Below are 57,671 nucleotides of genomic sequence, written 5' to 3'. Positions count from 1 at the left end.
GGAAAAAGAAGCGGCCCGGCACAAACGCGTTGGCGAATGTGCGGGCCGCTTCTTTTTCATGATGTATGGCAGAAGGTGGCATGCTGCTTCTCTTAAGCCATTGTCTGCGAAAGCACAATGCCGCCGTAAGCGAAGGCGACGCAGATGACAATCGCTGGATGGATCTTCTTGCGCTCCATCGCCCAGTAGGCGACGGCAGCGATAGCGAGCGTCTGCCAGAGGCCGGCGGATTGCACGGCCGTGCTTGCCATTTGCCATGTGAGCAGCAGCATCATGATGGCGACAACGGGCTGAACGAGCAGCGTCATGCCTTTGACGATGGGAGACTGGCGATGCTTTTGCAGCAGCTTGAGCAGAAAAATCAGCGCCACAGCCGAAGGGATAATCGTTGCCGCAAGAGCGATTGCCATGCCCGGAATGCCGTATACATCGTATCCGACAAATGCGGCAATTTTGGTAGCGATCGGCCCGGGAAGGGCATTGCCAAGCGCAAGTATGTTTGAAAATTCAGCATCGGTTGACCACTGGTAACGATCCACAATCTCATGATACATAAGCGGAATGGAAGCGGGGCCGCCGCCATAGCCTAAAATATTTGCCAGAAAAAAACCAATAATTAAATCCAACCAATCCATAGTGTCTGCTCCTTATGCGCTCGCGCTCGTATTATTGCCCTTATCGCGCCGATTGTTTTTCCACTTCTTCACCCATGCGGCAGCTTTGAAATGCATCGCCCCATAGAGGAGGAATGCGGCAATAACGACCGCGTCCTGAATATTCACAACCTGCAGGAGAAGAAAAGCGAGTGCACAGCTGATTAGTCCAGCTACCCAGCCCAGTCCCTTTACCGCACGGTTGCCAAACTCATAAGCCATCACGCCAAGCATAACCGCAATAACGGGTATAACCGCAGCGATCATGCCCTGCACAACAGCGGAGCCGCTAAGAATTTGTACAGCGGACAGCAAGGCGATCATCGCGATAGCCGAAGGCAAAATATGAGCAAGTACAGCGGCGAGTGCCCCCAGCCAGCCTTGCAGCCGATAGCCGAGATAAGCGGCCATTTTGGTCGCAATCGGTCCGGGCAAAGCATTGGCCAGCGCCAAAATTTCGCCAAACTCCTCATCGTTAATCCAATCATAGCGAGTCACAGCCTCATGCCGAATTAAGGGAATAACGGAAGGGCCACCCCCAAAGCCGAAAATGCCGGTTTTAAACATCGCCCAGGAAAGCTGTCCATATGCCTTGGTGCTTGTTGTCGTCTCCATTTTTATAGCCTCATTCCCATTCTACTTTTATAGCGATTGATTAAAACCTGGCAATCGACGCTCATGATGCCGGGCAGCGGATACAGTTTTTCTTTCAAAAATAATTCCATTTCCTGATTGCTGGTGAACAGGCCATGCATATGCAGCTTGCTGGGGCCTGTCATGTGATACAGACTGGTGACGACAGGCTCCTCGGATAAGCGATCTGCTACTTCATGCAGAAATTTAGGCTCCACCTCGACATTGAAAAAGGCCGATACCGTCACGCCAATCTTCTCCGGATTAATGACAGCTGTGAAGCGCTCAATGACGCCATTCTCCAGCAGGGTATTGATTCTGGCTTGCACCGCTACGCGTGATAGGCCGATATCCTTGGCTAAATCGGTGTAAGATATTCTCCCGTTAATATGCAGGGCGGCGATGATTTTACGATCAATATCGTCAATGGCGTGCTCCGCTTGGGCGGGCGGCATTTTGGATTGCATGTGAAAAGCTCCTTTTGCTCTATTGAGCCAAAATATCAAAACGTATGTTATAAGTTTGATTAGATTACGATACGAATAAATATATAACCAAATTCGTTCCTTATCAATATAAATTTTGCTGATATTGGGCAAAAAGAATTTTCTAGTTGCCACTAGCCGAGCCGCCATGTTACTTTAATACTCAATAGAGTATGTCAGATAACTTGACTCAAAAGGATGAGATCGCATGAATAAGCCGATAACCGGCACGAAGGCCATGGTTGTAAGCCCGCATCATCTTGCTTCGGCAGCAGGGGCGCGAATACTAGAACAGGGCGGCAATGCCTTTGATGCAGCCATTGCAGTCAGCGCTTGTCTAGCGGTTGTCTACCCGCATATGACAGGACTGGGCGGCGACTCGTTTTGGCTCACTTACGCACATAAGGAGCAGCAGGTGAAAGCCTATAATGCCAGCGGACGATCAGGCAGCCTCGCGACGCGCGAAGCTTATGCTGGCGAAGCTGCCATTCCGGTACGCGGGCCGCGCAGCGCCATTACGGTTCCGGGCATGGTTGACGGCTGGCATGCCGTACACAGCCAATATGGGCGTCTGCCTTTTGCCCAGGTGCTCGGCATTGCCATTGGTTATGCAGAGGACGGCTTTCCGATGTCGCCGGACCAATATGAAAATACGGTGCAGCATGCGGAGATGCTGGCACAAGTTCCAGCAACTGCGGCGGTATATTTGCCGCAAGGGCGCGCAGTGCAGGCGGGGGAGCGCTTTGTGCAGCGCGACCTCGCAGCGAGTCTTCGCGCCATTGCGGAGCATGGGCGCGATGCTTTCTATAAAGGCGATATTGCGGAGCGGATCGCGTCTTATTTACAGGGCAGCGGCGGGCTGCTGACCAAGGAGGATTTTGCCGAGCATTCGGGTGAGTGGGTAACACCGCTTAAGGGCTCCTATCGGGGACATGAGGTGTATCAGGTGCCGCCAAACTCGCAAGGCTTTGTGGCGCTAATGGCGCTGCAAATGTTGGAGAACTATGATCTGAAAAGCTACGGGCATGGCTCGTACACGTATTACCACCTCATGATTGAGGCGCTTAAGCTGGGCTTCCGCGACCGCAATTTATATTTGACGGACCCTGCCTTTGCGGAAATTCCGCTTGAGCGCCTGCTGAGCTCTACCTATGCAAAGGAGCTTGCAGCCTCTATTAAGCTGGATGAGGCCTGCTCTATCGATACGAAGCCTGTCGGCAATGATACGGCCTATGCGGCGGTCGTGGATGAAGAGGGCAACACGGTTTCCTTCATTCAGAGCTTGTATTTTGAGTTTGGCTCGGGCGTTGTAGCGGGGGATACGGGCATTTTGCTGCAAAATAGAGGGTCCTTCTTCTCGCTGGAGCCCCAGCACGTGAACCGTTTGGAGCCGCGCAAGCGGACTTTCCATACGCTGATGCCGGCTATGGCATGCCTGAACGGCAAGCCAAGCCATCTGTTCGGCACACAGGGTGGCGAAGGTCAGCCCCAGACTCAGGTGGCAATACTTACGCGGATGATTGATTTTGGCATGAATCCGCAGCAGGCGGTGGATGAGCCCCGTTGGGTATGGGGCCGCACATGGGGGGCGCAAACGCAGGAGCTGAAAGTAGAAAGTCGCATAGCAGGCGAGGTTATTGCACAGCTTGAGAGAGCTGGTCATGACGTCCGCCGCATGAAGGCGTTCGATGGCATTATGGGCCATGCCCATGCGATTACGATTAGTCCGGATGGGGTCATTAGCGGCGGAGCCGATCCACGCAGTGATGGCGCGGCTATCGGCTGGTAGGCAGGTAGTTAATGATACAGAATTGGGCCGTATCACTAGAGCAGCGGCAGAACAGGAGAGGCAGCAATCATGCAGCATAAAATAAACGATACGTTTCACGCCTTTATAAAGCCGGAGCTCACGCTTCCAGCAACTCATAAGGGCATTCTAGACGGCCTTCGCTTTGCGGTTAAGGATGTGTTCGCAATAAAAGGGCATGCCAGCAGCGCTGGCAACCCCGACTGGCTGCGCACGCACGAAGCAGCGGATTATACCGCCTCATCGATTGAACGGCTGCTTGCCGCTGGAGCGACACTGACCGGAGCCGCCCATACCGATGAGCTGATGTACAGCATCAATGGGCAGAACGCCCATTACGGCACGCCGATTAATCCAGCTGCGCCAAACCGCATACCAGGCGGCTCGTCCAGTGGTTCCGCCGTGGCCGTAGCAGCGGGGGCGGTGGATTTTGCGCTCGGGACGGATACGGGCGGTTCGGTTCGCGTTCCCTCTGCCTACTGCGGCGTATATGGCTTTAGGCCGACGCACGGCGCAGTTGCGATGGATGGCGTCATTCCCCTGGCTCCGAGCTTTGATACGGTAGGCTGGATGGCGCAAGGCAGCGCACTGCTGCTGAAGGTTGGCGAGCTGCTGCTCGCTGAGGACACAACGGAAACAATCGATGCAGCGGACGTATTACCGTTCAGCCGCTTGCTGATCGCAGAAGACGCATGGAGCAAGGCGGAATCTGCTAGTGCAGTCCAGCTGAGACAGCTCGTTGCTGAACTGGAACCAGCTATGGCAAGTGCCGAGCGGCTGACACTAGCCCCTGAAGGACTGGAGCAGTGGCTGGAAGTATTCCGCACCATTCAAGGGCTGGAAATTTGGCAGTCTCATGGCGAGTGGATTACGCGCGAACAGCCTGCTTTTGGCCCGGGGATAGCGCAGCGATTTCGCTGGGCGAGCACCTTGCAGAGCGAAGATAGCGAGGAAAAAGTAGAGGAGCGGAGCAGTATTCGTGCCAAGCTTCGTGAACTGCTCGGTACGGAGAGTCTGCTCATTATCCCAACCATTCCCGGAACAGCGCCAGACCGCGACATTAGCGGAGATGCGGCAGACAAGCAGCGTGCCTTAACGATGCAGCTTTGCTGCATAGCAGGCTTGTCGGGCTTGCCGCAGGTGACACTTCCGGTCGGCGAGGTGGATGGTGCGCCCATTGGGTTATCCATTATTGCAGGAGCAGGGCAGGATTTGAAGCTGCTGCGATGGCTGGATCAGCATTCCGATTTATGGGAACGAAGCTGGAGACCGAGCAGCGGAAACGAAGGGGAGGTGCGACATAGATGAAGCTGGTAACGATCCATTACGAGGGTATCGAGCAAGCATGCATCACTCTTGACGATCGCTATGTGCTGCTCCATACGATTAATCAGTTGGAGCAGACAGATTGGGCCATCAATGTGTTTGATTTGCTGCAAGAAGGGCAGTTGGATGCGTTGACGGCATGGTATAGCGCGGTCGGTCGAGAAAAGCTCGGAGCGATGGAGTCTGTGCCCGAAGAAGCGATAATGCCTGCGCCATTATATCGCAATCCCCGCAAAATTTGGGGTATCGGCATGAATTATGTAAAAGAAACGGTTGAGCGCGAGAAATTATTCGCTGAAGCCGATCCCGTCAGTTTTATGAAGCCGGATACTTCGCTTATCGGTCCGAATATGGCGATCGAGCTGCCTGCCCGGCAGACGGAGCATGTAACGGCAGAAGCTGAGCTGGCGCTCATTATTGGACGTACATGCAAAAACATAACCGAAGCCGAGGCGCTGGACTTCGTAGCAGGCTTTGCCGTATCCGTCGATGTAACGGCTGCGGATATTCATGCCAAGCATCAGCGTTTTCTGACGCGGGCCAAAAGCTTCGATACCTTTTTTGGCTTAGGCTCGGAGCTGATTACGCGTGATGAATTCGCGGATTTGCCTCAGCTGGCAGTGGAAACCTGGCATAATGGCGAGCTTGCTCATCGCAATGTGCTGGCTAATATGATTTACCAGCCAGCCTACCTTATCGCCTTTCATTCGCAGGTGATGACGCTGCTTCCCGGCGATGTCATTTTGACCGGGACGCCTGGCGCAGTCGTCATTCGCGATGGCGACGTCATCGAGGCGCGAATTCCCGGCTTTGAGCCGCTGCTGCATCCGGTTAAGGCGGGCGCGCCGCTTTTTTCACCCAGCCCAGCCTAGTCGGTTCGACCCGATCTGAACTGAAGAGGCTTTGGCATTCCTAAAAACTCAAGCAGAGCGGCTGCTTGAGTTTTTCTTTTTGTGCGCAACCTCTTCTCTCCTGCCTTTTTCGACAACCCCTGCAGCTTTCAGCAACCCCTCAATTTTACCTAAGATTTACTTAACCTTCATCATTTAGCCTTAAGGCTGGAGTGAAAATCTGGTTAAAAAAAACCGATACCTCTTTTTGAAAAAGAGGTATCGGTTTCTTTGCTAACTAACTATTTTTAAACACATGGTCTGATGTTGCGTATTAAGAGAAATTTATGCCATCTCATCCCGAATCGACTCAATCAAGCCTTTCAGCTTATTCGCCGACTTCTGGAACAGCGCCGTTTCTTCGTCGGACAGCGTCAGCTCCAGAACGTTGCGGATACCGGTGCGGTCAACGACACATGGAACGCCGATGTACACATCGGATACGCCGAGGTAGTTGTCGAGCAGGGTTGATACGTTCAGCACAGCGCCTTCATCCTGCAGAATAGCGGTGCAGATGCGGTCAAGCGCCAAAGCGATGGCGTAATACGTTGCGCCTTTTGCTTCGATAATTTGGTAAGCGGCATCGCGTGTGCCGGTGAAGATCCGGTCCTTCTGCTCGTCGTTCAGCCCAAGCTCCGTACCCGCAACATTCGACAGGCTCCATACCGGCAGCTCGGAATCGCCATGCTCCCCGATAATCGGCGCGTGGACGCTGCGCGGATCAATGTTCAGCTCTTCGCCAATCAGATAGCGGAAGCGCGCACTGTCGAGCAGGGTACCCGAACCGATGACGCGGTTGACGGGCCAGCGCGATTTTCGCAGGGAGAAGTAGCTCATGACGTCTACGGGGTTCGAAGCAATGAGCAGAATGCCATCGTCATTATATTTCAAGACTTCATCAATAATTTGGTCGAAGATCGCAACGTTGCGCTTCAGCAGCTGAATGCGCTCTTCGCCCGGACGCTGCGCTACACCCGCCGTAATAATAATGATGTCCGCGCCTTTGCAGTCCTCGTAAGTGCCCGCCCATACCTTCGTGCCGCCAAGGAACGGCATGCCGTGGTTCATGTCGAGCGCATCGCCGATTGCTTTTTTCTCATTGGCATCAATGAGCACCAGCTCATCCATGCGATTGCGAAGCAGAAGCGTATAGGCGGTTGTCGAGCCTACAGCCCCAGCGCCAATGACAACAATTCTTGATTTTTTCATATCCGATCTCTCCCCGTCTAATGGTGTACTTACTCTTGCGTGTGATCCTCTTTGTCGAAATAAGGCTTGTTCACGAAATAATACATATATGCCATTAAAACGCCGCCGCCAATCAGATTGCCGAGTGTGACAGGCACAAGATTGTGAATGACGCCGCCGTAAGTAATCGTGTCTGGATGGTCGACGACTAGTGCGATGGCGAAGGTGCACATGTTGGCAATGCTATGCTCGTAGCCCGAAATAAAGAAGCAGAAGACGAACAGCATCATCGAAAACATTTTTGCCCCGTCATGCTTCATGCCCATCGGAATGAAAAAGGCGAGACAGACAAGCCAGTTACATAAAATCGCCCGGAAAAAAAGCTCCATTGACGAAGTATGCATTTTCGCTTCGACGACGCTGAGCAGGAACGTATTGACCTTCTCGCTGTCGAACAGTCCGGTTGTCATAATGAGCAGCGCGAACACGGCTGCGCCTAGCAGGTTGCCACCGTAGCTTGTCAGCCACATTTTGATAGCGTCGGTCCATTTGAGCTTGCGCCGGAGCGCGGTAAACGAATAATAAAACGTATTGCCGGTAAACAAGTCGCCGCCGCCGTATGCGATGAGAATAATAGCAGCTCCGAACGTAAGCGCGGCCATCGGATAAGCGAGTGGAGAATGCTCGGCGTAAAAAAAGTTACCCGTCTTGAAGGCGACGATAACGCCAAAGCCGATGAACATGCTGGCGAGCATGGACCTGGAAATATAGCGAATGCGGCTTTGCTTAAAAATCATATGCTTCTTCTGTGCGAGCTGCTCGACTTTGCGTAGCGCTTCTGTTTCCATGAGCCATCACTCCTCTTGCTGCTTACTGAGGTTAGAATAACACAGGGAGGCGCAATCGATTGTGACATTCATCACAGGTTACGGCGCAAATTGTTACAGAATAAGGGATTTTGGGCCATTTGGACAACTACTGAGCTAATGATTATTCCTGTAATGGCAAAAATTAGGTAGTCTTTTGGTAGATGCAAACGGAGGTGCACATCTATTTGCATAAAAGTAGAGGCATTTAAGGATGAGACTTCATCACAACCCAATTAAATGGAATAAAGGAGAGTTTATTCGATGAAAAAATGGATTGGTGCTCTATTATCTTTGGCCCTTATTATTGCTATTGCTGGTGTGCAGCCTGCCCCTGTATCGGCGGCCGAAGTTGTAAACGCTACCATTATTGTGCCTAAAAATACGACCTACAATGGTCAAGGCAAAGTTTTTGTAGCGAACCCGAGCACGCTCGGTGATGGCAGCCAAGCGGAAAATCAAAAGCCAGTATTTCGTCTGGAGGCAGGCGCAACGCTGAAAAATGTTATTATCGGCGCCCCAGCTGCAGATGGCGTTCACTGCTATGGCAGCTGTAATATTGAGAATGTGACTTGGCAGGATGTAGGCGAGGACGCTTTGACGCTAAAATCTTCCGGTACGGTTAATATTACAGGCGGCGGCGCATACAAAGCCTATGACAAGGTGTTTCAAATGAATGCATCCGGCACAATTAATATTAAAAATTTCAAGGCCAATGACATCGGCAAGCTCGTTCGTCAAAATGGCGGCTCATCCTATGCGGTATCCATGAATGTATCAAATAGCGATATTTCCAAGGTGAAGGATTCAATTTTGCGCACCGATAGCAGTTCGACAACGGGCAAAATCACTAACACGCGTTATTCCAACGTACCAACGCTGTTCAAAGGTTTTGCTTCCGGCAAAACCAGCCAATCTGGAAACACGGCTTATTAGGAACTCCTTTCAGCTGGAACGTTGTCGCAGCCCGCTTAAGGCTGCTGCAACGCTCCATCAGCTCGAAAAGATGACCGCCCCCCGTAAGTAAGCCTGTTTATACATCTTTAACAGGGTCTGTGCCGAGATTAGGCGGCATGGGCTCTGTTTCCCATTTTGCGACAATTAACATATCTATATGTCGGGCGGAGCGCAGCATATCATGCACAATCGTTTGGCGGAAGAGCGTCTGCCACGGCTTCCTGCGCGACTGCCCAATAATGAGCTGAGTTGCTTGCAGGGCGTTTATTTTTTGCAGCAAAATCCCGCTAATCTCTTGGCGTTTGTTCGCAGCACTTACAGCTAGTTGACCTCCAAGCCGCTCGCATAGCTGCCGTAGTGTTTGGAGCCGCTTTTGCTGCGTCTCGGTTTGCTGCATTTTACTGCTGTGCACATAGTGGACATGCCATTCTGCCTTCAAGCGGTGAGCGATGCGAAAGCCGCGGCGAATAAGCCTTTCCGCCTGATCGCCCAAATCGATGCATACAAAAATCACCTCGCGCTTGCGCCAAGGTCCCCGAAGCGAAGGTCCGCGTTTCCATGACTCCAGCCGTTCATCAACATCATCTGCAATTTCGCGCAGTGCCAGCTCTCGCAAGGCAATCAAATTTCCGATTTTGAAAAAAGAGCCCAGCGCCTGCTCAACCTTTTCCAGCCTGTAAATTTTACCTTCACGCATGCGCTGCGCCAGCATTTGGGGCGTAACGTCTATGAGCTCAATTTCAGTAGCCATTTGTAAAATCGCATCCGGCACCGTTTCTCTCACCCGTACACCAGTCAGCTGCTCAACCGCATCATTCAAGCTTTCCACATGCTGCACGTTGACGGTGGAAATAACGGAAATCCCGTTTTCCAGCAGCAGCAAAATATCTTCGTACCTTTTCTTAAGCCTACTCCCCGGCACATTCGTATGGGCAAGCTCATCCACAAGCACAACCTCAGGGCGGCGAGCGATAAGAGCCGCTGTGTCCATTTCCTCAAGCCTGACTGCCCCGTAGGGAATAGCTGCTCGGGGCAAAATCGACAAGCCGCCGACCTGCTCTGCCGTTTCCTTGCGTCCATGCGTTTCCAGCCAGCCGATGACGACATCCACGCCTTTGCGCTTAAGAATGTTGCCTTCCTGGAGCATTTTGTACGTTTTCCCGACGCCGGGAGCGGCACCGATATAAATTTTGAACGTGCCCTGACGCATGAGCTGCGCTTGTTCCTCTATTTCGCGGGTATTCAGCCGGTGAAAAAGCGCCTCCTGTCCGCCCCAGCGGGTTTTAACGGGCAAAATTCGTTCTCCCTCATGCTCCGCCCGATCCGTCATCACAAACACGTCGATGTTCCGTATTTTGCGTAGCACGCGGTTGACGATGGAGCCTTGCAAACGCTCCTGCCATGCTTTTTTCTTGGAATGGCCCATCACAATGCGCGTCGCATGCTGCCGCGTTGCATATTCTACAAGTGCGGCGGGCAGCTTACGCGCATGCGCTAGGGGGAGCTCCTCGAACGTGCCGCCGACTTTCGCCACCAGCTTTTGCATCGAGCGTTTGATCGTTTGCTGCTCCCTCAGCAGGCTGCGGCCCGGCAGCCGAAAGGTGACGACGGCGAGCTCGCCGTGCAGCCGCTTGGCAATTTGCTGGCCTCGGCGCACATAGAGGGAGCCATTGAAGTGATATTGCGCCGAAACAACAATCCGCTCGGCAACTCCTGACGGGCCGCTTAAGCCCAGCGCTTCGCGATGCTTTTCCAGCGTTTCGTGAACACCCTCCGCCATGAGGCAGAGCGCGACTTCGCGCAGGACAGCCAGATTGCCGCGCAGCCGCATAGCCGGATGGAGGGGGCTGCCGAGCAGCCCCTCTTCTATCCGGCTCAGCATCGTCTCTGGAGATACATCAATGAGGCGAACCTCATCGGCCCATTCCAGCGTATCCGCCGGGACCGTCTCCTCCGCACGAATGCCCGTCATTTTGAAAATAACCCCGTCCTCGCCCTCAAGCTCGTACACGTTAATCGTCGTAATGATGCTGATGCCATGCTCCAGCAAATATTGAATGTCCTCCAGCCGCGTCTGGAAGCGGGCGCACATACGGTTGCGATGGGCGAGGCCATCGACGAGCACGACCTCCGGGTTGCGGGCAAGCAGCGCCTCCAGCGGCAAATCCTGCTGCTCCTTGCCATCGCGCTGCCACTTAATGCTGGGGACATGCTCCAGCTCGGACTCAAGCACCGTTTGATTCCTATCCGTAAGCGGACTCGGCGTTACTACGCAAAGGACGACATCAATGTCCTGCTGCTTCAGCAGCCTGCCTTCCTGCAGCAGATGATACGTTTTTCCGGAGCCCGCGACCGAGCCGATAATAATTTTCAGGCGTCCTTTATGCAGCCGGGAGATAGAAGCCAATATCTCCTCCGGCGTCTTGCGTTGATACGGTGGCATCCTGCTCCCGCCTTCTCTTTTATTTGCCGATTCGTGTGGATAAGGACAGATTCAGCTCCAGCACATTGACGCGTTGGTCACCGAAGAGGCCGAGCGCGCGGCCTTTCGTATGCTTCTTAACGAGTGCTTCCAGCTCGGCAGTGGGCAGGCCCGTCAGCCTGCTGATCCTTGGCACCTGCACGAGCGCCGACTGCGGGGTAATATCCGGGTCTAGACCGGAGCCGGAGTTGCTTATTAGCGCTACGGGCAGCTGCTCCAGCGGAACGGCCGGATTATCCTGCTGCCACTGGGCGATAGATGCTTTCATGCGCTCTAGCAGCTCCGGATTGGAGGGGGCATAGTTATTAGAGCCGGAGGCTTCCGCCTTATAATCTATGCTCGATACCCGCCCCTGAAAATAGCGCTGATCGCTGAAAGGCTGACCGATCAGCGACGAACCAACGACGCTGCCTGCGCTATCCTTGAGCAGGCTGCCATTTGCCTGAGCCGGGAACAGCAGCTGCGCAGCTCCCGTGCTCACGAGCGGATACACGACACCGCAAAGAAGCAGGAACAGCAGGCTGGCGCGCAGCGATACCCTGATTACGGAGAAGGAAGAGGGCCCCGCTGATAAAGAAGAAGCAGATGACATAGGTGGCAATGGACGTTTTCTTTTTAAAATAGCATGCATAGCACAATTCCCTTCTTTCTAATTAGCAGTTCGTTTCATTAAAATGCCGCAGCCTAGCTGGGCACCATTAAATCCAAATATGGACCATCATATCGATGAGCTTGATGCCGATGAACGGCGCGATTATTCCGCCGAGCCCGTAAATGAGCAGATTGCGGCTAAGCAGGCGGGCGGCGCTGAGCGGACGATAGGTGACGCCCTTCATCGCTAGCGGAATGAGCAGCGGAATAATGATCGCATTAAAGATGAGCGCCGACAAAATTGCCGACAGCGGCGAGCCGAGCTGCATCACATTCAGCGCCTGCATTTGCGGAATCGCCAGCATAAACATCGCTGGAATGATGGCGAAATATTTGGCAACGTCATTGGCAATGCTGAAGGTCGTGAGCGCGCCGCGCGTCATAAGCAGCTGCTTGCCGATTGATACGACCTCAATAATTTTGGATGGGTCGGAATCCAAATCAACCATATTGGCTGCTTCCTTGGCGGCCGTCGTGCCGCTGTTCATCGCCAGGCCGACATCGGCCTGCGCGAGTGCGGGCGCGTCATTCGTTCCGTCTCCGGTCATGGCGACCAGCTTGCCTTCCGCTTGCTCGCGGCGGATGACGGCGATTTTATCCTCCGGCTTGCTTTCGGCAATAAAATCGTCGACGCCTGCTTCTCTGGCGATGGTAGCCGCCGTAAATGGATTGTCGCCCGTACACATAATGGTTTTGATGCCCATCGTTCGCAGCTGCTCGAACCGCTCCTTCATGCCCGGCTTGACCGTATCCTTCAAATAAATCAAGCCGAATATATGCTGATCGACGGCGATGGCAAGCGGAGTGCCGCCTTCCTTGGCGATCCGTTCGGTCTCCTGAGCCAGATCAGCGGGTATATCTCCTCCTTGGGCGAGCACCCACCCGCGAATCGCTTCAACGGCTCCTTTGCGCACGAGCCTTCCATCGGCCAAATCGATACCGCTCATGCGCGTCTCGGCTTGAAAGGGAACGAATTGTCCGTTATCGCCAAGCGCGGCATCATAGGTTTTATTGTGCTTTTTCATCCATTCCAGCACCGAGCGTCCTTCTGGCGTTTCATCTTGCAGGGAGGAAATAGCGGCCCATGCCGCTGCTTCATCTGCTCCAGCGGCGCCCACCGGATTGATTTCGCTAGCCATCCGATTGCCGAAGGTGATCGTCCCAGTTTTATCCAAAATCATCGTATTGATGTCGCCAGCTGCTTCGACCGCCTTCCCGGACATCGCCAGCACATTGAACTGGGTGACCCGGTCCATGCCCGCAATGCCGATGGCGGACAGCAGGCCGCCAATCGTCGTCGGAATGAGGCAGACGAGCAGTGCGATAAGAACGGGAATTTCTAGATTGATTCCCGCATAAGCGACAATGGGGCCAAGCGTGACGACGACGATGAGGAAAATAATTGTCAGGCTGATGAGCAGCGTGTTCAGGGCAATTTCATTCGGCGTTTTTTGCCGCTTTGCCCCTTCGACGAGAGCGATCATCCGATCGATAAACGTTTCGCCGGGCTCGCTCGTGATTCGCATTTTGATGTGATCGCTGATCACCCGCGTCCCGCCCGTCACGGAGTTGAAATCGCCGCCGGCCTCCTTGATGACGGGGGCTGATTCGCCGGTAATAGCCGATTCATCGACGGAAGCGAGGCCTTCAATGACCTCGCCGTCTCCGGGAATCATTTCTCCTTGCGAGACGATGACGATATCCCCTTTGCGAAGCTCCGTAGAAGGGACAATTTGAATGCTGTCGCCCAGCAGCTTATTCGCCATCATTTCCTGCTTTGATTTTTTCAACGAGCCGGCCTGTGCTTTGCCGCGGCCTTCTGCTAACGCCTCGGCAAAATTGGCGAACAGCACCGTAAACAGCAAAATAATGAAAACAGTCAAGTTGAAGCCGATGCGTTCCTGCGAGTCGAAGTAGCCTGGAAATACGGTCATGAGCAGAACGATCAGCGTTCCAATCTCAACAACGAACATGACCGGATTTTTTATCATATGAACCGGATTCAGCTTGAGGAGGCTCATCTTCAGCGCCTCGGTCACAAGCGGCCTTGTGAATCGTTTTTTAGCACGTTGGTCATTCATAACGCTTACCCCTCATTTCCCTTTAACGGATCGTTAAAAACTCGGCAATTGGCCCTGTGACAATGACGGGCAGAAACGTGAGCGCACCGATCAAAATAACGACGCCCATTAGCATAACCGCAAACAGCGAATTGTCCGTGCGGAACGTGCCAATCGTTTCTGGTACCCACTGCTTGCGGCTAAGTGAGCCGGCTACAGCCAGCAGCGCAATCATCGACATATATCTGCCGAAAAACATCACGAGTCCTGTCGTTATATTCCAGAAAGGCGTATTGTCGGCAAGCCCTTCAAACCCGGAGCCGTTGTTTGCGGCCGAGGACGTATATTCATACAGCACCTGCGTAATGCCATGAAAGCCCGAATTGGATATAGCGCCTTGCCCCAGATCGGTCAGAAAAGCCACCGCCGTTGGCGCGAGAATAATAAACGGATGCACGAGAATGGTGATGGCAATCAGCTTCATTTCGCGCGGTTCTATTTTTCGCCCCAGAAACTCGGGTGTCCGTCCGACCATGAGCCCGCAAATGAACACCGTCAGCATCGCATACATCAGCATATTGACGAGCCCGACACCTTTGCCGCCAAAGACGACGTTCAGCATCATCTGTGCAAGGGGAACGAGTCCGCCAAGCGGAGTGAGTGTATCGTGCATTGAATTGACCGAGCCGGTCGTGGCCGCCGTTGTTACCGTTGTGAACAGCGCGGATTGGGCGATGCCGAAGCGTACCTCCTTGCCCTCCATGCTGCCTTGCGAAGCGTCGATGCCGAGCGTGGCGATCAGCGGGTTGCCGCTTTTTTCAGCCGTATAGGAAATCGTAAGAAAGATCAGAAACAATGCCATCATCGCCGAAAAAATAACCCAGCCCTGCTTGCTGCTTTTCGCAAACCGACCGTACATGAAGGGCAGCGCGGCAGGCAGCGCCCACATGGACAAAATCTCAATGACATTCGTCAGCGGGTTAGGATTTTCGAACGGATGGGCGGAGTTGGCTCCGAAAAAACCGCCGCCATTCGTACCGAGATGCTTAATCGACTCCAGCGAAGCGATTGGCCCGATGGCTATATGCTGAACCGCGCCCGTAAGCGTCGTAACGGTCAAGGTAGGGCTAAGCGTTTGCGGCACTTGCAGCGCCACAAGCAGCAGCGTAATGACAATAGCCAGCGGGAAGAAAATCCGCGTATGCGCTTTGACGAAATCCTCGAAAAAGTTGCCGAGCGTTCCGCCCTTGCTCGTAATGCCGCGCACGAAGGCGACGGCGACGGAAAAGCCGGTGGCGGCTGACGTAAACATCATCATCGTAATGACCGCCATTTGCGCAAAATACGTCAGCCCCGTCTCACCGCTGTAATGCTGGAGATTCGTATTGGTCATAAAGCTGATGACCGTATTTAGGACGAGCGTAGGCTCCATGCTGCTGATCCCGTTCGGATTAAGCGGCAGGCCGCTTTGCAGTCGCAGCAGCACATAGCTGATAGCTACGAGTATGAAATTGAGTGTAATAAAGCTGAGCGCATATTTTTTCCAGGTCATGCCTTGGCGATTTTTGAGTCCAATCACGGAATAAATGACCGCTTCGACTCGCCCAAACAGCTTGTCGGTACGGTTCGGAACGTTTGAAAACACGGAATATAAATAATGCCCAAGCGGCTTCGCGATCAGCATGATAATACCGATGACTACCGCCATTTGCAGGACGTCCACAGCTGTTCCTCCCTTGCATCAATGATGAAACGTTATTTGTTAAAATTTCTCTGGATGAAGCAAGGCGTAGACGAGATACACCAGCAAAGCTCCTGTAACGAGCAATATGACAATCATCCCCGTTCCTCCGTTTCGCTAATGGATCGGTCGCACCAGCGTATAAATCCGGCAATCAGCCCGAAAGCTGCGATTAAGGTCAAAGCCATTCCGATATCCAGCATAGCTGCAGCGCTCCTTATTTCAATTTTCCTCTGGTCATTTTGCAAAAAAAGGCAACAAAAAAGAAGCCTTGGGCAAAGAGGACTCTTCACCCGCAGCTTCCTTCATCCGGGCATTATGCGCCCCTGATTCGCTCTGCGATAAGTGTAAGTGTGGCCTCTCCCGTTGACGCTTGCGAGGTTAGCTGTCGGATTCGGGCGCGAGAGACGCCCTACGCTTGGCACTTTTCGTGCCCTTGCGATTCACCCCGTGACGCTCCCTGCAATCGTCCATTGGACAATGACAGAGAGCCGTCGATGGTTCCCCCGTTTCTGCGGCAGTGCAGAACTCAGCGTTTGAAACAAAATATCTGCCGATGTTGCGAGTGCTATTTTCATAAAAAGACAACAAAAAACCACAGAGGCGTATGACGCTCTGTGGCCTGATTTACAAGGTCACAATCGTTCACCATTCCTCTCTACACCTGCGCTTACGAGGTTAGCTGTCGGATTCGGGCGGTGAGAGTCGCCCTACATTTGCCTGGAGTTTCATGATACTCCTGCAAACGATTCACCCCTGCGCTGCCGGCCTCCGACTCTCACATCGGACACTTGCAGTGCGTTTGGTTCCCCCGCTCTTCTCCTAATGCGCGAAGACTCAGCGATCAAGCAAAAACGACTTCGTCGTCCTTCTGGGACGAGCGAAGAGCTTTGCCCTTAGAAATATAGAGAAAGGATAACGAAAACATATACTTTCCTATATTTCAAGATGAAACGGCTATCGCCTTCCTTTGGCGGCGCAGCGCGTTTCAGTCCGAGAAATATAAGCCTATTTATAAGTGCAAAACTTATAAATTCTTATATTTCAAAAAAGGTTCAATCATGTTATGAATCATACTCCCCCGCCTTGAGTGCTGTAAAGGAAGCTTACGCCGCAAAAGAGAGCGAATGCAGCGAATTGGCCTGATTTTAAACGCTTACAATGCATCTTATCTGCATCAAGGTCAATATATCTAATGATTCCTTATATTTGCTAAAAGAGTGATGTAAAAAGATTCCGTTTCATGCTTCCAAAGTAAACCAAAATAGCCCACACCTAGTCAGAGGCAGTGGGCCTAGTTATGCTGCAATCAACAGATATAATTCATACAGCAGGATACAAACGGGAATAATTTAATCGCAGTTTGTTATCTCAATAAACTAATGATTAAGCGATTAGAAACTTTTTCAACCCCATTGGACGGTGTGAAAGCATTTAATGATTCAATGCACAGTTTATTATAAGCACTTTGTTCATCCTCAAGCTCTTGAAACACTCCTAGTATGATGTAAATACAATGGTGGCCAGACCATCTTGGGCATAATTAGATTGTCATTATATTTCTATGGGTTTACGCCCCGTTGAAGGTGGGGAGACCAGACACTTGTCTTCTAAAAGCACCCCCCTCTTTCCAGAAAACACGGAAACGAATATGATAAATAGCATGCTTACAGTATCAGGTCTTAGCGGCTGCTCGGCCGCGTATTTAAATAGCGGGGGGATAAACGATGTATAAAGTGCTGCTGGTGGATGATGAAGAAGAGACGCGCAGCGGACTGCTGCAGGAAATTGCATGGGAGCGCCATGGCTTTGAAATCGTAGATACGGCGGCGAACGGTCGGGAAGCGATGGAGCTGATCGAGCGTTTGGAGCCGGACATCGTAGTGACGGATATTAGCATGCCGTATATGAATGGCTTGGAGCTGGCGGAATGGACGAGGAAGACGTATCCGCTGACGCGCATCGTTATTTTTTCCGGCTATGATGAATTTGAATATGCCAAGCAGGCGATCGGCTTGCAGGTGGATGAGTATATTTTAAAGCCTTTTTCCGCGCAGCAGCTGCTTGAGGTGATGGACAAGGTGAAGGAGCGGCTCAATGATGAGCGTGAGAAACGGGAAAATATGCAGCTGCTGCAGGAGCATTATCGTACAAGCCTGCCGGTCGTAAAAGAGCTGTTCCTATCGTCACTGCTTTCCCGCAAGCTTCCGCTTCGGCATATTGAGGAGAAGGCAGCGAAATATGAGCTCGATTTGGCGGGGGAGGCGTACATTGTGTCCGTGCTGCACACGCATGTATTGGAAGCGCTTCCCGGTGTTCCGCTGCGGACGGCTGAAAGCTCGCTTGCGGCCTCCAGCGATCTCGACCTCAAGCTGTTTGCCCTTCGCAATGTGGCGGAGGAGGTGTGGGGCAGGCTCGGGCTGGGCAAGGTTTTTCTGCATCAGGATCAGGTGGCGCTGCTTGCAGTTGGACATGGAGGAGACGCCACGGAGCTAATGGAGCGGACGCTGGGCGGCCTCGCTGAAATGCTGCAAAATATCCGGAAATACTTGCGTTTTCCCGTGACAATTGGGGTCAGCTCGGCATTGCCTGATGTCGCGCAGCTGAAGCAGGGCTACGGGGAGGCGCAGCAGGCGCTGGATTATCATAATTTGGTGGGCAGCAACCGGATTATTTGCATTGACGATGTGGAAACACGCTACGTCGAGGAGCTGCAATTCGACGAGCTCAAGGAGCAAGCGCTCGTCCGGTGCCTGCGCGTAGGTACGCATGAGGAGCTGGAGCAGCTGGTGGCCGCGCTTTTTGATGAGATTGAAGGCGTTAATGCCGCTTACCGGGAGTACCAGCTGTACATGCTGGAGATGATGACGGCGATCATGAAGCTGGTGAAGGAAGCGGGGCTGAGCCTGTACGAAATAGCGGGCTATGAGCTGCAAATTTATGCGGAGCTGCAGCAGCTTAGCGGGCTTGAGGAGACGAGAAGCTGGTATATGTCGCTCTGCGAGAAAATTCGCCATCATATCGCCAGCCGCAGGCAAAGCTCCTACAAGCAGCTGGTTGAGGAAGCAGTGCATTATACAAAGGCAAACTTCCATGACAGCGAGCTGTCGATTGCCCGGCTGTGCAGCCATCTGCATATTAGCGCAGGCTACTTCAGCAGCCTGTTCAAGAAGGAAGTGAAGCTGACCTTCGGCGGTTATTTGCTTCAGCTGCGGATGGAGGCGGCGAAGGAGCTGCTGCGGGCAACAGAGCTGAAGACGTTTGAAATTGCCGAGAAGGTCGGCTTCTCGGACCCGAATTATTTTTCCCTATGCTTTAAGAAAAATGTCGGCGTCTCCGCCAAGGATTACCGCAATCAGGCGATGAATGCAGAGGCGCCATGAGAAAGCGCAGCATCCAGTTTCTCATTTCAGTGGCGCTTTCGGTTTTTTCGGCGGCAGCGATTATGATGGTCAGCGTGCTGCTGTACAACAAGTTCTCACAGACCGCGGAGACGAACGCGCTGCGCAATACCCAGCAGGTCGTCGATCAGGTCAGCTACAACTTGGAGGATTATATTCAGGGCATGTCGGAAATTTACGGCGTTATCCACGATACGATCAGCCGCAGCGGCGATGTGAACGAAGAGGAGCTGCGCAGCCAGCTGAATACGATTATCGGCATTCGGGGAGAAATTGTATCGCTGGCGGTCATTGGGCATGACGGCGAGGTCATGATGAGCATTCCGGGCGTTGCGCTCAAGGAAAATTTGAGTCTTTACAATCAGCGCTGGTTCCAAAGCGCGCTGCAAACGCCGAATCATCTCAGCTACTCACTGCCGCATGTGCAGAATATGTACAAAATGCAGTACAAATGGGTCGTCTCGCTTAGCAAGGGCATTACCGTAGCGCGGAGCGGGAAAACGGAGCATGGCGTGCTGCTGCTGGACGTCAATTTTAACAAAATCAATCAGCTGTCCTCGCGGGTCGTGCTGGGGAAGAAGGGCTACGTCTACATTGTGGATGAGAGCGCAGGCAATATGGTGTACCATCCGCAGCAGCAGCTTATCTATGCCGGTCTGAAAAGCGAAAACGTCGAGCAGGCGCTGAAATATACGTTTGGCAGCTTTCATGACGAATCTGGAGACGAGGATAAAATGATTACGGTGCAGACGATCGGCAACATCGGCTGGAAGGTGGTCGGGGTATCCTTCACCGACGAAATTATTACGACAAAGCGCGAGCTGAACGACTATTTGCTGAATCTGCTGCTGCTTTTGCTCGTATTCGTCATTGCGATGTCGTGGCTCATTTCGCGCATTATTGCCCATCCGATCCGGCAGCTGGAGAAGTCGATGAAAAATGTCGAGCGCGGCGACTTCCATACGATGACCGCCATTCAGGGTCCGCTGGAGGTGGAGCGGCTATCCACACGCTTTAATCTGATGGTAGCGCGAATTCGCGAGCTGATGCAGCAAATTGTGGTGGAGCAGGAGGCGAAGCGCAAATATGAGTTTGAGGCGCTGCAATCGCAAATAAATCCGCATTTTCTATACAATACGCTCAATACGGTTGTACGCATGGTCGGCATGAACCGCAATGAGGAGGTGGTGACGACGATTACATCCTTGTCCAAGCTGTTCCGCATCAGCCTTAGCAAAGGCAAGCCGATGATTCCGCTGGCGAGCGAGTTGGAGCATGCGAGGAACTACCTCATCATTCAGAATATCCGGTTCAAAAATAAATTCGATTATTTGTTTGACGTCGAAGAGGCTGCGCTGCCTAGCTTGTCGCTCAAGCTGATTTTGCAGCCGCTGCTGGAAAATGCTATTATGCACGGCATTGAGCCATCCGTCGATAAAGGGCTGATTACGGTGCGGGCATGGATCGAAGCCGGGCAAGTTTGCCTACAGGTAAGCGACAATGGGCTCGGGATGAGTGGCGAGCAGCTGGCTGCGCTGCTCACGGCAGAGGCTGGCGGGACAACCAAGCCGAGTCCTGCATCCAGCGTGGCATCCGGCGCGGGCTCCGGCGTTGGTGTGCGCAACGTGCATGAGCGGATTCGGTTATTTTACGGCGAGCCGTATGGCCTGCAGTTTGAGAGCGAGCTGGAGGAGGGAACGACGGTGACGATCCGGTTCCCATTCAAGCCAGCCGATGTTGAGGCTGAAGGAAGGGGGGGGGAAGGATGAGCGTAAACCGCAGGTTGGGAAGGCTCGCAATGCTGTGCATTGCGGCTATAGCTGCTGCGCTGCTGCTGGGCTCTTGCACCATGCAGCGGGCAGAGGACAGCGCCATTCAGCGTGAAAATATCGACATCAGCCTGCTGCTCAAGCGGCTGGACGGCGACTACTGGAACTCCGTTGTCATGGGCGCCGAAGCCGCATCGAAGGAGTTTAATGTGACGCTGCATATTTCAGCCCCGGAGAAGCTGGGCAGCCCGGAGCAGCAGCTTGAGACGGCGAAGCTGGCGATGGTGCATCATCCCGACGCAGTCGTGTTCGCCGCAGGCAATGATGAGGTCATTGCGGGCATTGTGCAGGCGGGTGGAACGGCGAGACTGCCTCTGGTCGCCATTGATACGGAGACGAATACCGGCGGTATTAACTCCATCATTACGGTTGACCATCATCAGGCTGGACGCGCTGCCGCGCTCAAAATGGTTGAACTGCTTGCTGGCAAGGGCAGCGTAGCTCTGTTGACAGATGGCTCGGATGATAACAATCAGAAGAGCCGCGAGGCGGGCATTCGGGAGGCGCTGGCTGAGGAGAGCGGGATGACGGTAATCGGCAGTGAGCCATGCATGGAGCGGAATAAAAACTGCCGGAGCGTTGTCAGCAGCTTGCTGAACAAGCAGCAGGTGGATGGCATTTTGGCACTTAATGTGCAGGCGGCTGTTGCTGCTGCGCTGGAAATCAAGAAGCAGGGACTTGGCGGCGGTAAAGTGAAAATTATCGCCTTCGACAGCTCGATGGAGCTGCTTGAACTGCTGCAGGAGGATCAGTTGCAGGTGGTTTTAGTGCAAAATCCATTCAGCATCGGCTATCTCGGCATCAAAAATGCCGTGCTGGCGCTCAGAGGCGAGGAAGTGCCGTCCCACGTTGCAATGGAGACCAAACTGATCAATGGCGCCAATTTATTTTGGCCTGAAAATCAGCGTGTGCTGTTTCCCTTTATCCAGAAGTGAGGAGGATTTTAATAAAAATGATGAGGATTTTACATTCGTTTCCGGCCCCATTTCAGCCATAATGAGGACACGAAAGAGAAACAGAGCTGCACACGCTCACCAGCATGAACCAAAAATCGGGGAGGTCATGATGAAATGAAAAAGGTAACAGCTGCGCTGCTGATCGGTGCATTGACGGTGGCGGCAGGGTGCTCGGCATCAAACGGCAATACAGGGGGAACTGGCGGCGACCAGCCGAAGGTTGGGGTGGCGATTTACAAGTTCGACGATACGTTCATGACGGGAGTCCGCAACGCGATTACGGAAGCAGCGGCAGGCAAGGTACAAGTGGATATCGTAGACAGCCAAAACTCGCAGCCGACACAAAATGACAAGGTTGACCTGTTTATCACCAAGAAGGTCAAATCGATGATCATTAATCCGGTAGACCGTACAGCAGCGGGCGTCATTATTGATAAAGGCAAAGCTGCGGACATTCCAGTCGTGTTCGTTAACCGCGAGCCGCTCGCCGATGATATGGCGAAATGGGATAAGGTGTATTTTGTCGGAGCGAAGGCGGAGGAGTCGGGCACGATGTCCGGCGATCTCATCGTCGATTACTGGAAGGCGCATCCGGAAGCGGATAAGAACGGCGACGGCGTGCTGCAATACGTCATGCTCAAAGGCGAGCCGGGCCATCAGGATGCCGAGCTGCGGACGAAGTTTTCCGTGCAGGCGATTGAGGATGCAGGCATTAAGGTCGAGAAGCTGGCGGAGGATACAGCGATGTGGGACCGCGTAAAAGGCCAGGAAAAAATGGCTGCGTTCATTGCTTCTCATGGCGATAAAATCGAAGCTGTTCTCGCCAATAACGATGATATGGCGCTCGGTGCAATTGAAGCGCTGAAGGCAGCGGGCTATTTTACAGGCGATAAATATATTCCGGTTGTCGGCGTAGATGCTACCGCTCCTGCCATTCAGGCGTTGGATGAAGGTACGCTGCTCGGCACAGTGCTCAACGATGCGACTAACCAAGGCAAGGCGACGGTTGAGCTGTCCCGTGTACTTGCTGCTGGCGAGACGCCGAGCAAGGAGAACACAGGCTTCGAAATTACCGACGGGAAATACGTGTGGATTCCTTACCAGAAGGTAACGAGCGCGAACAAGGATGAAGTGCTGAAATAATCGCTAAGCCGGCTGCCTGCGGGGGTGGCGGAGATTAGCGGATACGGAGAGCAAGGGAAGCATTTAGGCTGGCGCTGCCCTTGCTCTTTTTCTGACTAATAACTTGATAAGTTTAACTTAATTGTATGTAAAGGGGTGTTACACAAATGCCAGAGCATCCGGCTTATGTGCTAGAGATGAATAACATCTCCAAATCTTTTCCCGGCGTGAAGGCGCTCGACGATGTGACGCTGAAGCTGCGGCCCGGTACGGTACATGCCTTAATGGGTGAAAATGGTGCAGGGAAATCGACGCTGATGAAATGTCTGTTCGGCATCTACAAGCCCGACGGCGGCGAGATTATGCTCGGTGGGCAGCTCGTGCAAATCAACAGCTCGAAGGACGCATTGGCCCTCGGGGTGTCGATGATCCATCAGGAGCTGAACCCGGTGCCGCAGCGCGATGTCATGGAAAATATCTGGCTCGGGCGATTCCCGACTAGAGGTCTGGGGCCTTTGCAATTCATCGACCACCGCAAAATGCAGGAGGATACGGTGAAGCTGCTCAAAGATCTGGAGATGGATATTCATCCGAAACAAAAGGTAGGCGACCTGTCCGTATCCAAAATTCAATCGCTGGAAATCGCCAAAGCGGTATCGTTTCATTCGAAGGTCATCGTCATGGACGAACCGACCTCCTCGCTCACGGGCAATGAAGTGGAGCAGCTGTTCCGCATCATTAATGAGCTGCGGCGGCGCGGCGTATCGATCATTTATATATCCCACAAAATGGAAGAGATTCTACGTATTTCAGATGATGTAACGATTATGCGCGATGGCAAGCATGTTGGCACTTGGGAAGCGAAGGAGCTGACGATCGATACAATCATTACCCGTATGGTGGGCAGGGACTTATCGAATCGTTACCCGGAGCGGACGAACGTGCCGGGCGAGGTGCTGCTGCGGGCGGAGGGCCTAACTTCGGTGCATCCGCATTCGTTTAAGGATGTTTCGTTTGAGCTGCGCAAGGGCGAGATTTTGGGACTTGGCGGGCTTGTCGGGGCGCAGCGCACCGAGGTCATTGAAGCGCTGTTTGGCATGCGGGCGCTCAAGCAGGGCAGCATTCATCTGCATGGCAAAAAAATCAAAGTGAAGGCGCCGTCTGACGCCATTCGCCAAGGCATTGCGCTGCTCACCGAGGAGCGGCGGGTTACCGGAATTTTTCCCGTACTGACGATTGCGGAAAATACGGTTATTGCGAATTTAAGCAGGTTCAAGACGCCTTATGGCTTAATTAGCAATGGACGGATTGGCGAAGTGTCGCAGCAAAGCGTAGAGAAGTTTCGGGTCAAAACGCCATCGACCAAGCAGCTGATTCGCAACTTGTCCGGCGGCAACCAGCAGAAGGTGCTGCTCGCCAGATGGCTGCTGACCGATCCGGAGGTGCTGCTGCTGGACGAACCGACGCGAGGCATTGATATTGGAGCGAAATACGAAATTTATTCGTTCATGATCGAGCTTGCAAGGCAGGGCAAAAGCATTATTATGATATCCTCCGAAATGCCGGAGCTGATCGGCATGTCCGACCGCATCATCGTCATGCGCGAGGGACGCATATCTGGCATCGTGGACGGCAAAGCGGCGACGGAAGAAGAAATTATGCGGCTTGCCGCACAATAATGGCGGGCAGGACAACTTGGAGGAGTGAATACGATGAATGCATTGGAGGCAAAGGGAGTTAAGCATTTTTTCTCCCAAAATGCGATCTATATTATATTGGTTCTGCTTATCGTCGGCATAGCTGTAGCCGACCCTAATTTTATCGGCATTACGACGCTGCGGGATATTTTGCTGCAATCGTCAACGCGAGTCATTATCGCTTTAGGCGTAGCGTTCGTGCTCATTACGGGAGGAACGGATTTATCCGCTGGGAGGATTGTTGGCTTGAGCGCTGTCGTCTCTGCGTCGATGCTGCAAATGTCGGATTATCCGCGCAAGTTTTTCCCTAATCTGCCGGAGCTCCCGATTATCGTGCCGATTATACTGGCGATTGTCGTCGGTTTGATTTTTGGCTTGATCAACGGCATTATTGTTGCAAAATTTCATGTTCCGCCGTTCATTGCAACGCTCGGCTCAATGGTTATCGTATACGGTGTAAACTCGTTTTACTTCGATATGAAGCCTAATCAGTCGCAGCCAATTGGAGGCTTAAGCAAGGAATTCAGCAAGCTGGGGACCGGGTATATCGGGCCGAACGGCACCTATTCGATCCCGTATATCGTCATTATAGCGATTGTCGTCTCGTTTATCGTCTGGGTTATTTTCAACAACACACGTCTGGGCAAAAATATGTATGCCATCGGCGGCAATATCCAAGCGGCTAATGTATCGGGCATTAATGTATCGCGCAATCTAATTTATATTTATGCGATTGCCGGGGCGCTTTATGGACTGGCAGGCGTGCTGGAGGCTGCCCGCACTGGGGGAGCTACGAACAACTACGGAAATATGTACGAGCTGGATGCGATTGCGGCCTGCGTCGTCGGGGGCGTCTCGACGGCGGGTGGTGTCGGGCGCGTGCGAGGTATTCTCGCCGGAGTGCTCATTTTCAGCGTCATCAACTACGGTCTGACCTTTGTCGGCGTAAGCCCGTACTGGCAGCTCATTATTAAAGGGATGATTATTGTCGCTGCGGTTGCTTTCGATATTCGCAAGTATGTGGCGAAGAAGTAGCGGCGCTTAATGTGTCTGAGAACGCTGAGGACAGCAAATTTTGCCGAATTTTGGTTCCATGCAAGGCGCGCTTGTGAAGGCGTACCGGGGGTACGTCAAGCAAACGGAACGAAGCAGGGGGCGAAAAGGCGGTGAAAGGGGCCACTGAACGGGTTTTCAGACACGCCCTAGCTAAGTTGAATAGAGGCAGGTGAAGAATGTGGCCCTAGGGCCGCATTCTTTTCTGTTGTATACAGGTGTATTTTGTATCGTAGAGTAAGGGGTTGCCAAGAGGTCTAGCGACAGCGCAGCTCGGATTGGATGCTGGTAGCAACGGGTCAGATGTATAGGTTTAGACAGCTTGGGGAGAAGATAGTAGAATGAATGGGAATTGGTATGAACAGGCGGCTGATGCGAAGGATGTTCTTCAAAGCCGCTGGATATGGAGGAAATCAAGTGAGCAATCTTCTTGTTATTTTTACGGGAGGGACGATTGGCAGCAAATCTGGCGCGGGAGCGATTAGCGTGCGCGAAGCAGGCTCCTATGCAATCATAGAAGGCTATCAATCGGGCCCCCGTTACCGCAAGTCTGTAAAGCTGGAATGCGTTCAGCCGCTAAATATTCTTAGCGAAAACGTAGTGCCAGATGATTGGAATGTGTTGATTGAAACGATCCGCAGCACAGACCTATCACGCTATGACGGCATTATCGTCACCCATGGCTCGGATACGCTTGCTTATTCGGCTGCAATGCTGAGCTATATTTTTTGTGATAGCTCCATTCCGATTGTGCTGGTGGCGAGCAACTACCCGCTTGGCGATCCGCGCAGCAATGGACTGCGGAACTTTGCCTCAGCCGTTGAATTTATAGATGGCGAGAAGCTGAAGGGTGTCTACGTCGTTTATGAAAACAGCGCAGGCGAGGCTATCGTGTATTTGGGTACACGCGTAACGCAGGCGGTGTCATTCACTGACCAATTGGAATGCCCGTATGACGTGCATTACGGCATGATGAGCGAGGGCAAGCTGATCGTAAATGAGCATCCTTACAACCCATCTCCGCAGGAGCTTCGCTCTCGCAAGCCTGCTCCGAGCCCGTTCACCGCTGGCAAGGATAAGCTGCAATCGGGACTGCTGTATGTGAAGCCGTTTTTCGGCATGACCTATGACTATTTTGATTTTGGGCAAAAAGCGCCGAAGGCCGTCGTTCACGATCTGTTCCACTCCGGCACGGCGAACACGAGTGGGAGCGAGCGCCATTCCCTGCTTGCTTTTGCCGATTATTGCGCCAAGCATAGCGTAGACTTGTATTTGTGTCCGCTCAAGGACAGCTCGGAGACGCTTTACGCGTCGTCGGTTGCCCTGCAGCAGGCGGGAGTAGCCTTTATCGAAAATATGTCGGTGGATGCAGCGCTTATGAAGCTGACGCTTGCTTATTCCATTTATAATGATAAGCAGCAAATTCGCGAGTTTGTCATGAATACCCCGCTTTTCTACGAGTTTGTGGCATCCCGTTGATGGACATGCTATCGTTGTTTGAGTAAGCAAGGCGCAATAGCCATTACAAAGGAGCTGATTGGACATGACGCAAGTGCAAATTGGACAACAGGTTGAGAATTTTACATTGCCAGCCTCGAATGGTACGGACGTATCGCTGCAGGACTATAAAGGCAAGAAGCTGGTCATATATTTTTACCCACGGGATATGACGCCGGGCTGTACGACGGAATCCTGCGATTTTAGAGATTACAATGGACAATTCAAAACGTTCAATACCGAAGTCATCGGCATCAGCCCAGATGATCTGGCGTCGCATGATCAGTTTATTGCGGCTCATGAGCTGCCATTCCTGCTGCTCTCGGATACCGCTAATCAGGTTGCTGAGCAGTTTGGCGTATGGAAGCTGCGGAGCCGCAATGGCGAGGAGTTTATGGGCATTGAGCGTTCAACCTTTCTGATCGACGAAGAGGGCAAGCTGGCGAAAGAATGGCGCAGCGTCGTCGTTGAAGGCCATGTGCAGGAAGTGCTGGAGGCAGCGAAGCAGACCTAATAATAGGTGCAGCAGGCAGACAGCATGATAGATGATAAGCGATTTGGTGAAAAATAAAGCGGCAGGCAGGACCCGAGCATTACGCTTGGGCCTTGCCTGCCGCTTGTTTGCGTCAGTTCTGCGGTTCGCGGTCTGGCAGCTGGCTAACGTAGCTGTCGGAGAGCTGGAGCAGTTCCAGCGCGCGGTTGTATTCATCCTCGGTTGCTTCCTTGGCGCTTTCCATGCCATCGCCTGCAAGCGGGTGATGGGTGCCATCATCGTAGCCGCTGCCGGAAAGGAACAGCTCCTTGCTGCTGACGAAGGAGCCCGTCGGCAAATAATAGCGCTGTGGAAGCAGGTTATATGAGGTGCTGTTCAACAAATCTTGGCCAAAATGAATTTGCTTATCCAGCGAAACGCCAAGCAAGTTCGAAATCGTCGGCAGCAAATCAACCTGCCCGCCTAGCTGATCAAACTCTTTAGGCGAGGTAATGCCAGGTGAAGCAATGACAAGCGGAATATTAATCATATCGGTATAGCTGTACTCATAGCCGTAAATTTCCGCCATTAACTCTTTATCATCGCGATCCAGCGAATAAATCGGCAAGCCCAGATGATCGCCGTATAGCACGATTAAGCTGTCATCCCATAGGCCGCGCTGCTTGAGATCGTCAATAAACTCACCAAGCACGTAATCCGCATAGTTCTGGGCGCGAATGTAGTCGCCGACGAACGTGCCCTCGTAGCGCTCAGGCAGCTCCATTTGATACTTCGTATCCGGTATGGTGAAGGGGTGGTGAGCGGTCATCGATATGACTTGGGCATAAAAGGGCTTGTCCTTGCTGTCCATTTTCGCAAGCTCTGCCGCTGTTTTCTTATAAAGCACCTCATCGGAAGCGCCAAAAAATACCGTATCATCCTCACCGAAAAACGCTTTATCATAATAGCGATTGAAGCCAAGCGCCTGATACAGCTCGCCGCGGTTCCAAAACTCCACGACATTCGTATGGAACGTCGCCGTATCATAGCCGTTTTCCGTCAAAACGCGCGGCAGGCTCGGCAGTACCTTTCCAGCATAGACTTGGGTAGCGGCGCCATTTGGCGGAATATAATAGGACGTGTTTACAATGAATTCAGCATCGGACGTATTGCCTTGCCCTACGCCTTGGTAGAAATGCTTGAAATAATAGTTGTCCTTAGCCAGCTTATTCATGTTTGGTGTAATTTCCTTGCCGTCAATATGAAGGCCAATGAGGAAGTTTTGGAATGATTCCAGCTGGATAATAATCAGGTTTTTGCCCTTGGCGGCGCCTTGCAGCTGCGGCGTGGCGACAGGCTCAAGCGTCTTGAGGCTGTTGATCTTCTCCTGCGTAATCGTGGAGGAATCGACAAGCTCCAGTTCTTTTTTGCCAAAAATCGTATAGGCCTCATAATTCAGGATGCCCATTTGCTCGGCTTTCACAATCTCGTTCATGCTGGCACTGTTCGGCAAAATGTTAAACAAGCACAGGCCGAGCGATACCGCGAAAACGCTTGTTAACATTCTTTTGCTCAAGCGAGTCTGGCTGGCGGTTTTCCAATACTGCGCCTTCTGCTTACGCATGAGAAAATAAAACATAAGGATCACATCGATAAAGACGAGTAAATAATATGGGTCCATCAGTGAAAATACGCTGTTGCTGACCGCCGTTACCTGATTGACCTGCTTTAAGGCAGAGCTGGTGACGATGACTCCGTAATATTTATAGTACATCAGCACAGCAAAGAGGATGGCCGTTATTAGTAAATTGGCTGTTAAATAATAAGTAAGCTTGCGTTTCGTTGCGAACCATTCAATAAGACAAAAGACGACTAAGGCAAATGGAACCTCCTTGAACAGGGTGCTCCACGACGGGCTTCCAAATACAACCATCCACGTGAGATAGCTTTTGAAAAGAACAATAATGGAGAAAGCAATGATAGGTCTGGTGCTGAACAGACGTTTTGGTGCAGATAAAGTCAAAATATCTCCTACCTTTCCTCGCCAAATAAGGGCCGAGTCCATCGTAAATTTACGATAAATTCATACTTATTATGCCTCTTCCCATAGTAGAATGTCAAAATGCAAAAATAACCCTTTGCCGCATTTTCGCGAAACAGGCTCACAAAAATTACATTGGGAATTTCGGCAACCTTTTAAGACAGATCGAAGTCTATTAGGTATAGTATAAAAAGAACAGGTCAATGTTTATTACACCTTCTTCCTGTTAATTAAACCATTTAAGGAGTGCATCATGAAGAGAAAACGCAGAAGAGCGGTCGTTATTTTATTTTCCTTATGCTTAATTGCGATGGCTATTATAGTAGTTGTGAAGTTTGATAAAACGGCAGCTGAGGCGCCTGGTTCTGGGGATACAGCGGCTGTTTCGCCAACAGTAGAGGCTACCGCCGAGGTGGACGCTTCGCCGTCCCTGTCGCCGATTGAGGACATTCCCACACCGGAGGCCACGGCAACGGCGACAGCAGAAGAAACACCAACAGCGGAAGAAACGCAAGCGGCCACGCCTGCTCCTACAGCGTCGCCGACTGTGAAGCCGACCCCAGAGCCGACAGCAACGCCGAAGGCAACAGCAAAGCCGTCCGGCGGCAGCTCGCCCTCCGATTTGGATGAAGGCTTAGCCGTTGTCGCGGAGCCGGAGAGCGTTACGGCGCTAGTGAACAAGCAAAACAAGCTCCCAGATGACTATGAGCCTTCGGAGCTGGTATATCCGGATGTGGCATTTATATTCAGCGAGAAAATCGATAAGCGCAAAATGCGGAAAGTAGCGGCGGATGCTTTGGAAGAGCTGTTCGCAGGAGCGAAGAAGGACAAAATTTATTTAGCGGGTGTGTCAGCCTACCGATCACAGGCGACCCAAAAGTCGCTGTTCGACCGTTATGTGAAAAGAGATGGACTGGAGAAAGCTAGAACGTACAGCGCGATCCCAGGAACGAGCGAGCATCAGACTGGGCTTGCGATTGACGTATCCGGAAGCGACGGCAAATGTGCAGCCGAAAGCTGCTTTGGCGGTACGGATGAAGCGGTATGGCTTGGCAAGCATGCCTTTGAATATGGCTTTATTATCCGTTATCCCGAAGGCAAGGATAAAATTACCGGCTACAAATACGAGCCTTGGCATCTTCGTTATGTAGGCAAGGCGCTGGCGAAGGAACTGACGGATAACGACGAGACACTGGAGGAGTATTACAACGCCATTCCAGTAAGCAACTAATAGTGGAAGCGCAGCGTTTACCAGTCTGGAAATGAACTCAGACGGGTCAACGCTGCTTTTTTATGATCATACTGCCGCGTTGCTATCTGCTTCTGAACGATAACTAGATCTTTGATTCGAACGTGCGGCAGTCTGTTTCCGCAGAAACGGACGCCCGTTTGCCGCGATTGCTTGCTACAAAAATCGAAGCGGCTCCACAGTGGTTGCCTGCGTTCCAGAACTTGCAGGAATTGACGTCACACAATACGTCCTTTGCCATTGACAGCTCACCTCCTCAGCTTTAGGATGGACAAATTAAGGATCATTTTATACAAGTGAAGGGAATGGATGCGGATGGGAACTAGACTTTATTACAATCATGATGCGGGAGTAGATGATCTCGTTTCTTTATTTCTTGTTTTACAAATGAAAGAGGTGGAGCTGGTCGGCGTATCGGTCATCCCGGCTGATGGCTATTTGGAGCCTGGCATGAAGGCCAGCCGCAAAATCATCGACCGTTTTGGACGTGGCGCTGCATCGGCAAGCATCGAGGTTTCGAGATCCAATTCTCGCGGACGCAATCCGTTCCCTGCGGAATGGCGGATGCATACGTTTTTCGTCGACGCGCTGCCGATCTTAAACGAGCCGGAGCAGATCAAGACGCGCGAAGCGGAGCTTCCAGCGCATCTTCACATGATTGAGGCCATTCGTGCCTCAGATGAGAAAACAACGCTGCTGTTCACGGGACCGCTGACCGATTTAGCCCGTGCATTAGATGAAGCGCCAGATATAGAAGCGAAGATCGAGAAGCTTGTCTGGATGGGTGGAACGTTCAATGAGAAAGGCAATGTACAGGAGCCGGAGCATGATGGCACCGCCGAATGGAATGCGTTCTGGGACCCGGAAGCGGTCGAGCGGGTATGGGCAAGCGAAATTCCTATTTTCCTCGTTGCTTTGGAAAGCACCAATAAAGTGCCGCTGACGGTGCCAATCCGCAATCGCTGGGCTTCGCTGCGCCGCCATGAGGGCATGGATTTTGTCGGGCAATGTTATGCAGCCTGTCCGCCGCTTGTTTATATGGAGACGAATTCGACGTATTACCTATGGGATGTTCTAACGACAGCTACGGTGGGTGATTCAAGCCTCGTCTCAATGAAGACGGTGCACAGCAAGGCGATTGCGCATGGCGCCAGCCAAGGACGCACCATTGAAGCGGCTGATGGCCGTCCGATCAGCCTCGTATACGATGTGGAGCCGGAGCGTTTCTTCGACTATATAACGGAGCTGGCCTGCAGCGCCGAGCTTAATCCTGCGTAAGTAATTTAGCATTAGTAACTGTGGCGTTTCAAAGCCTTCCTGTGCGGGTTATTATTACACAGAGGCTTCCGATTCATTTTGGAACAAAGAAAGAGATGAAGCTGACGCGCTTCATCTCTTTCTTTGTTTAAGTAACTACTTAAGTACCATACTTATAGCAGTATATTTAAAATGTTTTTTCTAGAAGGACGGTGAAAAAGGCGGAGCGGAATGAAAAGGTTGGACTGGAGAAGCGTTAGCGTTCGTTTAAAGCTTTCCGTAGGAAAGCAGCATCGTACGCATATGTTTTTGCCCTTGAATGTCCACCTTTGGTGGCTTATTCAAAAACATTCAAGGGCAATGGCGATCGGAAGCCAACCTTTTCATGCAGCGCAGCCTCTTTTCACCAAAAGCACTAAAACGACGCTTTAAATTAACGCTAGTCCATTTCATAGATCGAGCCGGATTTGCTGGCATAAAGCTCGGCGTAGACCTTCTCCGCATAAGCGTCGGTCATACCGGAAATATAGTCCGCGACGAAGCGTGGCCAAGTCCAATTCTGCTTGTGCTGCTCATAGTTGGCAATCCAGTCTGGCGGAATGATGAGCCGTCCATTTTCTGGAATGCGGAAGCTCTCCCATAGTCTGCGAATCATAATTTCGCTGCGTTTCTGCAGACGCTGAACGCGGAAATCTTTAATCAGCGTCACCCACGCCAGCTTCTTGAGAATTTCCATCGTCCGGAGCAGCTCTAGATCCTGCTGTCCATCCTTGACGAAGGTAACCTTCTTCCAGCCTGGTGTAGAGGAGTCAATAATGCCGACCTTTCCGGCAAAAACGCTGACCCAGCGCGCCTTCATCTCCCTGCGTGTGCGCGACGTTTCCTGATCGTACAGCCCATACAGCTCTTCCCATTGCTCTAAATATGCGGCGAGCACCTTCTTCACCATCGCGGGAATATCAACCTCATGCCAGCCGACCTCCATATTGCCCTGGTCCTCGACAATTTCCTGTACCAGATGGTCGATCAGGCGCTGGTCTTCAAAAAACGTGCGATTCATCTGGATTTTGCCTGCGCGGATGCCATCCTCAATATCATGCGTGGAATAGGCGATATCGTCGCATAAATCCATCAGCTGCGCTTCTAGCGTGGAGCGGCCCTTGGGCATTTTCCACGAATCGCGCAGCTGCTCAATATCTGCCCATTCGGAGCTGTACAGCCCTTTAAGCCGACCAGGCTCATCCAGGGAATAGGGGTATTTATTTGTAGCCAGCAGCACGGCTGCGGTCAGATCAAGCCCGCTGCCGCTGCCGGCGCGCTTCTCCAGAAACATGAGGATGCGGAAGTTTTGCGCATTTCCCTCATAGGTCATGCCATGCTCTTCCTGAAGCAGGTGATCGAGCACCTCTTCGCCTTTATGGCCAAAGGGCGGATGGCCAAGATCATGGGCGAGCGCCGCAATTTCAACGACGGCAGGATCGAGCATCAGGCCGGGATGTTCTTTTTTAGCTAAAAAGGCATATTGCTTGCCCAGTCTCCGTGCAACCTCGCGGGCAATTTGTGAAACTTCAAGCGAGTGCGTTAGCCGCGTGCGGTAATAGTCGCCGGAACCAGCGCCGAACACCTGTGATTTTCCCTGTAGTCTGCGAAAAGCGGGGGATTGAATCAAGCGGGCATAATCCCGTTCATACTCGTCACGTTCTTCACTGAAAGTTCCCAGCGCAGGTTCGTCCAATCGTAGCTTTCGTAAGTCCATAGTTGTTCCTCCCATGCCGCTCCAGCAGTTCTTTTGAAAAATTGTAGCATACTTTCAAGTTTGAACATATACCGCCCATAGAGTATGATTTGATTAATTATAAAAAAATGTGCATGTTATAAATGGCATAACAGGGGAGCTTTAGCGATGACTACGTTTCAAGACTTTTATTTCATCTTCACTTTGCTGAATATATTGCTCGCTTTCGCCCTTGTCTTCTTGGAGAGACGCAACGTCAGCTCTACCTGGGCTTGGATCATGGTATTATCTTTCATCCCAGTATTCGGTTTTATTCTATATTTGATTCTCGGTCAGCAGTTGCGCAAACGCAAGCTGTTCAAGCTGCTTGGAGACAGCCAGCGCATCATTGAAGATACCGTGGAGCGGCAGAAGCTTCAGCTTCAGGATCGCCACACCGTCTTTCATGATGCCGAGACGAATGAGTATCGGGATATGATTTTTATGAATTTGGTCAGCAGCTATGCGTTGTTCTCGCAAAATAACGCCATTCGCATCTATACCGAAGGCAACGAGAAATTCGATGCGTTAATAGCTGATATTGCTTCCGCAGAGCATCATATTCATCTGGTGTATTACATTGTGCGTAATGATGTGCTGGGCAACAGGCTGCTCAGAGCATTGGTAGCGAAGGCGCAGCAAGGAGTAAAGGTCAAATTTCTCTATGACCACATCGGAAGCTCGGGGCTTCCACGGTCGTTTTTCAACAAGCTTCGGGAAGCGGGCGGCAAGGCGCAAGCCTTTTTCCCCTCGCGTATTCCTTATGTAAATTTGAAGCTGAACTATCGCAATCATCGCAAGCTGGCCATCATCGACGGCATGACCGGCTATATTGGCGGATTTAATGTGGGAGACGAATACTTGGGCTTGGACAAGCATTTCGGCGAGTGGCGGGATACGCATTTGCGGGTGAATGGACATGCCGTGCATCAAATGCAGGCGCAGTTTCTCATGGATTGGAATCTCGCGTCCTCCGGTACGGTGGAGCTGAATCGCAGTTATTTTCCAGTGGTCAAAGAAGGCGGCGGCATTGGGATGCAGGTTGTAGCCAGCGGCCCGGATTCCGAGGAACAGCAAATTAAAGATGCTTATATTAAAATGATATATTCGGCGAAACGATCGATTTGCCTGCAAACGCCTTATTTTGTGCCAGACGAAAGCTTAATGACCGCCCTGAAAATTGCCGTCCAATCTGGTGTAAAGGTGCAGGTTATGATTCCGAAAAAACGCGACCATTTCTTTGTTTATTGGGCGACCCGTGCTTATATTGCCGAGCTGCTGGCAGGCGGCATTGAATGCTATTTGTATGAAAAAGGCTTCCTGCATGCCAAAACGATTGTCATCGATGGCAAAATTGCTTCGGTGGGAACAGCAAATATTGATATTCGCAGCTTTAAGCTGAATTTTGAGATGAACGCTTTTATTTATGAGGAAAGTACCGCGGGACAATTAAAGCAGATTTTCGAGGCGGATATTGAAAATAGCATCAAGCTCCAGAAAGACGAGTTTGCAAAACGTCCGCTGTTTGAACGGTTCAAGGAGTCGATTAGCCGGCTGCTCTCACCGATTCTGTAGACAGCATAAAGGGATTCCGCTTATCGATGATAACCGGAATCCCTTTAACTTTCAGACTCACTTCTATTCAATTTATTAAACGCTCCATTCCAAAGTTCGCATTTCCATTTACAACTTCCATTCATTATTGCGCTTACCACAACCGAATGAACTCTTATTGAAAACCAAACTATCAAAGTTAAGTATTGCTTGATTAAATGATGGTGCAGCATTCTCGCTTGCTCATTATGGTGAGTTCCCACATGTCCGGATGATCCTTGCAATCTCCTTTCCACTTAAATGGGAGACATGCTTCGCTTACGCTACTCCAACGGGCTATCCCCTCTCGTTTAGGATAGGTACATCATATCTTATTATTTGAAATTTGTAAATATTCAGAATATTACAATTCCTCATTTTTCGCAAAATGATTACAAAGTCCTGGGTATTTGGATTTGGCTTGCTTTTGGCAATGGGCCATTAGGGCATAGGGTTGGGGTTGACCGATTTTGACAACGGAATTATACTTAGTCTAAATCAAAAATTGAAGGAATGAAGGCCTTATGGCAAAGCTAAATTTAACGGTCCAGCGCAAGGCGATTTTGGACGTTATCCAGCAATCTCACGACCATCCGGCAGCCGCTGATATCATTGAGCGTTTGCGGGGCAAAGGCTTCAACTTTGCTTACGGGACGGTTTACAATTCGCTTCGTTATTTAACCGATGCGGGGGTTATCCGCGAGCTCAAGCTTGGTGAGGCGGTTAGCCGCTACGACGGGCGTACGGAAGAGCATCAGCATGTCATGTGCAGCAAATGTGGGCGTATTGAAGAAGTAATGATTGAGGTGCCGCAGGAGTGGACTCGCCGAGTTGCGGAGGAAACCAGATTCATTATTCACCATTCACATATTGTGTTAGAGGGGGTTTGCGAGTCATGCGCGAGCCAGTCGTAACGAATCAGGACAAACAGACAGCTTTAAATGGGAAAAAGCTCGCCCGGCCACGTCAGGACAGTTTTGAGCCGGATTTTACGGAGCAGCTTGGCGAGGGCATTCTGCCGGAAGGAGCGGTCTGCTCCATGACGAAGCGGGTTATGGTTGTCAGCCCGTTCCCGCAGCGGGTGCATAGTCTTCTGCAGCTGCTTGCGGCAGATTGCTTTGATTTATTTACGCTGCATGATTTGAATAAAGCGTTCGTGCACAGCTTGCAGCCCGAGCTGCTGATCTATGATGCGACGCCGTATGTGCAAGGACATACGGATGCGGTAGAAGCGCTGCAGGCTGCCTTGCAGCATACGGCGCATCTTAAAGGAGTGCCGATTTTGTTCCTCGCGGGCGCACCGGCAGGCGTGATCCGTCATCTGCTGCCAGATGCCGCAGCTATGATAGAATGGCCGGCTGCACCGCAGGAGGCAGTTAACCAGATCAACCGCATGATGGACCAGCAGCCGCAGTCAAGCCCCGTCGTCGTATCTGGCTACCACTACAAGGATTTGACGGTCGATCTGAAAAGAATGGCCGTATTCCGCGGTGAGCAGCGCATCGATCTGACGAAGACCGAATACGATCTGCTGCTTATGTTTATTACGTCCGACGGCTCCGTGCTCTCGCGTGAGACGATGTTCGATTCGGTCTGGGGCAGTCAGTTTCTCGGCGGCAGCAATGTCGTAGATGTGCATATTAAGTCGCTCCGCAAAAAGCTGAAGGACAGCGCAGTAGCGCCGAAATATATTGTGACGGTGCGTGGCGCAGGCTACCGGCTGGCGGATGAAGCTGTAACGTCCTAATGATAAGACCACTGATGGCTCTAGCGGCCTTCAGTGGTCTTTTTTTATGGCTTTCTTGTCAGGTTTTAATGTATGGCTGTCTTATGGTGAGTCCTGCTTTGTTGCGGCGTGTTCATCCAACCTTCATCATACGTTCATCCAATATTCATGACAGGCATCGTTTGGCCTCGCTATAATAAGGGTAAATATTTAGACCAAGTCTAAATTCAACTCGGAGGTAAAAACGATGACCAATACAACCAATACGAATCCCCAATCGAATGCGAACTACATGACGACCAATCAAGGCGCGCCTGTTGCCGATAACCAAAATTCGCGTACAGCCGGACAGCGCGGCCCGACGCTGCTGGAGGACTATCATCTGCTGGAGAAGCTGGCGCATTTTGACCGTGAGCGGATTCCAGAGCGGGTTGTTCATGCCAGAGGCGCAGGCGCACATGGCGTATTCCGCGTAGAGAACAGCATGGCTGCTCATACGAAAGCTCATTTTCTGCAGCAGGCGGGAGTGGAGACGCCGGTATTTGTCCGTTTTTCCACCGTTATTCATGGAACAGGTTCTCCTGAGACGGCGCGTGATCCGCGCGGCTTTGCGGTGAAATTTTATACGCAAGAGGGGAATATGGATATTGTGGGCAACCATCTTCCGGTGTTTTTCATTCGCGATGCGATGAAGTTTCCTGATATGGTGCATTCCCTGAAGCCGTCGCCCCAGACGAATGTGCAGGAGCCCGGCCGCTATTGGGATTTTATGACGCTGTCGCCAGAATCGACTCATATGCTGACGTGGCTGTTTTCCGATGATGGCACACCTGCGACCTACCGTGAAATGGACGGCTTTGGCGTGCATGCGTTCAAGTGGCAAAATGCCGAAGGCAAGATGACGTATGTGAAATACCACTGGAAATCGAAGCAGGGTGTGCGCAATTTCACCGCTGAGGAAGCGTCGGAGATGCAGGGGCGCGATTTTAACCATGCGACAAGGGATTTATATGATTCCATCGAAAAAGGAGATTTCCCAAAATGGGATTTGCATGTGCAATTGCTGCCACCTGAGCATATGGAGCGTTACTCCTTTGACCCGCTCGATCCAACCAAGACGTGGCCAGAGGATATGTACCCGCTGCATAAAGTCGGTACGATGACGCTGGATCGCAACCCAGAAAATTATTTTGCTGAGGTAGAACAGTCGGCGTTCTCGCCGAGCGCCTTGGTGCCAGGCATTGAGCCATCGGAGGATAAATTGCTGCAAGGCCGCTTATTTTCCTATCCGGATACACAGCGCTACCGTTTGGGCGCGAACTATTTGCACATTCCGGTCAACTGCCCGTATGCGCCTGCCCGTAATCACCAGCGCGACGGAGCGATGACGATGAAAGCCGATTCCACCAGCGTTAATTATGAGCCGAACAGCTCAAGCACAAGTCCGCAGGAAGCCGAGCGGGGTCACGCTGACCATACTGTGCCTGTTCACGGCTTTGCCGGCCGCCAAAAAATCGATAAAACCGATGATTTCACGCAGGCAGGCGAGCGCTATCTTTCCCTTTCGGGTCCACAGCAGGACAATTTAGTGAAAAATTTGGTTAATGACTTGGGACAGACGAATGCGGATATTCAGCTGCGTGCCATTTGCAACTTTTTCCGGGCCAACGTGGAGCTCGGGATGAGACTGTCCGAAGGGCTTGGCGTTGATATTCGCAAGCATATGCCACAGCGTTAAGCGGAGCAAAGCTACAGCGGGAAATGATGTTTTTATATAGAATAGAACAATGAAGCGTCAGAAAAATGGCAGAAAAAACAGGCGGCTCCCCCGGCAAATGGGACTCCGCCTGTTTTTTCTTTTATTTTCCTCCTGCATCAAGCAGTTGAGAAATGAGCAAATGGTACTCGATTGGCGAGAACATGAAGATCAGGGCTCAGAAATCGCCATACTTGCCGCTGCATGCCCTCAATGGACCAACATTCATGAAATGCTATAACTGCTAAAAAAACAGCTGTTTATCTCCTCCCAATGATGACCGTCAAGTCGACTGTCACTTCAAGCGTGAGCCTCTGCTTTATTTGCTGTACAAGCGATTCCTTCATTCCCCAGGACAATGGCGTCATAGCAATGAAAGGCTCAATCAGCGGCTGGTGCATAAGAAAGCGGTAGTGCAGCCGCTGGCTGCCCAGCACTTCAAAATATTCGCTAACACGCTCTATAGTCGCAAGGTTATCGTAAAAGCTCCTCGTAAGACTCGTGCTGTGACTGCTATTCGTACTGCTGTATAGCAAGGAGCGCAGCTCCTTTAAATAATCAGGTCCAGGAAAAACCTTAATGACATGGCCCGTATCAGCAAGCAGCCGCTGGAACTCGGCATAATTGGATGGTGATAGGATATTGACGATGAAATCAAAGGAGCGGTCGGCAAAAGGGCTGTGAGCCAGGTCGGCCACGCACCAGAGTGCTTCGCCGTTATTTTTCGAAGCAAGCGCTATCGCATCCTTGGAAATATCCAGACCTGCCGCCAGCACCACAGCATCTGAACTGCTGCTGAGCTGCTGCTGAAGCGCGGACAAATGCGAGCCTTCCCCGCATCCGGCGTCCAGCAGCCTGATTGGCTCAGTCCGATTCTGCCGCGAGCCGTTTATTCTCTCGGAAATATGGGAGAGAACAGGAGCGAAGAAGCCGCTGTCCATCACCTTTTTCCGCGCCTCGAATAGCGTTTTTTCGTATTTTGTCCGCACAGGGCGACTTAAAAAATGGACAGAGCCACGCTTTGAAAGATCGTAACTATGCTTGCTGCCGCATACTAGGCTTTGGCCGTTCCGCAGCTGCATGGAGCCCATGCATATCGGGCAGCGGAGCAAATTGGAATAAGCGGGGGAGGCTAGCGCCGCCGCGATCTTTTTTATATTTTCACGCATTACAAAAAGCACCTCATTCATTTGATTTGAGTAAATGAAAGAAGGCACAGACAAATAAACCTAGCCCTTTTGCACGAAAAAAGCTTGCCTCATCCTTCTATACCTCTCATTAACGCAAACGAATGAATTTGATGATCATGCCTCGTTAACACTCCCATTGTGGAATTTGAACGCAGAAGCTGCCGAAAGGCGCTTCCCTCAATAAATTATAGCAAAAAATCAACGAGTCTTCTCCTGATCAATAGAGTGAGGATGGCCGGGGCCTTTAGATCCAAGCAAAAAATAATCGTGTGGTCAGCTTCTATTGCCCTTTCAATCATTACTTTGTTAACGATTCAACCATTTAAAATATCCAGTTATATGAACATTCGAGAGATGGGGATGTTGAAACTTTGTTTGCCGTTGTAACAGTTACCAGCTTCTCGACAGCGGCAGTTTGGGCGGTTGCCGCTGTGCTGCGGCTGGAAGCCAAGCTGTCGCTTTTCACGCTGCTGTCTGCTGCAGGCGGCATGCTGCTGCTCCAAACGGCAGCTGCTGCTTATTTTGTCAGGCGGATTAAAAAAGTAGAAGCAGCAATGAGCGGTTTTATCAAATAGACAGACCATGCTGAAAATAGAGCAAAGGCGAGCGGAAATCACCAAGCTCGCCTTCTTTGTCCTCGCTTGCGGCTCTAGCCGCTGCGCTGGAACTGGCTCATATACAGGTCATAGTAGAAGCCCTGCTGTTCTAACAGCTCGTCATGCGTCCCGCGTTCTTTGATGCCGCCGTCCGCAATGACGAGAATTTGGTCCGCCTGGCGAATCGTGCTGAGACGGTGGGCGATCACAAAGCTGGTGCGCCCTTCCATCAGCTTGCGCATGGCGGCTTGAATATGCATTTCTGTCCGCGTATCAATACTGCTTGTTGCCTCATCCAGAATGAGGATAGACGGATCGGCAAGCACGGCGCGGGCGATGGTAAGCAGCTGCCGCTGCCCTTGGCTGAGGTTGCCGCCACCAGCGGTGAGCGGCGTGTCATAGCCCTGCGGCAGCTTGCTGATAAAGCTGTGGGCGTTCGCCAGCCGCGCCGCCTGCTCGATTTCCGTATCGGTGGCGTCAAGCCGCCCGTAGCGCAGGTTCTCGCGCACTGTATCGGAGAATACATAAGCGTCTTGGAGCACGATGCCAAGCTGGCGGCGCAGGCTGTTGCGGTCCAGCTCGCGAATATTGGCATCATCGATTGTGATTGTCCCATGGTCAATATCATAAAAGCGAGTTAGCAAATTAATGATCGTTGTTTTGCCTGCTCCGGTTGGACCAACGAGAGCAATCATTTGTCCGGGCTGGGCTTCCAGCGATACATGGCTTAATATCGGATGCCCTTCACGATAGCCGAATGATACGTCGTCAAAGCGGACATGGCCGGTGCATGCTTCAAGCTGCTTGGTGCCGTCGCCTTCGTATTCCGTATCGGTATCAATCAGCTCAAACACGCGCTCGGCGCTCGCCACAGCAGATTGCAGCAAATTGAACTGATTTGCCAGCTCGTTGAGCGGACGTTGAAATTGCTTCGAGTAGTTCAGGAAGCTGACGATGATGCCGACTGTCGTCCAGTCATTCAGCACCATAAAGCCGCCAACGGCGGCAATAAGCGCAAAGCTGAGATTGTTCATCACGTTCATGAACGGTCCGATGGTTCCCGAATAAATTTGCGCTTGAATGCTAGCATTCGTAAGCTCGCTGTTCATTTTATCGAATTGCTCCGCGGCCCGCTGCTCGCGGCGGTACACCTGAACGACCTTTTGCCCGGCTACCGTTTCCTCGATAAAGCCGTTCAACTCGCCTAAATGCTGCTGCTGCTTGGAGAAGAAGCGGCGTGTGAAGCCCGCCACCTTCTTGGTGAACAGCAGCACGAGCGGAATTGTAACCATGCTGAGCAGAGTGAGCCACACATTGAGCGACAGCATAATGGCCAGCGAGCCGGCAAGCATGATGACGCTGGATAACAGCTGCGTGACGCTTTGGCTGAGCGTGCTGGAGACATTTTCGATATCGTTCGTGGTTCGGCTCATTAGTTCCCCGTTCGTCTTGCCGTCGAAGAAGCGAAGCGGCAGCAGCTGCAATCGTCCGAACAGGTCGCGGCGCATGTCCAGCACCGTATTCTGGGATGCGCTCACCACAAGCTTCTGCTGGAGCCAGGTCAACACGGAGCTGCCCGCATATACAGCAAGCAGCAGGAAGCATAGCGACAGCAGTCCGTCATAGCTGCGCGGAATGATGTATTGGTCGATGGCGTGGCCGATGAGATACGGCGCGGCGAGCGACAGCAGCGTTGCGCCTATCGTGGCAAACAGCACGCTCATTAGCGTTGCCCGGTAGCGGCTCAAGTAGCTCCAAATTCGGCGCAGCGTCTGAAACGTATTTTTGGGTTTGGCTTTTGCAGTTGGAATGCCCGGAGGACCACCGCGCATTCCGAGGCTTGGCAGAGCAGGCGCTGCTGCTGGCGCTGGCGGACGCTCGCTAGTGGAGCTATGCTTTAGATCAGCCATGAACGGTCGCCTCCTTGCCAGCCTGCGACTGGTAAATTTCTTGGTAAAGCCCAGAGGAGCGAAGCAGCTCATCATGGGTGCCCTGTGCGGCAATTTGCCCCTCATCCAGCACGATAATGTGATCGGCATCGATGACGGAGGAGATGCGCTGCGCGATCATAATGCTGGTTCGTCCATGCATCAGCTGCCTCAGCGCAGCCTGGATCTGCGCCTCCGTCCCCATGTCGATGGCGCTTGTGCTGTCATCGAGAATAAGCACCGACGGCTGGAGGAGCAGCGCGCGAGCGATCGAAAGTCGCTGCTTCTGCCCGCCAGACAAATTGACCCCGCGCTGGCCAAGCTGCGTATCATAGCCTTCGGGAAGGCGGGTAATAAAATCATGGGCTGCCGCAGCTCTGGCGGCGGCAAGCATTTCGTCTTCGGTGGCCTCTGGCTTGCCGAAGCAAATATTTTCACGAATCGTGCCCGTGAACAAAATCGACTCCTGCAGCACGATGCCAATATGGCTGCGCAGGCTGCCCAGCTCCATGTCGCGCACATCAATGCCGTCCAGAAGCACGCGACCTTGCGTAGCTTCGTACAGCCGTGGAATCAGGTTGACCAGCGTAGACTTGCCAGCTCCGGTTGCGCCAATCAGTGCGAGCTTCTGTCCCGGCTTTGCCGTGAAGCTAATGTCGCGCAGCTCATACGCCCTTTCAGGCGCAGATGCACCCTCGTATGCGAATGAAACATGCTCGAATGCGATTTCTCCCGCCGCGCTGTTATGTTGGGCGGGCGATTCGGCTGAGCGAATTTCCGATGACGTGTTCAGCACCTCCTGCACGCGCTGTGCAGATACCTTCGCCGTCGAGAAGCGGACGAGCATCATGCCGATCATCGACAGCGACATCATGACCTGTGTCACATAATTGATGAAAGCAATTAAATCGCCTACAGGCAGCGAGCCTTTTTGCACATCAAGACCGCCATACCAGAGCACAGCAGCAATCGCCGCATTCAAAATAAAAGTGAGAATCGGCATATTAATGGCAACCAATTGCATCGCCTTAATAGCCGAACCTGTATAATCGCGATTGGCACGACCAAACCGTTCGTTTTCATAGTTGGAGCGTACAAATGCTTTGGCGACCCGAATGCCGGTGAAATTTTCTTGAAGCACCGTGTTTACCGCATCCAGCTTCGACTGCATGCTTGCAAACAGCGGAAGTGTCGAGCGAATAAGGGCAAACATGACGACGAACAGCAGCGGAACGATAATGGCGAGGATGAGCGCCAGCTTCGGGCTAATCGCAATCGTCATAATAATGCTGCCAATGGCCAGCATCGGCGACCTGACAAAAATGCGCAGCAGCATTTGCACCATCGTCTGGAGCTGGACAATATCGCTCGTAAGCCGCGTAATCAATGATCCAGTCTTTAGCTCATCTAGGTTTCGGAAGGAAAAGGTCTGTACCTTGCGGAACAAATCACCGCGCAGATCGGCTCCGAATTTCTGCGAGGCGATGCTGGAGTATACCGTGCAGCCAACCCCGCCAATCAGGCCGACCAATGCGGCTGCAAGCATATATAAGCCTGTTATTTTGATATGGCTTAAATCGCCTTTTATGATGCCCTCATCTACAATACTCGCCATCAGCTTAGGCTGGAGCAGGTCCATGCATACTTCCAAAACCATCAGCAGCGGGGCGAGCAATACAGCTATCCAGTGCGGTTTTAAATATCGCGCAAGCTTGATCATCGTCCACTTCCTCTAATCCTGATTACCCTCGGTAGGGTTCATCGCGTTTAAATTATCGCCAATTCGGTGCAGCATCCCTTTCAGGATTTGTTTTTCTTCCTCGTTGAAGCCTTGCAGAGACTGCTCCTCCAGCAGGTGAAGCGTCTCTCGCAGCTTGCCAAGCATCGCTTTTCCTTTGTCGGTCATAAAAATTCGCGACACGCGCTGATCGCGTTGATCGGCTTCCCGACGGACGATTCCATTCTTCTCCATCCGGTTCAGCATCACGGTCAGCGTTGCCGCTTTAATCTCAAGCTCCTGTGCCAGCTCGTTCTGGCTCCGTCCCGGTCCGCGCTCCAAGGCGAACATAAGCGGCGGCTGCCCCGGATAAAGATCATAGTCCTGAAGCTGGGCATGCAGCTGCTTCTGATGCTGGCGGGTTAAATGGCGGAAGATCCGAGTAATATGGTCAGGCCCTCTGCGAAATGGCATAGCGGCACCCCTCTCTTATTAAGCATGCAAGCCTAAAATTAGTTTGTCGACTAAATATATTCTAAAACGAGGCTGGAACCGCCGTCAAGCTTTATCCAGCGTGTAGTTCTGCTATTCTATGCATCTATCATACCGATAGAAAAGGTATTTTTGTATAAAATTGTATTGATTGTTAGTGAAAACTAGATTAAAGTATAAGTTGAGATTAACATAATTTTCTTTTTTTATAACATAATTGATTTAACCTAATAAGCAGACAGGGGAGGAGTCCATTTTTTTAGTAGGGAATAATCAGTTATGGTCGTATGATGCATGTTTTTTTGGAGAAAAAAATAATAAAGATATTGGAGGTATCATCCATGACATTGAAAAGAAAATACGTGACTACGCCTTTTTTAGTGCTTCTGCTGTTCTTCGTAATGGCTCTTCCTATTTCAGCTGAAGCCGTCCCTTCTAATCATTCGGGGCTGCTGCCTGCTGTTCAAATAGAGCCTGAGGTGCTTGGGGAAGTCGAAAGTATACAAACGGATTGGGAAAGCGGTCTAGCGCTTAGTCCGTCAGAGCTTTTGCAAAAGCCTAAGCCGGCAAATGCAGCAAGCCGATTGAATTATAATGTGGATGGCGATATTCTGTACCATAGCAGCTCATTAACCGCAAGCAATCCGCAAAACTTTTATTTCTTCAGTGTGGCTGCGGCACGCAGCATTATTTTTCGGACGGAATCTACCAATGCCAGCTATCGTGTAGATCTGTATCAAATTGATTGGAGCACGGGAACCGCTTATCCGACGGGGATTGGCAATACAAGTGGCAATTTGTCGGCTGCTAATAATGTGCCGGCAGGCGACTTTGGACTATTAGTTACTTCCACAGGTACAGTAGGGGCATCGTATAATGTCCAGTCCAATGTTTCCGCTCCAAGTGGTGCCCTATCTTATACTCAAATTTCAACTCTTCTGCAATCGGTAGTATGGAAGTATGCGAATAATGATTTATATCTCAACAATAAATTGATTGCAAACACATCAGATACAGCGAATGCTAATCCGCAGCTCGATTGGGAGAGAGTATATTACTTCTCTTATGGAGGCGGCTATAATTCACGCACGCATAGCATTTCGGATGCACGGGTGAATTATATTACGACGGCGGTAGACTATCAGTCTACTTATGCAAGCTCCAATAATGCTGTACTTATTGTATTGAAGGAAGATACCTTGTTCACGTATCACTATTCGACCTTCTCTTCAGGTCCTCCAACGCAATATTTCTCGTCCTTTACGGATACAAAAGGGCTAACGACACCAAGAAAATTTGGCTTTTTAGATTCAATCGGTAATCCAAATATATTGGTTTATGATTTGAATACGAACAAGGTCATCGATTTTGTTAGTAGTTTGAATTACTATTATGCAAATGGAATCGAGCCTGCGCCTACCGTAAATTACTACAACTAAATTCGTATAAATACTGCCTAGTGCTAGTATTGAATAGAAGGCAGGGTATTAAAAAAGCTATCTCCTCAGCCGTTTTCGAACGGTCTCAGGGATAGCTTTTTCTATTGTTTTTTAAAGCTTTATTTATCCCCATTTCAGGATCGAACAAGCCTTCAATTTTTCGCTTGCCTGAATGGTAACTGAATGTTGGGTGGGAGATTTGGCTCCTAATCACTTATCACTATTGAATCGATTTTTTGTTATAATTACATATAAAGAGTATTTGTCTCAGGAAAGGTGGACAAGCTAAGTGAATATATATGTAGTAAATCGCTACAAAAAGCGGGTGTTGGTTGTGAGAAGAAATACTCATGAAAAAAAGCTTAATGCACTGCTTAATGCTAAAGCGTCACTTGCAATTGAAGGCATGTTTCTGACTACTAGAGAAGAACAGCTACTCATGAGAAGGGTTAACGGTGAAGTGAAAAACAATGAATTTCTAGCTCTTGCCATGGAAATTGCGAAAAATGTATGAGCAAAGCAATTCGATTTATTGTTATCCTGATAGTGATGTCCTAATCAACTTACCTGGTTTTACAGAGCAGAGAAATTTAGATGCCTTCGAAAGAATGGTAACCTTGGATCGATTAAGGCTACTTCAATTAAGGCCTCTAAAGGGGAAGTTTAATCGAGGTCATTTGTGAATATTCATAAATTTATATTTAAGGATATCTATCCTTTTGCTGGTAAGCTTCGCGAGGAAGAGATTGCAAAAGATAATTTTCGTTTTGCAAATGTAAGGTTTATAGCCAGTCAAACGGATCAATTACTTGAGGAACTTAAAAGCGAAAACTTACTAAAAAGTTTATCGTTTGAAGCACTTGTAGAGAAAGTTGCCTATTACCTTACGGAATTAAATGTTCTTCATCCGTTTAGAGAAGGGAATGGCCGTACTCAACGCGAGTTTATAAGGTTATTGGTACTAGAATCAAACTATTATATAGATTTTACTCTTGTTAACCCTGCTTTAATGCTTAAAGCCATGATTGAATCCCCGTATAATTATGAAAGACTAAGATCTATTCTGCAGGCAATTACGACGAAAATGATTTAGTATTACTTACTGAGTTGAGTTTACATCCATATATGCCTCTGGACAGGGCTTCAAATTCAATTCTCTCTAACATGTAAATCCACAACCGCAAGAGGTTGTGGATTTTTGCGATCTCCTACATTTCCTTTTTTATGAAAAGATGAAAAAAGAAGTGTTGCCCGCTTCAATTAGAAAGCGCTCCAGCCAGCGGTTCTAAGCGATTAGACAATATTTGCAGCGGCCTGTCTTTTGAAGTAGGATAAAGAAAGAAAAGGTATTCTTTAAAGAGCAAGGGGGAAAAGGGCGGTGCAGCTGTCTACTGAAACGATTCAGGTAGGCTTCATTATAATGTCGGCTATCGCAGGGCTTATGCTCATCTTTTTGCGTATCCGGGCAGGCAAGCAGCCGACTACCCTTCGTAAGATCATTATCCCGCCAGTCGGCATGTCGACCGGCTTTATGATGTTCCTGGCACCTATGACTCATATTCCTTGGGGCTGGGGTTTAGCTGCTTTCGGGACAGGCCTGTTGATTTTTTCTTTTCCGCTGGTCGTATCGACCCGGCTGGAGCGGATTAATGCCGATATTTATGTCAGGCGTTCCAAAGCTTTTATTTTCATCATGCTGACCCTATTCATTATTCGATTGGCGCTGCATAGCGTGGTGGAGCAATATATGTCGATTCCGCAGACGGGGGCATTGTTCTATCTCGTGGCCTTCGGCATGATCATTCCGTGGCGTCTGGCAATGGTCAATGATTATCTCAGATTGTACAAGCTTTCTTCATAGATGAAATCGTTATAAATAATAGAGCTATCTAAGGGGGAACTGGCATGGACAGAGCATTGACAGAACGTGTAAAGCTTACGCAAAAGAGGCTTCGGAAACGGACGATTACGGCCGTTCTTAATGAATTTGATCATAAAATCATGAGACTCGGCACGGAGAAGCGTGAGGAGAAATACCGCAAAATGTCGCTAAGCCCGTTTTCCTTTTTTCGCGGCAGCGCCTATTTATTTTATATGGATGTGACGAGGGAGTGGTTTCCCTATCACACGCCGGCAGAGCGTCCGACCTGGATTCAGGGCGATTTGCATTTTGAAAATTTCGGTGCCTTCCGCAATGAGCAAGGGGCGCTTGTGTATGATGTGAATGATTTTGACGAGGGCTACTTGGGCTCCTATTTATATGATTTGCTGCGCATGTCGGTCAGCATAGCACTTGTATGCCGCATGAAAGGCGAGTCGGAGGATGCTGAGCAGCATCAAATCGAGGCTTATTTGCGCGCCTATGCGAAACAAATGTGGAAGTTCGTCAAGGGTAAGGATGATCCGGCATCGTTCATAATGGATGAGGAGCGAGCAAGCGGCAAGGTGAGAAAGCTGCTTCGCAAGCTGCGCAAGCGCAAGGAACAGCATTTTTTGGAAAAGGTTACGGCGCTTGTACAGGAGCATCGCAAGTTTGCGCATACGGATGAGATCGTCGCCCCGACGGAAAAAGAGCGCGCTGCGCTTCTAGAGGCTTGGCCGCAATATATAGAAAGCCTGCATGCTGATGATGCGCAGGAGGCTGTCCATTATCAGATTAAAGATATAGCCGTAAAGCATGGCTCTGGAACAGCCTCAATCGGGCTGGACCGTTTTTATGTACTGATTGAAGCGGGCAGCGGCGAGCTAGGGCACGAGGATGATATTGTGCTGGAAGTGAAAGAAGTGCGCATTGCCGTTCCGGCTTATTTTCTGCCCTATGATGAGTCGTTCTGGACAGCGTTTGAGCATCAGGGCAAACGCGTGACGATGACCCAGCAGGCCATGCACCATGAGGCTGATCCATACCTCGGCCATCTGACGATAGGCGGCAGACAGTTTTATGTGCGGGAGCGTTCTCCCTTCAAGAAGCGGCTCAAGCTTGAAACGCTGGAGACGGCGGAGGATATGCAAATCGTGACAGAGACGATGGGCAAGCTGACCGCGAAGCTGCATGCGCGAGCGGATTCTGATGTGCAAAGCGGCATTTTGGACTACCATAGCGAGCATGAAATCGTCAAAGCGATGGGCAGTGACGAAGAGTCCTTTAGCCGCTTCATCGCAGAGTGGGCGATGTCCTATGCAGATCAAGTTGAGCAGGATTATGCGCTGTTTGTAGATTGGCTGGGCAATAAATCAAATACGGATTAACGAAAAAGTATGTTCCGCAACAGCTGCCAAATAGGTGTACAGGTTGGAAGACAGATAGACGAACCTACAAATAGGAGTGTGCATTCATGTCCATTTATACTTATCAAGCGGATACGATTACAGGAAAGACGGTTAGTCTGGAGCAATATAAAGGCAAGGTCGTTATTATTGCCAATACGGCGAGCAAATGCGGCTTTACACCCCAATATGCTGATTTGCAAAAGCTTTATGAGCAGTACAAGGATCAAGGCCTGGAAATACTCGGTTTCCCAAGCAATCAATTTGGCGAGCAGGAGCCGGGTGAAAACTCGGATGTACAAAGCTTTTGCCAGTTGAACTATGGTGTAACGTTCCCATTGTTTGCGAAGACGGATGTAAGGGATGAAACCGCACACCCACTGTTCAACTATTTGACGGCTGAAGCGCCTTTTAATGGATTTGATACAGCTGAAGCTAGCGGCAAAATGCTTAGTGCATTTTTGACCGAAAAGCTGCCGCATTTTATGGATGGAGACTCCATCAAATGGAATTTTACCAAGTTCCTCATTGACCGGGAAGGCCAGGTTGTCAAACGTTTTGAATCGACCTATGAGCCACTCAGCATGAAAGAAGATATTGAGAAGCTGCTCTAGCTTTTAAAATAGCCCATAAGGCTGTTTCAAGCATCATTCATTTGATGTTTGGGGCGGCCTTTTTGTTTTGTCTTAGGTTGCTGCCCATGTTACTTCTCCCACCAAGTTACAGAGGCGCCATTGCCCAGTATTCCTAGCAGGGTTAGGGAGCCAAACACATTGATCGTAATGGTCTGACCTGGCGGCACGACGATGTTGCCGCCGAGCGGAATTTGAAACGGACCGGGATACAGCGCATAAACCTGACAGGTGGTTCCCCCGCTTACGGTATTGATGGATGAAGCTGCGGTCGTTACGCTTGCAACACTGCTGCCAAGCACGAGGTTTGCAGGTGTTTGCGATGTAGAAGTACCGATACTGCCTCCTTGAAGAATGGATAATTGTCCGCTAAAGCCAGATAGCAGGTTTAGGGCAACGCTGATATAACAGTAAACCTGATCGAGGAAAAGCCGCTTGCCGCTGCCAACGGGATTAACGACCTGAAGCGACGTATTCACGGTTCCGCCCAGAAGCCCAAGAGAGGCACTGTTGGCAGCATAGATGGAGAAGGCTCCAGCAACTGCTGCTGAAGTGGCCGCATCTGAAGGGAGGTAACAGCCCAGTTTATTTATGGTGTTCGCAGCTTGCCCGATCAGCGGTTTATTGGAGGTCTTAAAAATAGACTGGTTCGGCATTTAGGCTTCCCACCACACAATGTTGGTGGCTGTGGTAATAACGCCTGTCCCAACGGAAATCGTTATAGCCCGGTTTGGCGGCACGATGATAGCTCCCGTAAACGTAAAGTTGAATACACCTGCTGCCAGCAGCATGGTCATAAATAGCGTTGGTGATCCGGTTACGTTTCCCGTAGCAACGCGGGCAGTGGCAATACTTGCTGTAACATTGCCGAACTGGCTGTTAAAGGGTGTAGGCGTTGTTCCCCCGGTGACCGTACCGGTGGAATAGAAATTAAGGGTGGCGGCAGCTGTAATGCCGCCGGAGATACTGGAAATGTACAGTGATCTTCCACTTCCTGAAGGGTTTGTAATTTGAATGAGCTGATTGTTTCCAGCGCCTATGCTGGCACTTCCGCTTGTTACGATAAACAATCGGCCGTTTACAGCTGCATTTTCCTCTGGCGGCGCTATGATGGCCGGTGAAGTATAAACGTTGTTGATGAGCATGCTTAAGGGGCTTTTTTCATTATTAAAAACAGCATTATTGGTCATTACATCACCTCTTAAATCAAATCGATATATGACAGGATATGGGGATTAGCGTTTATAGGTATGGGGACATGCCGCACGTTGTGAAGAAAAGGCGGATTTTATACGGACAGCTGCCGTCTCCGAGACTTTCAAATGTACATACAGTGTGAGCACATGGACATAGAGAGGAAGCGAACGGGGAAGGACATACGGGCATTCTTCTATCTCTTTCCTGTAATACTAAATGGAAACTAGGTGATGGCATGCCAAACTTTTCGACGTTTAATCCGAATCCGGATAATTTACGTACATTAATATTTGGTAAAGACGGCACACAAACGGCTCAGCCCCTTGCAACAGACACATCAGGCAACTTGCTGAACATTATGCTGGACGGCACAATTGGCAATTTGATGGGGGCGACAATTACCACTGGTACCATCGCAGCTGTCTTGGGAACGACAATTACGGCGGGAACACTGAATGCGGTAAATGGAGCGACGATCACGGCGGGAACATTGAATGCGGTAAATGGAGCGACGATCACGGCGGGAACATTGAGCGCGGTGAACGGGGCGACGATCACAGCAGGGACGTTAAGTGCGGTGAATGGGGCGACGATCACGGCAGGGACGTTGAGTGCGGTGAATGGGGCGACGATCACAGCGGGAACGCTGAGTGCGGTGAGTGGAGCGACAATCACAGCTGGAACGTTGAGCGCGGTATTAGGAGCAACGATCACAGCTGGAACATTGAGCGCGGTGAACGGAGCGACAATCACAGCTGGAACGTTGAGTGCGGTGAATGGAGCGACGATTACAGCAGGAACACTGAGTGCAGTGAGTGGAGCGACAATCACAGCTGGAACGTTGACGGCAGTAGAAGGAGCGACGATCACGGCTGGAACATTGAGCGCGGTGAACGGAGCAACAATTACAGCGGGAACATTGACGGCAGTATTAGGAGCGACGATCACAGCGGGAACGCTGAGTGCGGTGAACGGAGCAACGATTACAGCAGGAACGTTGACGGCAGTAGAAGGGGCGACAATCACAGCCGGAACATTGAGTGCGGTGAACGGAGCAACGATTACAGCCGGAACACTGAGTGCAGTGAGCGGAGCAACCGTCACGGCAGGAACGTTGACGGCAGTATTAGGAGCAACGATCACAGCCGGAACATTGAGTGCGGTGAACGGGGCAACGATTACAGCTGGAACGTTGACAGCAGTAGAAGGGGCGACAATCACAGCCGGAACATTGAGTGCGGTGAACGGAGCAACAATCACAGCTGGAACGCTGAGTGCGGTGAGTGGAGCGACGATCACAGCCGGAACATTGAGCGCAGTGAACGGAGCAACGATCACAGCTGGAACATTGAGCGCGGTGAACGGAGCGACAATCACAGCTGGAACGTTGAGTGCGGTGAACGGAGCAACGATCACAGCTGGGACCTTGACGTCTGTCTTGGGAGCGACGATTACGGCGGGAACTTTGACGGCGGTAAATGGAGCAACAATCACAGCCGGAACATTGACGGCAGTATTAGGAGCGACGATAACAGCGGGAACATTGAGCGCAGTGAACGGAGCAACAATCACAGCTGGAACGTTGACGTCTGTCTTGGGAGCGACGATTACGGCGGGAACTTTGACAGCGGTAAATGGAGCAACAATCACGACAGGTACACTGAGCAGTGTAACGTCAATTTCACAAAGGAGCTTCCAAGAAAGCTCCAGCTTGAATATTGTAACAGCAGACGCATATACGGCATTGACCGCTGTTACAACCAGCGTATTTGGCACTTATTCCTTCTTCGTATACAACCGGGGTCCGGGGGCCGGTCGTGCAGATGCGCGTGTGGAAATTAGCGCTAACGGATCGAACTGGTATACGGATGTTGAAACGGTAACGGGCATTGCCACAGGATCGGTGGATGTGCTGGTGCCACAGCGTTTCTTAAAATACACGCGGCTTTCGTACCGCTCCAGTCTGGCGGGCTCGTCGACGACGCTGGATGTATTTTTCAACGGTCAGGGCAGCTAAATTAGGAGGGCTTTCGTCATGCTGCTGGGAGTTCACATTATCGCTCGCAACGAAGTGGATGTGCTGGGCCGCTGCCTCAAAAGCATTAAAAATATCGCAGACGAAATTATCGTTGCAGATTCAGGCTCCACAGACGGCACGATAGAGCTGGCCAGCCAGTATGGAGCCAGAGTGCTGACTGTGGAGTGGCAGGACGACTTTTCCAGCGTCCGCAATGCGGCACTTGAACAGGCGCGTACGCTCTGGGTTTTGGTGCTGGATGCCGACGAATGGCTGGAAGGCGAGACGGGCCAAGCGTTAAGGCAAGAGCTGCAGCATACGAAAAATCCAGCTCTCCGTCTGCCGATGCGTCATCTATATGATGACCATTCGGCAGACCACTGTCTTTACAGCCAAGCAATTAGGTTGTTTCGGGCCGACCGCGGCTATCGTTATGAAGGTGAAATTCATGAACAGCTTATTTCCAGCTCCATTGAGAGTAGGCGTGCATCTGAGGCGAAAAGTATAGACGGGCCGCTGCTTCAAACACCGCTCACGCTTGTTCACGACGGCTATAAGCCTTCAGTCATTGCCCGCAAAAATAAAGCGGAAAGAAATTTACGGATCATTGCCAGGCAGCTGTCCCAGCGGCCTCATGATCCTTTTTGTCTTTATAACTACGGGGTGACAATGTGTCAGCTGGGCAGAACGGCTGAGGCTGAACCTGCGCTAAGTGCTTCTTGGGCAGGGGTGCCAATAAACGCACCCTATCGCCCTTCGCTCATTCGGGACTATGTAAAAGTGCTGCTCGCACTCGCAAGGCCAGAGGAAGCGATGGCTCTGCTCCGTGAAGAAGTGCTGCGTTACCCAAACTATGCAGACCTCCATTGGCTCACGGGAGAGGCACTCTCTTCTGCTGGCATGCTTACAGAAGCAGCACAGGCCTATGAGACGGCGGCTCTTATATCAACCAAGGCATTAGGTCAGCTAGATATAAACACGAATAAAGTCTCCACTGGCGATTATATTACCGAGCTTGGCTCAGATGGAACGTTGATTCGAACGGCATGGGGGGAGGTGCTGAAACGTATGGGCAACCATGAGGCGGCAATAAGTCAATATGAGCTGGCGCTCGCTGCAGCATGGCATCAGCCAGCGGCTGTTGGCATGGCGGATACGCTTCAGCTTATTGGCTGGAGCGATACGGCTATTGCGAAGCGGTTGAGGGATTTATGCGCCGTTGGAGAGAGGCGGGATGCGGCCAACAAACGCTTAGCCTCCGTCATGCAGCAGATTGGCGCTTGGCAATGCGCCAGAGAGCTGTGGATGGAAGGCGCGAATGAGGCGGGCCTGATTGTTGCTGTGGGAGGGCATGAAGGAATGCCTGATAAGGATTCTTTTTCAACAGAGCAGTCCGACTGGAGTGTGGAAGAAATCCGCCAATTTGGCGAATGCCTCATGGCTTGCAGTCAATATGTGGAGGCGAATGCGCTCTGGGAGACTTGGCTGGACCGTATGCCGATTGCAGATCGAGAAGCTTTAAAGGGGCCGGAAGAACAGGCTGTTCTGCATTCGCTGGCTCTCGATTGGACTTTATGCTGCTGGCAGCTTGGTGAAACGGTAAAAGAAGGAACAGGTCTTGGAGCACTGCAGCGCTTTTTGGGGCGAGAGCAGGCTAATGGCCGTATTTTTTCAGTGGAAAAAGAGTGGTGGAATCAGCTTGCCGAGCAGACAGCTACCGCCTATGTAAAACAGGCCATTGAGCTGAATATGCTTCTGCTGGCGGCAAGGCTGACGGCTTGCCATCCGGGGCTGCAATTGGAAGGCGAGCAGTTGCTTTATGATAACGGGTATGTCGCTATGGCAGCGGAGCTTATGCTTCGCCGGTATGCCAGAGAGGGCGGAATGAGCGCGGGGCAGCAATTTCGGCTAGGGGAGCTGCTGTATGATAAAGGGCTTTACGGCGAAGCCTTATCCCTGTTCGAAAATATGTCTGAGACAGGAGAGTATGGTGATCGAGCGCAGCTTGGCTCGGCGGCAGCTTGCCTCCAAATGGGAATTGCAGCGCTGGAGCCCGGCCAATATAGCGGCAGTCGAGGCTGGGATGGCAGCTGGGCCGAGCAGGATGAGGAGCGGCTTCGCGCAGCACTTGCACGGGTGAATGCGCTCGGCTGGCACACGAGCTGGAATGCCATGCAGAGGAGGCGGGCGAATGGCGGGGCAGCGGAAGCTGATCTCTTTATGCATGATCGTTAAAGATGAGGAGAAGCATTTGCCGAATTGTTTGACCAGCGTCAGAGGAGTAGTGGACGAAATCATTGTGGTGGATACCGGATCAAAGGACCGGACGGTTGAAATTGCGCAGAGCTTTGGAGCGACGGTCATAAGGGCGGAGTGGGAGCAGCATTTTTCCAAGGCGCGGAATATTGGGCTCGATCAGGCGCGCGGGGAATGGATTTTATTTCTGGATGCCGATGAATCGCTGGATGCGGCAGGCGGAGGGCAGCTGCGGGTGTGGGCCCAAGATGAGGAGCAGATGGCGCTCTTGCTTCAGGTGCGGAACGTCATTGGCGATGAGGAATCGGCAGGCTCCACCGTTCATCCGGTACTGCGCATGTTCCGCAATGCTGAGAAGCATCGGTTCGAAGGGCGGATACATGAGCAAATCGCGGCGGTGATTTTGCGCGGAAACCCGGAAGCGAAATTTCAAATGACGGATGTCGTCATTCATCATTATGGCTACAGGGCGCAGGAGGTTTTAGAGAAAAATAAGCTGGAGCGCAATATGAAGCTGCTCCAGTTCGCGCTTGCGGAGGAGCCGTCGAATACGTTTCACCACTACAATATAGGCGTGGAGTTTTTGCGGCGGGGCGAGGCGGATAAGGCGCTGGATGCTTTTCGAAGGGCGCGCGGCTCACAGGAATTTGCGCATTTAAACTATGCTCATCTCGTTGTCAAATATGAGGTGCGAAGCCTGCATGCCTTGGAAAAATGGGCCGAAGCCGCCGAGGTCGCAGCGGAAGGTACCTCTCGCTATCCAGATTATACGGATATGTGGCATTATTGGGCGCTTAGCCTCGCCCAGCTCGGAAGCTTGCGGGAAGCGGCCCAGACAGCAGAGCATGCGCTTGAGCTTGCAGGCGCGCCCGCCCACTACCATACAGAAGAGGGCATTGGGACGTATCGCACCGCCTATTTGCTAGGGCGCATCAACGAAGCTTTGCTCGATGAACAAGGACTGGTGTCCGCCTATGTGGCGGCGCTGCGGCAGCAGCCGAGTCTGCTGCCGCCACTGTTCAGGCTGTGCAGGTATTTTCACGCGGCTGGCGAGGAAGAACGGTTGTTAGCTGTGCTTGCCGCACGTATCGGCTGCCCTAACGAGGGAGCTGTACGGAAGCTTGCCGCCGTTATGCTGGCTTCCGGCTGCCCTGTTGCAGCTGCCGATTGGCTGCGATGGCAGGCGGATTTGCAGGAGCAGCCCGAGCATCGCCGTTTGCTTCGTGAGCAGGCGGGGGCTATCGAGCTGCAGGATTACAGCGGGTTTCCGCTGCCGGATGAGCTGGCACAGCAGCTCGTAAGGGATGCGGAGTGGAGCATAGGCGATGGATCGGGGGAACGGGAAAGGGGGAATAGAGCTGTAACCGCCCGCCAGTGGTGGCTGCGAGCCGATCAATGGTTGGCAAAGCACCAGCAGCTGCGGCAGGCGGGTCAGGCTGGTCGAGCGAGCTTGAGGAAAGACGCGGTTCAGCTTGCCCGTTTGCTGTTGCCGGGTGAGGAAGGCTGGTAGACGGTAAGTTAAGCGGCGGGAGTGATTAGATGAAGGGGGAAGATGTGGAAGCAGCGTTTCGTGAAGGTGGTGCCGTTGACGAATGGTGGGAGGAAGCGAGGACAGCAGAGTCAGAAAAGCTGCGTATATCCTTATGCATGATAGTTCGCGACGAGGAAAGGTTTTTGCAGGGCTGCTTGGAATCCGTCCTCCCCTATGTGAGTGAAATGATAGTCGTCGATACGGGTTCGGTTGACCGGACGGTGAAAATCGCGCAATCATATGGTGC

At 51.4% G+C, this 57,671-nt stretch carries 47 protein-coding genes and 2 riboswitches (1 of these 49 only partly in view); of the genes, 29 read left to right on the top strand and 18 right to left on the bottom strand.

The window, feature by feature from the left end:
- Positions 1–92: 92 nt before the first annotated feature.
- From MHB80_RS28170 to MHB80_RS28160, 3 genes are read right to left on the bottom strand one after another with little or no spacing between them, the layout of a single operon-like run.
- Positions 93–635 (bottom strand): chromate transporter, encoded by a 543-nt coding sequence (locus tag MHB80_RS28170; RefSeq protein WP_341280021.1) that lies wholly within the window; start codon positions 633–635, stop codon positions 93–95.
- A gap of 12 nt (positions 636–647) precedes the next feature.
- Entirely contained in the window at positions 648–1,268 is a 621-nt protein-coding gene (locus tag MHB80_RS28165) for a chromate transporter (protein ID WP_341280020.1), read from the bottom strand.
- A 2-nt stretch (positions 1,269–1,270) separates the two neighbouring features.
- On the bottom strand, positions 1,271–1,753 hold the full coding sequence (locus MHB80_RS28160; RefSeq protein WP_341280019.1) for an Lrp/AsnC family transcriptional regulator: 483 nt from the start codon (positions 1,751–1,753) through the stop codon (positions 1,271–1,273).
- 226 nt (positions 1,754–1,979) lie between these two features.
- On the opposite strand from MHB80_RS28160, the gene ggt reads away from it, so the two are divergent.
- The 3 genes from ggt (at position 1,980) to MHB80_RS28145 (ending at position 5,776) form a co-directional block, all read left to right on the top strand.
- Entirely contained in the window at positions 1,980–3,560 is a 1,581-nt protein-coding gene (gene ggt, locus MHB80_RS28155; protein WP_341280018.1) for a gamma-glutamyltransferase, read from the top strand.
- Between the two features lie 69 nt (positions 3,561–3,629).
- Positions 3,630–4,886, top strand: a complete 1,257-nt coding sequence (locus MHB80_RS28150) for an amidase (RefSeq protein WP_341280017.1) — start codon at positions 3,630–3,632, stop codon at positions 4,884–4,886.
- Positions 4,883–5,776, top strand: coding sequence for a fumarylacetoacetate hydrolase family protein (locus MHB80_RS28145; protein WP_341280016.1), 894 nt, complete (start codon positions 4,883–4,885; stop codon positions 5,774–5,776). Before MHB80_RS28150 ends, MHB80_RS28145 begins: the two co-directional genes overlap by 4 nt.
- Before the next feature lie 303 nt (positions 5,777–6,079).
- On the opposite strand, the gene MHB80_RS28140 is transcribed toward MHB80_RS28145, so the two are convergent.
- Positions 6,080–7,003 (bottom strand): L-lactate dehydrogenase, encoded by a 924-nt coding sequence (locus tag MHB80_RS28140; protein WP_341280015.1) that lies wholly within the window; start codon positions 7,001–7,003, stop codon positions 6,080–6,082.
- 29 nt (positions 7,004–7,032) lie between these two features.
- Positions 7,033–7,830: a formate/nitrite transporter family protein gene (locus tag MHB80_RS28135; protein ID WP_341280014.1), complete on the bottom strand. Its 798-nt coding sequence runs from the start codon at positions 7,828–7,830 to the stop codon at positions 7,033–7,035.
- Between the two features lie 282 nt (positions 7,831–8,112).
- Between MHB80_RS28135 and MHB80_RS28130 the strand changes: the two genes are divergently transcribed.
- Positions 8,113–8,784, top strand: a complete 672-nt coding sequence (locus tag MHB80_RS28130) for a pectate lyase (RefSeq protein ID WP_341280013.1) — start codon at positions 8,113–8,115, stop codon at positions 8,782–8,784.
- A 97-nt stretch (positions 8,785–8,881) separates the two neighbouring features.
- Here the strand turns inward: MHB80_RS28130 and MHB80_RS28125 are convergent, their stop codons facing one another.
- From MHB80_RS28125 to kdpA, 4 genes are all read right to left on the bottom strand, one after another.
- Positions 8,882–11,248, bottom strand: a complete 2,367-nt coding sequence (locus tag MHB80_RS28125; protein WP_341280012.1) for a histidine kinase — start codon at positions 11,246–11,248, stop codon at positions 8,882–8,884.
- 19 nt (positions 11,249–11,267) lie between these two features.
- Entirely contained in the window at positions 11,268–11,879 is a 612-nt protein-coding gene (gene kdpC / locus MHB80_RS28120; protein ID WP_341283099.1) for a potassium-transporting ATPase subunit KdpC, read from the bottom strand.
- A gap of 106 nt (positions 11,880–11,985) precedes the next feature.
- The gene (gene kdpB / locus MHB80_RS28115) at positions 11,986–14,019 is read right to left on the bottom strand and encodes a potassium-transporting ATPase subunit KdpB (RefSeq protein WP_341280011.1); all 2,034 of its coding nucleotides are present in this window, start codon (positions 14,017–14,019) and stop codon (positions 11,986–11,988) included.
- 22 nt (positions 14,020–14,041) lie between these two features.
- Positions 14,042–15,721, bottom strand: coding sequence for a potassium-transporting ATPase subunit KdpA (kdpA, locus tag MHB80_RS28110; RefSeq protein WP_341280010.1), 1,680 nt, complete (start codon positions 15,719–15,721; stop codon positions 14,042–14,044).
- Positions 15,722–16,094: 373 nt separating this feature from the next.
- Positions 16,095–16,284: riboswitch (cyclic di-AMP (ydaO/yuaA leader) on the bottom strand.
- 104 nt (positions 16,285–16,388) lie between these two features.
- Positions 16,389–16,592, bottom strand: a riboswitch (cyclic di-AMP (ydaO/yuaA leader).
- An 874-nt stretch (positions 16,593–17,466) separates the two neighbouring features.
- On the opposite strand from kdpA, the gene MHB80_RS28105 reads away from it, so the two are divergent.
- From MHB80_RS28105 to bcp, 8 genes are all read left to right on the top strand, one after another.
- Positions 17,467–19,122 (top strand): response regulator, encoded by a 1,656-nt coding sequence (locus MHB80_RS28105; protein WP_341280009.1) that lies wholly within the window; start codon positions 17,467–17,469, stop codon positions 19,120–19,122.
- Positions 19,119–20,909 carry a sensor histidine kinase gene (locus MHB80_RS28100; RefSeq protein ID WP_341280008.1) on the top strand — a complete coding sequence of 597 codons (1,791 nt, stop codon included), beginning with the start codon at positions 19,119–19,121 and terminating at the stop codon, positions 20,907–20,909. Before MHB80_RS28105 ends, MHB80_RS28100 begins: the two co-directional genes overlap by 4 nt.
- Positions 20,906–21,904, top strand: a complete 999-nt coding sequence (locus MHB80_RS28095; RefSeq protein WP_341280007.1) for a substrate-binding domain-containing protein — start codon at positions 20,906–20,908, stop codon at positions 21,902–21,904. Before MHB80_RS28100 ends, MHB80_RS28095 begins: the two co-directional genes overlap by 4 nt.
- A 135-nt stretch (positions 21,905–22,039) precedes the next feature.
- Positions 22,040–23,068, top strand: coding sequence for a galactose ABC transporter substrate-binding protein (locus MHB80_RS28090; RefSeq protein WP_341280006.1), 1,029 nt, complete (start codon positions 22,040–22,042; stop codon positions 23,066–23,068).
- A gap of 146 nt (positions 23,069–23,214) precedes the next feature.
- The gene (locus MHB80_RS28085; RefSeq protein WP_341280005.1) at positions 23,215–24,726 is read left to right on the top strand and encodes a sugar ABC transporter ATP-binding protein; all 1,512 of its coding nucleotides are present in this window, start codon (positions 23,215–23,217) and stop codon (positions 24,724–24,726) included.
- Positions 24,727–24,759: 33 nt separating this feature from the next.
- Positions 24,760–25,779, top strand: coding sequence for a galactose/methyl galactoside ABC transporter permease MglC (gene mglC, locus MHB80_RS28080; protein WP_338553525.1), 1,020 nt, complete (start codon positions 24,760–24,762; stop codon positions 25,777–25,779).
- A 435-nt stretch (positions 25,780–26,214) separates the two neighbouring features.
- The gene (locus MHB80_RS28075; RefSeq protein ID WP_341280004.1) at positions 26,215–27,276 is read left to right on the top strand and encodes an asparaginase domain-containing protein; all 1,062 of its coding nucleotides are present in this window, start codon (positions 26,215–26,217) and stop codon (positions 27,274–27,276) included.
- A 64-nt stretch (positions 27,277–27,340) separates the two neighbouring features.
- Positions 27,341–27,808, top strand: coding sequence for a thioredoxin-dependent thiol peroxidase (bcp, locus tag MHB80_RS28070; RefSeq protein WP_341280003.1), 468 nt, complete (start codon positions 27,341–27,343; stop codon positions 27,806–27,808).
- Positions 27,809–27,920: 112 nt separating this feature from the next.
- Here the strand turns inward: bcp and MHB80_RS28065 are convergent, their stop codons facing one another.
- Complete coding sequence (locus MHB80_RS28065; protein WP_341280002.1) at positions 27,921–29,789, bottom strand: LTA synthase family protein; 1,869 nt, start codon at positions 29,787–29,789, stop codon at positions 27,921–27,923.
- Positions 29,790–30,060: 271 nt separating this feature from the next.
- On the opposite strand from MHB80_RS28065, the gene MHB80_RS28060 reads away from it, so the two are divergent.
- Positions 30,061–31,038: a D-alanyl-D-alanine carboxypeptidase family protein gene (locus MHB80_RS28060; protein WP_341280001.1), complete on the top strand. Its 978-nt coding sequence runs from the start codon at positions 30,061–30,063 to the stop codon at positions 31,036–31,038.
- A 103-nt stretch (positions 31,039–31,141) separates the two neighbouring features.
- Here MHB80_RS28060 and MHB80_RS28055 read toward each other — a convergent pair whose 3' ends face one another.
- Positions 31,142–31,297, bottom strand: coding sequence for a DUF1540 domain-containing protein (locus MHB80_RS28055; protein ID WP_341280000.1), 156 nt, complete (start codon positions 31,295–31,297; stop codon positions 31,142–31,144).
- A 74-nt stretch (positions 31,298–31,371) separates the two neighbouring features.
- On the opposite strand from MHB80_RS28055, the gene MHB80_RS28050 reads away from it, so the two are divergent.
- Positions 31,372–32,334: a nucleoside hydrolase gene (locus MHB80_RS28050; protein WP_341279999.1), complete on the top strand. Its 963-nt coding sequence runs from the start codon at positions 31,372–31,374 to the stop codon at positions 32,332–32,334.
- A gap of 418 nt (positions 32,335–32,752) precedes the next feature.
- Here the strand turns inward: MHB80_RS28050 and dgt are convergent, their stop codons facing one another.
- Positions 32,753–34,069, bottom strand: coding sequence for a dGTP triphosphohydrolase (gene dgt, locus MHB80_RS28045; protein WP_341279998.1), 1,317 nt, complete (start codon positions 34,067–34,069; stop codon positions 32,753–32,755).
- Positions 34,070–34,216: 147 nt separating this feature from the next.
- Between dgt and cls the strand changes: the two genes are divergently transcribed.
- The 4 genes from cls (at position 34,217) to MHB80_RS28025 (ending at position 39,144) form a co-directional block, all read left to right on the top strand.
- Positions 34,217–35,662, top strand: coding sequence for a cardiolipin synthase (cls, locus tag MHB80_RS28040; protein WP_341279997.1), 1,446 nt, complete (start codon positions 34,217–34,219; stop codon positions 35,660–35,662).
- Positions 35,663–36,204: 542 nt separating this feature from the next.
- Positions 36,205–36,594, top strand: a complete 390-nt coding sequence (locus MHB80_RS28035; protein ID WP_341279996.1) for a transcriptional repressor — start codon at positions 36,205–36,207, stop codon at positions 36,592–36,594.
- Positions 36,576–37,427 carry a winged helix-turn-helix domain-containing protein gene (locus MHB80_RS28030; protein ID WP_341279995.1) on the top strand — a complete coding sequence of 284 codons (852 nt, stop codon included), beginning with the start codon at positions 36,576–36,578 and terminating at the stop codon, positions 37,425–37,427. The genes MHB80_RS28035 and MHB80_RS28030 overlap by 19 nt, the downstream gene beginning before the upstream one ends.
- A 226-nt stretch (positions 37,428–37,653) precedes the next feature.
- Complete coding sequence (locus MHB80_RS28025) at positions 37,654–39,144, top strand: catalase (RefSeq protein WP_341279994.1); 1,491 nt, start codon at positions 37,654–37,656, stop codon at positions 39,142–39,144.
- Between the two features lie 278 nt (positions 39,145–39,422).
- On the opposite strand, the gene MHB80_RS28020 is transcribed toward MHB80_RS28025, so the two are convergent.
- Positions 39,423–40,331 carry a methyltransferase domain-containing protein gene (locus MHB80_RS28020; protein WP_341279993.1) on the bottom strand — a complete coding sequence of 303 codons (909 nt, stop codon included), beginning with the start codon at positions 40,329–40,331 and terminating at the stop codon, positions 39,423–39,425.
- Between the two features lie 392 nt (positions 40,332–40,723).
- On the opposite strand from MHB80_RS28020, the gene MHB80_RS28015 reads away from it, so the two are divergent.
- Positions 40,724–40,927, top strand: a complete 204-nt coding sequence (locus MHB80_RS28015) for a hypothetical protein (RefSeq protein WP_341279992.1) — start codon at positions 40,724–40,726, stop codon at positions 40,925–40,927.
- Positions 40,928–41,001: 74 nt separating this feature from the next.
- Here MHB80_RS28015 and MHB80_RS28010 read toward each other — a convergent pair whose 3' ends face one another.
- The 3 genes from MHB80_RS28010 to MHB80_RS28000 form a co-directional block, all read right to left on the bottom strand.
- Complete coding sequence (locus MHB80_RS28010; protein ID WP_341283098.1) at positions 41,002–42,780, bottom strand: ABC transporter ATP-binding protein; 1,779 nt, start codon at positions 42,778–42,780, stop codon at positions 41,002–41,004.
- Positions 42,781–42,850: 70 nt separating this feature from the next.
- Positions 42,851–44,596: an ABC transporter ATP-binding protein gene (locus tag MHB80_RS28005; RefSeq protein WP_341279991.1), complete on the bottom strand. Its 1,746-nt coding sequence runs from the start codon at positions 44,594–44,596 to the stop codon at positions 42,851–42,853.
- Positions 44,597–44,608: 12 nt separating this feature from the next.
- A complete protein-coding gene (locus MHB80_RS28000; RefSeq protein WP_341279990.1) occupies positions 44,609–45,067 on the bottom strand; it encodes a MarR family transcriptional regulator in 459 nt (152 codons plus the stop codon).
- 359 nt (positions 45,068–45,426) lie between these two features.
- Between MHB80_RS28000 and MHB80_RS27995 the strand changes: the two genes are divergently transcribed.
- The 6 genes from MHB80_RS27995 to MHB80_RS27970 all read left to right on the top strand — a co-directional run bounded on the left by MHB80_RS27995 (position 45,427) and on the right by MHB80_RS27970 (position 50,405).
- A complete protein-coding gene (locus MHB80_RS27995; RefSeq protein ID WP_341279989.1) occupies positions 45,427–46,524 on the top strand; it encodes a hypothetical protein in 1,098 nt (365 codons plus the stop codon).
- 289 nt (positions 46,525–46,813) lie between these two features.
- A complete protein-coding gene (locus tag MHB80_RS27990; RefSeq protein WP_341279988.1) occupies positions 46,814–47,038 on the top strand; it encodes a hypothetical protein in 225 nt (74 codons plus the stop codon).
- Positions 47,039–47,203: 165 nt separating this feature from the next.
- Entirely contained in the window at positions 47,204–47,617 is a 414-nt protein-coding gene (locus MHB80_RS27985) for a Fic family protein (RefSeq protein ID WP_341279987.1), read from the top strand.
- A 285-nt stretch (positions 47,618–47,902) separates the two neighbouring features.
- Positions 47,903–48,385, top strand: a complete 483-nt coding sequence (locus MHB80_RS27980) for a cytochrome c biogenesis protein CcdC (RefSeq protein ID WP_341279986.1) — start codon at positions 47,903–47,905, stop codon at positions 48,383–48,385.
- Positions 48,386–48,429: 44 nt separating this feature from the next.
- On the top strand, positions 48,430–49,773 hold the full coding sequence (locus tag MHB80_RS27975) for a DUF2252 family protein (protein WP_341279985.1): 1,344 nt from the start codon (positions 48,430–48,432) through the stop codon (positions 49,771–49,773).
- Between the two features lie 86 nt (positions 49,774–49,859).
- Entirely contained in the window at positions 49,860–50,405 is a 546-nt protein-coding gene (locus tag MHB80_RS27970; protein WP_341279984.1) for a glutathione peroxidase, read from the top strand.
- Between the two features lie 89 nt (positions 50,406–50,494).
- Here the strand turns inward: MHB80_RS27970 and MHB80_RS27965 are convergent, their stop codons facing one another.
- Together MHB80_RS27965 and MHB80_RS27960 are read right to left on the bottom strand one after the other, a co-directional pair.
- On the bottom strand, positions 50,495–51,079 hold the full coding sequence (locus MHB80_RS27965; protein WP_341279983.1) for a hypothetical protein: 585 nt from the start codon (positions 51,077–51,079) through the stop codon (positions 50,495–50,497).
- On the bottom strand, positions 51,080–51,613 hold the full coding sequence (locus tag MHB80_RS27960) for a hypothetical protein (protein WP_341279982.1): 534 nt from the start codon (positions 51,611–51,613) through the stop codon (positions 51,080–51,082).
- Between the two features lie 242 nt (positions 51,614–51,855).
- Between MHB80_RS27960 and MHB80_RS27955 the strand changes: the two genes are divergently transcribed.
- The 4 genes in view from MHB80_RS27955 to MHB80_RS27940 are tightly spaced (at most 29 nt apart) and all read left to right on the top strand, a layout consistent with a single transcriptional unit that may run on beyond the window.
- Positions 51,856–53,637 carry a DUF6385 domain-containing protein gene (locus MHB80_RS27955; RefSeq protein WP_341279981.1) on the top strand — a complete coding sequence of 594 codons (1,782 nt, stop codon included), beginning with the start codon at positions 51,856–51,858 and terminating at the stop codon, positions 53,635–53,637.
- Between the two features lie 18 nt (positions 53,638–53,655).
- Positions 53,656–55,872 carry a glycosyltransferase gene (locus MHB80_RS27950; RefSeq protein WP_341279980.1) on the top strand — a complete coding sequence of 739 codons (2,217 nt, stop codon included), beginning with the start codon at positions 53,656–53,658 and terminating at the stop codon, positions 55,870–55,872.
- The gene (locus MHB80_RS27945) at positions 55,829–57,403 is read left to right on the top strand and encodes a glycosyltransferase (protein WP_341279979.1); all 1,575 of its coding nucleotides are present in this window, start codon (positions 55,829–55,831) and stop codon (positions 57,401–57,403) included. Before MHB80_RS27950 ends, MHB80_RS27945 begins: the two co-directional genes overlap by 44 nt.
- Before the next feature lie 29 nt (positions 57,404–57,432).
- Positions 57,433–57,671, top strand: partial view of a glycosyltransferase family 2 protein gene (locus MHB80_RS27940; RefSeq protein WP_341279978.1) — the beginning only. The gene runs 1,747 nt beyond the window's last position; only the first 239 of its 1,986 coding nucleotides appear in the window; it begins with the start codon at positions 57,433–57,435; its stop codon lies off the right edge, out of view.

This window comes from Paenibacillus sp. FSL H8-0537 (genome assembly GCF_038051995.1).
Taxonomy (GTDB): domain Bacteria; phylum Bacillota; class Bacilli; order Paenibacillales; family Paenibacillaceae; genus Pristimantibacillus.
This window is presented reverse-complemented; position numbering and strand designations above follow the sequence as displayed.

What these genes read in the sequence shown, in the direction of transcription:
- MHB80_RS28170 (WP_341280021.1), bottom strand. Translation starts at nt 635, where the DNA reads ATGGATTGGTTGGATTTAATTATTGGTTTTTTTCTGGCAAATATTTTA.
- MHB80_RS28165 (WP_341280020.1), bottom strand. Translation starts at nt 1,268, where the DNA reads ATGGAGACGACAACAAGCACCAAGGCATATGGACAGCTTTCCTGGGCG.
- MHB80_RS28160 (WP_341280019.1), bottom strand. Translation starts at nt 1,753, where the DNA reads ATGCAATCCAAAATGCCGCCCGCCCAAGCGGAGCACGCCATTGACGAT.
- ggt (WP_341280018.1), top strand. Translation starts at nt 1,980, where the DNA reads ATGAATAAGCCGATAACCGGCACGAAGGCCATGGTTGTAAGCCCGCAT.
- MHB80_RS28150 (WP_341280017.1), top strand. Translation starts at nt 3,630, where the DNA reads ATGCAGCATAAAATAAACGATACGTTTCACGCCTTTATAAAGCCGGAG.
- MHB80_RS28145 (WP_341280016.1), top strand. Translation starts at nt 4,883, where the DNA reads ATGAAGCTGGTAACGATCCATTACGAGGGTATCGAGCAAGCATGCATC.
- MHB80_RS28140 (WP_341280015.1), bottom strand. Translation starts at nt 7,003, where the DNA reads ATGAAAAAATCAAGAATTGTTGTCATTGGCGCTGGGGCTGTAGGCTCG.
- MHB80_RS28135 (WP_341280014.1), bottom strand. Translation starts at nt 7,830, where the DNA reads ATGGAAACAGAAGCGCTACGCAAAGTCGAGCAGCTCGCACAGAAGAAG.
- MHB80_RS28130 (WP_341280013.1), top strand. Translation starts at nt 8,113, where the DNA reads ATGAAAAAATGGATTGGTGCTCTATTATCTTTGGCCCTTATTATTGCT.
- MHB80_RS28125 (WP_341280012.1), bottom strand. Translation starts at nt 11,248, where the DNA reads ATGCCACCGTATCAACGCAAGACGCCGGAGGAGATATTGGCTTCTATC.
- kdpC (WP_341283099.1), bottom strand. Translation starts at nt 11,879, where the DNA reads ATGTCATCTGCTTCTTCTTTATCAGCGGGGCCCTCTTCCTTCTCCGTA.
- kdpB (WP_341280011.1), bottom strand. Translation starts at nt 14,019, where the DNA reads ATGAATGACCAACGTGCTAAAAAACGATTCACAAGGCCGCTTGTGACC.
- MHB80_RS28105 (WP_341280009.1), top strand. Translation starts at nt 17,467, where the DNA reads ATGTATAAAGTGCTGCTGGTGGATGATGAAGAAGAGACGCGCAGCGGA.
- MHB80_RS28100 (WP_341280008.1), top strand. Translation starts at nt 19,119, where the DNA reads ATGAGAAAGCGCAGCATCCAGTTTCTCATTTCAGTGGCGCTTTCGGTT.
- MHB80_RS28095 (WP_341280007.1), top strand. Translation starts at nt 20,906, where the DNA reads ATGAGCGTAAACCGCAGGTTGGGAAGGCTCGCAATGCTGTGCATTGCG.
- MHB80_RS28090 (WP_341280006.1), top strand. Translation starts at nt 22,040, where the DNA reads ATGAAAAAGGTAACAGCTGCGCTGCTGATCGGTGCATTGACGGTGGCG.
- MHB80_RS28085 (WP_341280005.1), top strand. Translation starts at nt 23,215, where the DNA reads ATGCCAGAGCATCCGGCTTATGTGCTAGAGATGAATAACATCTCCAAA.
- mglC (WP_338553525.1), top strand. Translation starts at nt 24,760, where the DNA reads ATGAATGCATTGGAGGCAAAGGGAGTTAAGCATTTTTTCTCCCAAAAT.
- bcp (WP_341280003.1), top strand. Translation starts at nt 27,341, where the DNA reads ATGACGCAAGTGCAAATTGGACAACAGGTTGAGAATTTTACATTGCCA.
- MHB80_RS28060 (WP_341280001.1), top strand. Translation starts at nt 30,061, where the DNA reads ATGAAGAGAAAACGCAGAAGAGCGGTCGTTATTTTATTTTCCTTATGC.
- MHB80_RS28055 (WP_341280000.1), bottom strand. Translation starts at nt 31,297, where the DNA reads ATGGCAAAGGACGTATTGTGTGACGTCAATTCCTGCAAGTTCTGGAAC.
- MHB80_RS28050 (WP_341279999.1), top strand. Translation starts at nt 31,372, where the DNA reads ATGGGAACTAGACTTTATTACAATCATGATGCGGGAGTAGATGATCTC.
- dgt (WP_341279998.1), bottom strand. Translation starts at nt 34,069, where the DNA reads ATGGACTTACGAAAGCTACGATTGGACGAACCTGCGCTGGGAACTTTC.
- cls (WP_341279997.1), top strand. Translation starts at nt 34,217, where the DNA reads ATGACTACGTTTCAAGACTTTTATTTCATCTTCACTTTGCTGAATATA.
- MHB80_RS28035 (WP_341279996.1), top strand. Translation starts at nt 36,205, where the DNA reads ATGGCAAAGCTAAATTTAACGGTCCAGCGCAAGGCGATTTTGGACGTT.
- MHB80_RS28030 (WP_341279995.1), top strand. Translation starts at nt 36,576, where the DNA reads ATGCGCGAGCCAGTCGTAACGAATCAGGACAAACAGACAGCTTTAAAT.
- MHB80_RS28025 (WP_341279994.1), top strand. Translation starts at nt 37,654, where the DNA reads ATGACCAATACAACCAATACGAATCCCCAATCGAATGCGAACTACATG.
- MHB80_RS28020 (WP_341279993.1), bottom strand. Translation starts at nt 40,331, where the DNA reads ATGCGTGAAAATATAAAAAAGATCGCGGCGGCGCTAGCCTCCCCCGCT.
- MHB80_RS28010 (WP_341283098.1), bottom strand. Translation starts at nt 42,780, where the DNA reads ATGCGCGGTGGTCCTCCGGGCATTCCAACTGCAAAAGCCAAACCCAAA.
- MHB80_RS28005 (WP_341279991.1), bottom strand. Translation starts at nt 44,596, where the DNA reads ATGATCAAGCTTGCGCGATATTTAAAACCGCACTGGATAGCTGTATTG.
- MHB80_RS28000 (WP_341279990.1), bottom strand. Translation starts at nt 45,067, where the DNA reads ATGCCATTTCGCAGAGGGCCTGACCATATTACTCGGATCTTCCGCCAT.
- MHB80_RS27995 (WP_341279989.1), top strand. Translation starts at nt 45,427, where the DNA reads ATGACATTGAAAAGAAAATACGTGACTACGCCTTTTTTAGTGCTTCTG.
- MHB80_RS27975 (WP_341279985.1), top strand. Translation starts at nt 48,430, where the DNA reads ATGGACAGAGCATTGACAGAACGTGTAAAGCTTACGCAAAAGAGGCTT.
- MHB80_RS27970 (WP_341279984.1), top strand. Translation starts at nt 49,860, where the DNA reads ATGTCCATTTATACTTATCAAGCGGATACGATTACAGGAAAGACGGTT.
- MHB80_RS27965 (WP_341279983.1), bottom strand. Translation starts at nt 51,079, where the DNA reads ATGCCGAACCAGTCTATTTTTAAGACCTCCAATAAACCGCTGATCGGG.
- MHB80_RS27960 (WP_341279982.1), bottom strand. Translation starts at nt 51,613, where the DNA reads ATGACCAATAATGCTGTTTTTAATAATGAAAAAAGCCCCTTAAGCATG.
- MHB80_RS27955 (WP_341279981.1), top strand. Translation starts at nt 51,856, where the DNA reads ATGCCAAACTTTTCGACGTTTAATCCGAATCCGGATAATTTACGTACA.
- MHB80_RS27950 (WP_341279980.1), top strand. Translation starts at nt 53,656, where the DNA reads ATGCTGCTGGGAGTTCACATTATCGCTCGCAACGAAGTGGATGTGCTG.
- MHB80_RS27945 (WP_341279979.1), top strand. Translation starts at nt 55,829, where the DNA reads ATGGCGGGGCAGCGGAAGCTGATCTCTTTATGCATGATCGTTAAAGAT.